This window comes from Pseudoalteromonas sp. L21 (assembly GCF_021728035.1).
Classification (GTDB): domain Bacteria; phylum Pseudomonadota; class Gammaproteobacteria; order Enterobacterales; family Alteromonadaceae; genus Pseudoalteromonas; species Pseudoalteromonas arabiensis.
The window spans coordinates 115343-173013 of sequence record NZ_JAKKCV010000007.1 but is presented as its reverse complement, the minus strand read 5'-3'; the positions used below and the strand labels follow the sequence as shown (position 1 = coordinate 173013).

Sequence of the window (57671 nt, the reverse complement as noted above, 5' to 3'; positions counted from 1 at the left end):
ATAGATTCAATCGCATCGAGTCTAATAGCATAAGAGCGGTGAATACGACAAAAACCTTTTGGTTCTAACCGAGATATAAGATGGGTCATGGTTGTACGTAGCGGATAAATACGTGTGCCAATATGTAGGTTTACGTAATTGCCGCTAGATTCAAGCCAGTCAATTTGCTCTGTACAGATGATGAATTCTTTACCCAGTTTTTTAACCAGTAATCGGTCGAAATTTAAATCCTGTTGGGCGTTTTCTTCATGATTGATTGGCGTGGCTTCGCCGGTTAATTGGCTAATAATGTATTGATACGTTTTGATAATGACAATTAAAGATAAAAACCCCCATAAGTCTTTACGGTATTCATAAAGTAACTCAAACCACAGCAACCCGAAGTCATACTGCATGTCTTGAATTGTGTAAATGAACTCACGGATAGCGACCATGATCCCGATATGTAATAAGGAAAAAATAATGCTTGCGAATAAATAAGTGAGCAATGAGCGAGCGATCTTTTGCCAATTAAAGGGGTGGGCTTGCAATAACCAAACTAAAGCAGGAAATAATAGTAAGGTGCCGATAGCGCTTGAATATTCCCAGACAAAGGGCTCCCAAAGCAAAAAGGACAGTTCACCATCGCGTTGGGCTTCCATGATATCTGAGCTGGCATTAATAGTGTTATTTATAAAAATATAACTAAATAAAAATAATGTCGCATACCAAGTTCGATTACGTTGAAAATGCATTAAGGTGATCATTATTATTGTTACTCTTTGAAGACCGTAATTAGATTAACAAGATAGTGATAAATCACCAAACATACCATCCCTGATATCCACCGTTTATCCCTACTGATTGTTTTATCGACCTTTTTTGATAGCTTAACGCTGCATGTTGTTCATAGTTGTTATTAATTTGTCGTAACCATAATAAATTATGAAACTTAAAATAATAATTAAAAACACAGCGCGCACGTTATTACAGCCATGGCAAAATGCGTTCAATCAAGCCGTTGAGTTACCACCGCGTCGTTATGATTTAGATTGGCTAAGAGTACTTGCCTTTGGCTTATTAATTTTTTACCACACTGGTATGTTATACACTCAAAATTGGGGCTTTCACTTTAAAAGTCAGTATTTATCCAGCAATATAGAAAACATCATGCTCTTATTGTCGCCTTGGCGGATGGGGTTAATCTGGTTTATCTCAGGTACTGCACTGAGGTTCATAATTGCGCGCGCTAGCTTAGGTGGTTTTTTAATATCACGCAGTGTCAGAATATTACTGCCATTATTAATTGGAGTTTGGTTTATTGTGCCAGTTCAGCTATATGCGCAAATGAGCCAAGAGACCGGTTTAGCGATAAGTTACTGGCAGTTTTACTTGCAGTTTTTTGATTTAACAAGCCCTTTATTTGAACATTATCAAGCAGGTATTTGGCCTCATGTTGATGTAAACCATCTTTGGTACTTACGCTCGTTATGGCAATTTACCTTATTGCTCGTGTTTGCTCTGCCACTGCTTCATCACCATTATGTTCAAACAGTGATTACACGTCTATGTGAACAGTCGTTATTAATTATTTTTATCGTATTGCTATTGCCGCTTTGTATTTTAAAGTTGAGCTGGCCGAGCGATACATTTCGATACCCCATGGGTGTTTTATTTTTACTTTATGGTTACTTACTTGCGTGGCACTCAGTATTTTATAGTCGGCTACTTCTTCATTGGAGGGCATTATGCGTGGTATTTATTGTAGGTTACCTGATTGTAGTGGCGGGCTATAACATGATTTGGCAAAACTCAGCTGCCAGTCAGTGGCAAATTACGGGCATGGATATGTTGTATACCGCGCAACGATTAGTTGGTGTGTTAATGATGCTGGCACTAGCACAACGTTTTTTAAATCACGATCACCCTAAATTGGCTTTATTGAACTCAGCGGTATTTCCTTTTTATCTCTTACATCAAAGTGTGATTATTGGCCTTGCCTTTTATTTATCGAAGCTGCAATTAGGTGGTTTCATGGAGTCACTACTTATACTAAGTCTCACTTTTATTCTTTGTTGGCTAGTGTTTATAGGTGCGCGTCGCGTCGATTTATTAAGTCCATTTTTAGGGATTAAAGTCACAGGTAAATATAAAGCATGGCAAGTAAAAGTAGGTTTTGGTTGTGGACTAATCCTAGTAAGCCCATTGATTATCAGGTTAATCTAAACAACTATACCATTGGTATAAAATATACGTAGCGGGCTCGTGTAGTATGTGCTTTAGCGCTCGATATGCTTTGAGTGTGTACTTAAATATCTTTAATCTTCACCGCGGGGTTACCTGCTATTAGGGTGTTTGCCGCGACATCTTTGGTAACTATTGCCCCTGCGCCAATCACGGCATTATCGGCTACTTTAATGCCTGCAAGTATAATAGCGCCAGCACCAATCCATACGTTGTTACCAATGCTAATCGGCGCTGCAAAATTAGCTTTTGCTAAACGCTCGGTTGGATTTACTGCATGCGATACCGCGAGTAATTGCACATTAGGGCCTATTAAGCAGTCATCGCCTATAGTAATTTGCGCATCAGATAGCGGTGCATCGAGCACCGTACAGTTAATATTTATGAAGGTTCGATCACCTATTTTAATACCACTGCCATAATCACAGTGAAAACCTGCTTCGATGACAACCTGTTCACCACACTGAGCAAACGTACCTTTTAATCGCTTTAAATTGCCTCTACTTGGGCTTTTGGCAAATAAACGGCAAATTTCATGGGTGTTTTTTCGTTGTTCTATAAGTGACTTTTCTAGGCTGTTAAATGAAATGCTCATCGTTTATTCAGGTAATCCAATATGTGCATGACCACTTTTATAGTCAATAGTGATTAAAAAATGTTTGAGAACATCGTAGCCTATTAAGCCTTGTACTTTTTTTCCTCTAATATGTGTACCCGTTGTTTTGTATTGAGATTCAAGATTCGCAGATTCTCCTTTAGCAGGGATACTCACCAGAACATTTTCCATTTCAAAAGGGCCAAATTTTAGCCAAGGGATACGAAAGCTTTCAGTCATACCACTTGTATTCACACCTGTGCTTATTCCCGATTCGCGCTCTATCTCATCAAGCCACCCCATGCTTTGAGCGACACTTCGTTTAACAACCATACCGCCATTGTTACCTGTGTCGAGCACCAACCATATTGATTTTTCATTACTTAACATCACTTCTACAATAGGCATACCTGAGCCTTTTTGTTTTAGCATTTTAATATTTTCAGTGTCATTTAAATTGACTGAGTCGTGGGTAATAAGACGCATTTTTTGATTTGGGTAATCCAGTTGTATAACAAACTGGCGAAAGAAGCCGGCACCAAATAGGAGTGCGTTATCATGAAGGCCAAGGTTGATTTCTACCGCATCATCAACTTCAGTGTCCATACCAAAAAAATTAATGGGCACATTGTGGTAAGTTGTTTTATTTTCAATGCCATATACGCCTTTAATTCGCGTTTTGCCTCCTTTATCTAGCTTAAGCTTATTTTTGTTAATAAAGTGAGGATTAATGCCATTCACTTGTGCGCCCGTATCCAATAAAATTTTACTCGGTATACCAGATACCGTTGCTGGCACTTTGATGTGACCATTTTCTAAGTGAAAATCCAGCCAAGGCGTGACCGCCGCGTGGCTATAAAAACTTAAAACAGTTAAGCATAGTGCAATAAGTAACTTCATTATTAATCCTTTAATTTATTGTTTTTTATAGCTTAAGCTATTTATAGTGAAGTAATTCAGATACTCATGCAAGCCCAAAGTTGGCTCAGTTACAGCTAGCCTTATGTAGCAATGATGACAAGTGAAATGATATAGAGCCTTTGAGTGTAAATAATTTAGGAGATTATATAAGAATAATGCTTTTTATGCTCAATAGCGGTTACTAAAGAGCATATGGTATTACTTCATAATTGTGCTCGGGATGATTTTAACCACTTATTAAGCCAAGCTGATTGCTCTTTAAGTAAATATGTTAAGTTTTCTTTCGCTCTATAAGAGTGGCCTTCATAGGGGAGCATAATGAGCTGAGTTGTTTTTTTATTCGCAATTAGCGCTTGATACATTCTTGTTGATTGTAGGGGGTAAGTCCCCGAATTTTGGTCATTTTCACCATGAATAAGCAGCAATGGCGCATTAATTTTATCTGCGAACATGATTGGTGATAAGTCAATATAGGTCTTTTTTGCTTGCCATAGAGTACGCTTTTCACCTTGAAAGCCAAAAGGCGTTAATGTTCTGTTATAAGCACCGCTTCGAGCAATACCAGCTTTAAAAAAGTCAGTATGTGCGAGCAAGTTTGCTACGGTAAATGCGCCATATGAATGACCCATGACAGCTAAAGAGTCGATATCAATCAACCCAGTACCTTCGAGTGCATTGATAGCTGCTTGTGCATTAAGGTTTATTTGATTGATAAAATCATCATTGGGTTCTTGACCGTCAAATGCAGTGATTGGCATCGATGGTGACTCAAAAACTGCGATGCCGTCATGAAGAAAAACCAAAGGGCTTAATGGATCAAATTGCCTAAATATATTGGTTTTTACAGTATTTTGTTGGCTTAGTTTTTTATTATTAAATTCATCCGGATAGATCCATAGGACTGCAGGTATTTTGCCTTGTGCTTTATCGTAGTTACTCGGTAAATGTAGCGTACCACTTAAATTTAACCCATCGCTTCTTTTATAATTTATAAATGTAGGAGGCTTGTCAAAATATTGCTTATTTTTGTTCGTTAATAAGGGGATTCGCTCATTCATATCAGTGCTCAAAATTGCAAAATATTGAGGAGCAGTTTGTACATTTTGTGTTTGTATAATAAGCGTATTATTTGCCACTCTTAAAGGGAGTTCAATGCTTTCTTTACTGCTGATAAAGTACTCTTTTCGTGTGTTATTGGTCTTGTTTAGTGTCTTTATAGTGGGCCTGATGCCCTCTTTGCTAAGGCCGTTCGATAAAAATAAAAGGTTTGAATCATCTTCAACAAGCACTTCATACCCTTCAGGTAGTCTCAGGGTTTGCGGATCGCCAAAGTCATTAAATTTATCTCTATAGTCTCGTTGCTCAATTAAGACATTTGCTGAGGTACTTGCACTGATTAAAGAAGCTTTTGCTTGTTTACTAGCATAAAGCCATTCTTGAGCGACTCCGGCACCTGACTTCCCCCATATAATATTATGTACTCTCCACTTTGCCTGATGGATGAGTTGTTTGTTTTGATTGAACGGGCTGGGAAGTTTATATGTATTGTCATGATATTTTTTATCTACTGACATATCACCATTATCAATTGCTTCGGTCCAAGTGAGAGTTGAGCCTTCAGAGGGAAGCCATTTTACTAATCTTGCACCATTAGGGACGCTATCTTTGGCTTTCTTTAAGTTAACCTTGTTATTTAAAGAGGGTAAAACATTTAGCTGGTGGTGGGTTTTTAAGTTAGTAACTTGATAGTCTCTGCCCCACTTTTTGTATGGTAAATAGGAAGAGAGCTCTTTGGGTAGAGTTGACGACAACACATACTCTCCGTCAGGAGACACAGAGAAATCATCAAATAGCATATTATCAGTTAGAGAGGTCACATTACCTTTTAAATCGATTTTAACTAAGCTTGAAAGCGCAAGAGTTTTAAATTGCTCTTTAAGTTTGTTATTTTTTAGAAGGCTTTGATATGTTCGTCCTTGCTCTACTTGTCGCTCAGATGAGAGAGAGTTCGGCTGTTTTAATTCGTTAATGGGTGAGTGTACTTTAGTATTTCTTTTTTTAACGATTAGTGCTGTGCTGTCAGGTAGCCACCTGAGGTGTCTGCCACCTAATGAGGCAGATAAATTGACCTGAGAAAGGCGTTTGAAAACCTGAGTTTCAACATCATATACCCATAAATTAATTGTGTTGTCATTTTGAATTAAATAAGCAATTTTTTTAACGTCAGGAGACCAGTTATAGTCAATAATGACGCCGCTATCAGGGGTTAGATCTATGCTCGTTCTATTGCTGATATCAAAAAGTGTTGTATGGCTATATAAAGGTGTGTCAAATCGGCTATATAGATTGCTATAAAAATCCAAGCCCGCTAACTGTACGCGTGCTTGTGATACATAGTGAATCGATGGATAGCGTATCTGATGTAAAAATAGAGCCTGTTCCCCATTAGGTGATAGTGATACATTCTCTTGTGTTGTGGAATCTATATAGCTTTCCCATTGGGGCCTATTCTCATCTGTGTTTGCGTGTATCGCGAAAGATAAGAGCAATACTATAAATATAAGAAATCTATTCATTGCGTAATGCCTTTATTGGATCTTGTCTTAGTGTTTTATTGATCGGAAAAAAGCTCGTGATAAGCGCCATAACTAACAGCCCAAGCCAGATAGATAATGTTAACCACCAGTTTATAGTTAAGGTGACGTTGGGTAGTGAAAAGCAATAACCAATAATTAAAAATGCTAATGAAAAAGCGAGCACCAAGCTCATCGTTATGGGTTGCATAAGCTCAAGTAAACTTTCTTTTAATAATCTTAGGTTATCTGCGCCCATTGAGAGCTTAACGCCCAAGCTATATCTGCGTACTTTAATTAAGTAGTTAACAATGCCATTGATGCCTATACAGACCATGAGTAATGATGTTGATGCAAGTACAATAGCGAGCCAAGCTGCGTTTAAATGACGCTGTCGTTGGTCATCAAATTGAGTTGTTAATGACGCTAATGAATGTATATCTAAGCGTTTATCAATCCCGTAGATCAGTTGCTGAATTTGCGATATTGATGCGGAATCTTTCATTGTTAGAAGGTAGGTATATTGACTCCAGCCGGGGTAATCTTTGGGTGTGAACACTTCAAAGTTTTCACTTTCAGGCCTTCCTGGTACGTAGGTATTACTGACTACACCTACGATAGAATAAAACGTTTTGCTGTCAAAGCTGACTTTACTATTTAGTACGTTCTGTGTGTTTTTATCCAACATATCCGCAAGGCGTTGGTTAACAATAATGGGCGGGTTTTTAAGTTTTTCATCACCTTTGCTAAAGCCCTTGCCAGTTACTTTAAGATCTAATTCTGCAAAATAATTGTTGGAAACTAAGCTATTACGCGCTTGGGCAATATACTGGCCAGCTTCATCATATATTTGGTTAACGTTAACCGTATCGGGTAAGCGCTGTTCTGATGATAGTGCTAAACTGCTCACATTATCGAGGTTTAATAGCTGTTGGGTAATGGCTTTATGAAGGTTAATTCGTTCACTCGGCTTATCGATATTACTGTAATTTATTGTAAGTGAGTATTTACCTTGAGTGTTTATACCATTATCTCTGAGTGCTTCAGAGAGTGTCACTAACACGACGTGACTTGCTGCGGTTAATACTAAAAATGAGAACAAAATCTGTAAGCCAACTAACAAGTGGCTGGTCGCTGCGCTCATTTGTTTTCCAGTACCTTTACCGCTACTTTGTAAGCTACTCATTAAGTTTTTCTCTTTTACGACACTTAATTCTATAAATGAATAGAGTGCAGCAATAGTAACAATCAAAAATACTGAAAAGAGGAGCGTATTTATACTTAACGAAAGAGTATCTAGCCGTTGTATAGAATTTTCGGCTAAGTTTTGAATAACGATAAACCCTATTTGGGTAAGTGTTAATGCCAGTATGACTGCAATGCTAATCAGTAGTAAGTTGTGTTTTAGTGTTTCAACAATGAGCTGTTTTGTACTTGCTCCAAATGCAAAGCTTATAGCAATCGGTTTTATACGAGTAATTGCTTTTGCAAGTTGCATACTAGAGAGGTTGATAAGTGCAATGATCAATAACAAACAAACACCTAAAAGCAGCATGAGTACTATTTTTCCGCTATCACCTTTTAATGCTTCACTAAATGTCGTGATACGTGCGTTAACAGTAAAATCTTTCAGAATATTAGGAGCATGGAGCTGAGCGCCTTTCAATGATAGGTCTGATAACTGTTGTGTGATTGCAGATTCTGATGCTGTATCTTTTAATCTAACAACACTTTTGTATGCACCCATAAACCCATTTGCTGTTTTGGGATCAAATACCTCATCGACATCAATAGGTAACCATATCGCATCGTTTATATTTTTGTAGTGGGGCAGAACAAGATCATCTGGAGCTACACCAACAATAGTGAATCGACGTTGATTTAACTGTATTTTTTGACCAATGATATCATCTTGACCTTGGAAAAGTTTTTGCCATGCCCTATAGCCTAAAACGACAGACATGTGCTTACTGCCAAGCGCCTCGGTCTCATTGAATAATCTTCCAAGTTCAGGTTTGACACCAAGCAGGTCAAACAAGTTATTAGATGCGAGAATAACGTCTACAGCGGGTCTAGTTGGCCTGTCTAATAATTTATAGCTGGTCCACTTATGGTAGGTAGCCATATCAGTAAAGAGCGTATTTTCATTCTCTATATAACTCATTACTTTTGAGTTACTAGCAGGGCCTGAGTAACTTTTTGAATTTACGGTGCCTTCTAATAAATATAAATTATCACTTTGTTGATAAGGCAAGGGGGAAAAAAAGACTAAATCCACTAAGCTAAAGGCGCTAAGTACCATGCAAAGAGTGAGCGCTAATGTAAATACGGTTGTTAAATAGTACTGCTTAGCACGTTTGAAGGTATTGTAGGCTACTTTTAACATGGCTGAGCAACTCGATTTGCATCTGTTGGCGTACTGACATCATCATTTTCAGCTATTACAGAGCCATCTTTTAATTGAATATTACGAGATGCCATGTTGGCATAACGCGGGTCATGGGTGACTAAAACGATAGTTGTGCCTTGCTGATTAAGGTCTTTGATCAATGCCATGATGGCATCACCGTTTTTAGAATCTAAGTTACCTGTCGGCTCATCGACAAGCATAATACCTGAATCACCAGCTAAAGCGCGAGCAATGGAAACGCGTTGCTGTTGACCCCCTGATATTTGGTTAGGGTATAAATCAGCTTTATCTGCAAGGCCTACTTTTTCTAAGCAATCTAGGGCACGTGCATGGCGTGTTGAAAGCGAATCCCCTCTGTATTTTAAAGGCAGTGCTACATTTTCTAAGACGGTCATTTCATCTATTAGATTAAAAGATTGAAATACAAAGCCGATTCTATTTCCACGAACTTTAGAGCGTTGCGTTGAATCCATATCAGAAACAAGTAAGCCGTCGATGTAATATTCACCGCTTTGTGGGGTGTCGAGTAATCCCATAATATTCAGTAGTGTTGATTTTCCGCACCCTGATGGGCCTGAAATAGAAATAAATTCGCCATCATAAACAGTGAAGCTAATTCCTTTTAAAATTTGACTGACCTGATCGCCATTGGTAAAGGACTTAGTTAAGTTATTAACCCTTAAAATTTCAGTGTTCATACTTCTAGCTCTCTATTTTTATCATTTTTGTTTCAGCAGGAATATCTAAGGTGGAAATAATAACTTGCTCGCCAGGCTCTAAGCCTGATAGCACTTGAATTAGCTGTCCTGATGTTTTGCCATATTGCACATCAACTCTAACAGCCTTGTTATCACTCGTTAGCTTGAATAGTGAACCATAGGCTCCCTCTTTAGCATCACTGGGCTGCTTTATGTAGTTCATATCTTTTTGTACGTCGGCGTAGATGGTTGCATCAACCTGTTGCATTGGTTTCATGCTGCCATGCTCAATTGCTTCAAGTTCAATATCAACCTGTACAGCACCATCATTGATAACAGGGTCAACACGAACGACTCGTCCATGCACTTGCTCATTGAGTGTTGTAATCTCGGCTTTCATGCCCATTTGAATTAAATGCGCTTGAATTTGCGGAACTTTTATTTCCCCAACTAATGGCGATAGGCTGCCAATAAGCGCAAGCTCAGAGCCTGCTGTTACACTTTGCCCTAAACTGAGAGGAAGGCGCTGGATGACCCCTTTCATTCCTGCTTTTACAGATAATTGCTCGACCATCAGTTTTGCAACGTTGAACTCATCTTCTGCTTGAGAAATAAGATCATCTTGAATTGAAAGTGCTTCTTTTTGCATTTCAGTGAGCTTGTCTAATTTTGATTCTTCGAGGCTGATGCGTTTAAGTAACTGCTTCGCTTCCAATTCATTTTTTTTAGCACTAATCCCAGAGACAATTCCCGACTTAGCTAAAGAGCGTTCGGCTTCTACTTGGAGCATGGCAATTTCTGCTTGTGCTTTTAACTCAGAGATACTTGATTCATTGTTTAACAGCTCCCGTTGTTGCACTAACAAAGTTTGACGTTTCTGTGTCTTTGCATTTTTGAGCTTTGCTAAAGCTAGACGCAGCTTACTCTCAAGCTCAGGGTTGTTTAATGTCAGAATCACTGTATCAGGCTCTACAACGGCCCCTGCTTTTAGCTTTATTTCGTCGACAACCGCATTGCTGGTGGCTGTAAGTAGTCTTTTATTAATAGATTGTAGCGAGCCATAACCTTCAACCTTAATAGAAAAGTCACCTCGCTCTACTTTTGCCATTGTTACAGACTCAAGAGAGATTACTTCTGCATTATCTGCAAACCCTAACCGCCAACCAGATAAAAGCATAATGGCTGACAAACCAATTAACCCCTGATAAACAAGTTTAGATGTGAGTTTCATTATTTTTTCCTTTGCTTTATGAGCAATCTTTAGTTAGATCACCTCTGACAGTGTTTGACCATTAATTAACTTTTCTAAGTCTATTACTCTGTCTGCTGCTTTTATCGTTTCTTGCCTGTGGGCGACGCTAATTCTGGTTATTCTTTTTGATTTTAAATGCTGATTCACTTGTAATTCAGTAGCAGCATCTAAGTGACTCGTTGCTTCATCTAAAAATAAAACAATAGGTTGGCTGTAAAGCGCTCTGGCTAACAGTAAGCGTTGTTTTTGACCACCAGACAAAGAACTGCCTAAGTCGCCCACCTGTGTGTGCAGTCCCATAGGCATGGCTTGAATCTCTTGCCAAATTGCTGCACCTTTTGCAGCCTCAATCACTTGATTGATATCTGGTTTGGGTTCAAAAAAGGAGATATTTTCAATTAAAGAGCCATTCAGTAATTGATCATTTTGCATAACCGTGGCGCACATAGATCGAAAGTTTCGCATCCCTAGCATATTGATTGAGTGTCCATCTAATAGGTAATCACCTTGCTCGGCTTTAATTAGGCCCGTCATTAGCTTAAGTAAGGTTGATTTGCCTAATCCCGAGCGGCCAATAATAGCGACAGATTCTCCAGCATTTATTTCAAAGTTGATACCTCTAAATAACCAAGGAGATGATGGAGAATATCTAAAATGTAAATCACGTACTTCGATATGTCCTTTAGTTTGCTCCTTTGCAACGACCAATGAATTACTCTCTTGTTCTTGGCTTTGCATGACGATATCTGACATTCTTCGAAGATAAGTGGATGCCAACTTAAATCGAAATATATGGTCAACTAAGGTTTGAGTGCTGCTTGAAAATTGTTGACGATAGGCTAAGAAGGCAATGAACATACCAATCGTAAACGCATTGTTTATAATTAATGTCGCACCAAAAAATATAACGGTTAAATACTCTACTTTACTTATTAATTCTTGGCTTATTTCAGCCGAAATAGATATTTTCTCTCGCTTAATATTTTCATTGGTTGTATCGGCAAATAAGTTAAGCCATGATGATAATCGTGTACTTTCTTTGACGTAGCACTTTATGGGCATTATTGCTCGAATTGTTTCGAGGAAGTGGCTATTTTCTTTTGCTTGTTTCGCTAAAACCTGTTCTAAGTGTTTATTTTCTTTTTTTGTTAAGTAAAGCCTTACCATTAACGTGATAGATAAAAATATAAGTGATATCAAGGCAAGGGTAGGTGAATAGGTATACATTATGATTAAAGTCGTAATACCAAGAAGGCCTTCGACAATCGCGGCAATAAAGCCTCGGCTAATCATACGCTGAACTTCATTAAAGGCCTCGAATCTTGATTTGATATCTCCGACATGGCGAGACTCAAAGAATGATAGAGGTAAATGTAGTAAGTGGCGTTGTATATTAGCCTTTACCTGAAAACCTAAGTTCTTATCTAGGTATAATATTGCCGCTGAGCGAATAATATTACTAAACGTAGTTAATAGTGTGATTGCTAGAAATGCAGCCAGTAGCCAGACCAACACACCGCTATCTGAAAGTGGAATACCATGGTCAATGACGATTCTTATATAGTATGGGGATATGAGTAAAAAGCATTGCAATATCAATGCAATAACGAATATTTTGAATAGCGATGAGCCTAACCCATCAATATTACCTATAAACGTTCTAAGTGGCATTTTTACTCTTTCATCTGCAACCGTAAATGTCGATGAAGGAGTTAACTCTATTGCAATACCAGTGAAAGCTTCAGAAACTTGTTTCCAATCAAGTTTAACTTTCCCTTTGGCAGGATCATGAATAACGATCCCTGTTCTACTGACCGACGCTAAGGTTACAAAATGATTAAAGTTCCAATGAAGGATTGCTGGCCCTTTTAGCTTTGATAGCTGTCCAAGCTCTAGTTTTAGTACACGCCCAGACAAGCCAATATCATCAGCTATTTTTAAAATATGTTTAACGGTAATGCCTTGTGTTCCTACCGGATAGCGCTGTCGCATGGCAAGCATATTAACTTTGTAGCCATGATAAAATGCGATCATTGCAAGGCAAGTAATCCCACATTCAGCTACTTCACTTTGTAAAAAAGTAGGCAATTTAGATGATTTAAAGTCAATATAATCGGTTAGTCGCATTTAATTTTCACTATTTAATTAAATTTATAATCTTTTCATCTTGCTTGTTAAGTACTATTTTTATTTCAGCGTTAGGTGATAATTTTTGTATCTCATTTTCTTTTATTCTTAAGTGAATTTTTTGTTCTTTTTCACTTGATATTCCATTAATAACCATAGTGACTGTTGCAGTTATTTTTTCATCGTTAATATGTAGAGTCGCTTTGTCATTTACATTTAAATTGATTTTATTGGTGTTTGATATCCAAAAAGATAATTCACCATCGGCTGGTGGAGTCAAAAGATAACCAAGAGGCTTGTATGGTTGAGTTATATTTTTATCAATTTTAGAGTGAAAGAAAAAACCGTCACTGGGAGAGCGGATAACATCACTTTCTAAACTACTTTTATTGTTTAGTTTAGAGATGGAGATCAAAGGCTGATCTTTTCTTACATGCCCACCATTTTTAGATAGGTAACTTTTTATAATGGCAACTTCACTATAAATTAGTGGTGTATAATTTTCAGCAGATATCTTAACCGCAAGACTCTTACTTGATGGGATCGAGATTATTTTTATTAAAAGGAAGAAAGCGATAAATATGAAGATAAGAAATAATATAGAGTTATTTATCACTTTAGGTTGCTTTATAAGCGACTTGCCAATATCACTTGATTTATATTGGTTCCTAAGAGCTTCCTTTCTAAACATATTAACAATAGACATGAGCTAGCTAACTTTCTTTATCGGAATGTCACCAACAACAGTGTTGCTGTTCATATAACTAAGCGGGCATCCCATTTGCCAGCTATCAAGAGTCGTAAAGCCTTTTATCCAGGTGCTAAATTTTTCATTATTTAAAGTGAGAGTGCCGTCAGGGTTAATCTTGCCAATATTGTTTCTGTCATCATCTAAAGCAACGGTACACTTATTGATATTACCATTTGCTCTAATTCCTAAAGAATTTGGCTTTCCGGCATAACAGATGTAATGGCCCCGATCATTAGTTTCCTTACTATTATCTAAATAACGTTCTGTTAGTTCTCGAGCTAACTGTTTGGCTGATTTTTTTGATATTAGGCGGTTTATTTTTTCTTGATTATCACCCCCTAAGTTAGATATTTCTTTAAAAAGCAACTGAAACCTACTGTCTTCTTTTAGCTCTTCATCATAGCGTTCACAAAAGGCTAAAACACTTTCATGGTTTAAGTCTGTAACATGTATTCTGAGAGTTATATGAAAATCAAGATCTGTTGCAGATGCTGCTAATAAGCGACCCCATATTTTATCAAAACTGCCTCTTCCGTTACGTGTTAATCGAGTTGTGTCGTGTGACTCTTTGTCACCGTCAATAGAGATTTGAAAGCTATTTTGTTTTAGCTCCACAAGTTTTGTAAGTGTTTTTATATCGAGAAGAGAACCATTTGTAGTCAGATTTCCCGACACTTTACAGCCATTTTCTTTTGCTAATGATTGGGCGTATTCAGCAATTTCAAATAGAATATCTTTTGCTAATAAAGGTTCTCCACCAAACCAACTAAATGATAGGCTCTTTAACTTAGGTATTTTATTTTTGATAAGAATTTTAGTAGCATCGACTAACCAACGAGGCATTTTCCCAATTTCAAAATCTTCATAGCAATACACGCATCGAAAATTGCACTGCTCTGTTGGAAAGATTATTAGCTGGAATTTTTCATTGCTGAGGCTATTTACTAATTGTTGTTTAGAAAAGCCTTTAATTTTTCCTGTTGAAGAGATCATTTTTTCTCCTTTAGTTGTAAATTAACCCAGATCACTTTAAAGAGGGTGATCTGGGTTAGTGTGTTAGTTATAGTTCTTTAAATTCAGAGCCACAGCTAATGTTTGCACAACCGACATTAGTCTCTTCATCCTCTTCTTCTGGAGAGAAACCACCAGCTACAACGCCAGCTAACTCTTCACTTAGCTCAACTTCACCTAGCTCATTAAGTTTGATTTCTTCGTTTTTGATATTTTCAAATTTCTTGCTCATTTTATTTCCTTAAATTTATTTTATTAGCCCTTAATGGGTTTTATAATTATGGATGTTGTTTTTTATTTTTTTAACTGTTAAATCTACTAGGGTTAATTATTTTATTAATCCTTTTTGTTATTTCTTTTAAGTTTTTCTTGTTTTCTCTTTCCTCAATGAAGGGTAAGTTTAATTCATGTGAAATGTATTTTTTCAGTATGAAATATTCTGTTTTTTCATTTATTTCTAAAAGTTCTTTCTTTATATCTTTGGATGGGTGGTTTTTATATATGTCTAGAACTGTCATGCCATAATTGAATTCATCATTTATTTGTTTATAACTTTTCAAAGTGTTTTTTACGAGTGATGAACTCTGTGACTCTTTACTTTCTGCGATAACATATGAGGAAAAGTTCAGGTCTGATAGTGAATCTAGCTTTGTTTTCTTTAAGCAAGCTATCAGGTGATTTAACACAGTTTTAGATTTGCTTTCATTTCCTGATTTTTTAAATAATTCGTAAAGCCGGTAGCTGTATATCCCATTTTTTATACATTTGTATTTTCTTATTTGCTTAAAGCAAATATCCAAAGCTTCATCAAATTCATTTAAGTAAATTAGTGATATTATTTTTGATTCAATATATATGTCATTATTACTATATTTTTCAGGTATTAAGTCTTGGAGTGAGAACACCGCATTGAAATTAGAATCTGCAGTATAGCTTTTTAAGCATTCATCTAACGTAGCAAGGTAGAGTGCCTCCCAATGCTCGCCAATATCCGACTTTGAAACTTTTATTCCACCTAAATGAACTTTGTCACTGTTATAAATTGGAGATATGTTGTTTAACAGGGAATCGAACTCTGATTTTCTTTTCGTCAATTTATAGAGCCTGAGTAAGTTGATTGTAGGGTCTATAAGGTTTATGAGATTTTGGTTATCTCTGTCATTGCTATATGACTCACTCCACAGGTCGATCGCTTTCTTTAAAAACAGCTCACTTTCATTAGTTTTTCCTTGGTAAGCTAACACTAATGGGTATGCATTGATTAGTCTTCGCAGTGTTCTATTAAACTTTATCTCTTGACCTGCTACATCCCTATCAAAAGCAATGCACATGTTTTCACACCATTGCTCAATATTATATAAAGCTGCCAAATCCCGTTTTTCGGTTAAACGCTTTAAGTGAGGTTTGTAGCTTGTCGAAAAATTTTCTGGCATTAGCTAATGCCCTCGGAATCTGAGAAGGAGGTGCGTTGTTCCTGATTATCACTTACATGACAATAGACCTCTTCAGGATCGATATAACCACCGACGAGTGCATCAAGTAATTCGAGGTTGGTAATTTCAATAAAACCATCATTTGTTCTTCGAGCTGCTACCGAGTGTTTTTCTGATTTCATATTGTTTCTCATTTAACTTGCCTTATTAGTTTTTCGGACTTGAAGATAAACCTAAAATAAGCCAGCTGATTTGCAATGATTTAACGCTGATATATCTGTAACCAAGTTGTGACTTTCTTATAAATCAGTTGGTTATGATTGTGTGGTAATTCTAATTACAGTGCGGTACTATAGTTGTTGTTAAGGAAGTGTTAAGTTTGTGAGTGACTAAACAGTATGTTTTTTAAGATTGGTGAGTATTATTTAGATACGCAAGAGATGTCTCTTCACATAAATGAGCAATCAATTTTATTAGAACCAAAAGTCTTTGCTGTCTTAATGTATTTTATTGAGCATAATGATCGTTATATTTCGATGGAAGAGCTCCATGAAAACTTATGGCAAGGTCGATGTGTCTCTGATGCAGCTGTTAGGCGAATTATAAGTAAAATACGTATTGTTTTGAACGATGACCACAAAGAACCTACTTACCTTCAATCTCTTCCAAAGCGTGGCTATAAATTAATTTGCCCAGTATCTCAAATTGCAGAAACATCTACGTCTGAGGACACCGAAAAACCAATAAATGTTAAGAATAACGACGCAAAAAAAAATAGGCGTTTTTTATTCATTGTAATTGCCACCCTCTTTTTGTTTTCATTGACCTACTTCATCTATAAAAATACTGATAAAGAAGTACATGTCGTTACAAAAGTGATTGATTCTGTTATTTCGGACAAAAGGGCGTTAGCTGTTTCAAATGATGGCAAATATATAGCATTTACAAGTAAAGTAAGTCATGAGGAAAATGACCACATCTATTTAAAAGATAGAGAAAGCCAAACTGTCAAAATGCTAATTGATGATACGACCCTACCCAGGGGGTTAACTTTTTCCAATGATGCAAAACACTTGTATTTTTCTGATAATTTAGATGGTACTGCTTTATTAAAACAGGTTGCCTTAGAAAGTGAAGCACATAAACCAGAGATATTAGTATCCGACTTTTACTTTATCGCCGATGTTTTTGTGGATAAAAATGAAGATGGCCTAATTTACTTTTCTGGGCAAAAAAGCCAACAAAGTGCAATGCTTATCTATAAGTATAACTCTAACAATAACTTGCTAGAGGAAGTTACATCCGTTGCTCAAAAAGGTGCACATGACAGCCAAGCCGATATTTCTCCAGATTCTAGCAAAGTTGTTGTGCTTCGAGTTTTTTTAGATAGTAAACGTAACTCTATTCGAGTACTCGATTTAAAAATTGGTAGCACACTTTTCCAGCATGACCAAAATGTTGTCATTTATGATGTTCAATGGCTAGATAATGAGCACATCATTTTAGTCGATGATAAAAAATTAACTAAATTGAACATTAAAACAGGTGATTTAGAGATCATAACTAATTCAGAAACAGGCTTGATTGCTGCCAAAGTTTTAAGTTCTAGTTCTCTATTGGCGATTAGAGATAATGTGTTAACCAATACGCTGATAGAGAAGAAACTACCATTAAGTGATTTTAAAAATGTTGAGTTAATCCAAGAGAAACAACCAAAGCAAGGTTACATTAAAGCTTACCAGCCCGTTAATAATAAAATCTGGATGGTTATAAAAGAGAGCGGAGTAAACTCTTTGATTTTTTATGAAAAAACAAAGGCTGATAAAAAAGTGACTTTAATGAGTACTGAAAAGCCACTTAAGTTAATAAGCTCCTCGACATCTGGGCAATATGTATTACTGAAACTTCAAGAGCGCATAACGATTCTTAATACACTTGATAATAGCCTTACCTACCTCTCTAAAGCTGATGAGTTGATTGGCGATATTACTTTTTCACTAGACGAAAAGTCTATTTTATATACGCGTAAGAGTAATGGTGAATGGCAAGCTTTTAAGCATACGATTGAAGAGAAAACAAAGGAAAAAATCTTTAAAGGTTACCGCTTTATTCGTCCATTCAATGAAGGGTATGTTCTAGGTGATGACAACGGCAGGTTATCACGCTTTGAAACGTTAAAAGAATCGATGATCCCAATGCCGATAAGTGTGTCTACTGAGCATAATACAAACTGGACGATTATAGATAGCACATTACTATGGAGTGATCATAACTTGATAAACACCACCTTCTATGAAATGGACTTATACGATGTTGATGCCTCTAGCTTAAAGTCAAAAACGTTTGACTTTAACGTGATTAGGCCTAGTTTTTATGTAGATAAAATGAATAACTTGATTGTAGTTGAAAGCTTAGGTAATAAATACAGTGATATAATTTTATTTGAAATTCAATGAGTTAAATGCTTTTCTTTAAAGTTATAAAAAAGTCACCACATAATTATTGATAAAATTGCCCTCTTAGCCCAAATTTAATGTGAACAAAATAACTACAACATAAGTTAGGGGCTATACCACTATGAAAGACACTTTTAAAAAAACATTCATCTATGTGACTACCTTTATATTATTAACAGTAGCTAATACCGGTGGACTGTATATAAATGATACTATTAAAATTAATACTGACGAGTCATCAGTGAAAAGCATTTGTATTCTCGCTCCAGATCTATGTAAAAAATAATCTTATAAGAGAGCGTTTTTTATGGTAAATATAAATGAACTTCATTCTAGGATTGAGAGTATAAACTCAGTAGATAGCTTTAATAATTTTTTTACAGATATAAAAAATACTTATAGTTATACGCAGGTAGGGTTTATTACTTTTGATTTCTCTGACTTATTTAGATTTGATACTAATTACTTTGGAGAATTTGAGCGCCCTTTTTTAGATGAGGTTCATTCCTGTAAAAAATTAATTCATTATTGTCTTAATGAAACAAAAGCGCTGATGCTTAGTGAAATAAATGGCAATTATGATTCAGTATTAATTGTTCCTACAGGTTTACATAAGAATAAATTTGCTTGTTTGGTACTTGAGTTGCCCAATTTAAGTACTGAACCGCACAAAGCAAAAATGCTAGGAGACTATTGGCGAATCTTTTTAATCGAAATGTTTGAAGCCTACCGACGTTCAACGCGTACAGAAGCAGTAAAAATTACACGGCGAGAAAAAGAGTGTATTAAATGGGCATCAATAGGCAAAACATCCTGGGAAATTAGTCAAATACTTAATATCAGTCAAAGAACGGTTGATTTTCATTTGTCTAACTGCATAAAAAAAACGAGTAGTACTAATCGACAGCAAGCTATCGTGAAGTGTATCTTAAACGGAGAATTGCTTGCCTAACACCAGCAAGAGCCACCTTTTATGGTGGTTTATTTGTACCTAGTGTGAACTTAATTGAATTATAAGTTTCCCCTTCATTTTATTTAAAGCATTCACTTGCCATTTATATTGTTTCGTTTAAAATCTAAAAACTTTCGAAACGAAACTTATGTGATCATATAAATGACAAAACGAAACACTCAACAACGTCGCCATACAATCTTAAGTCAAGTTAATGAGTACGGTGAGGTCGCTGTAGAGGCGCTGGCTGAGCAGTTTCAAACTTCAGAAGTAACGATTCGTAAAGATCTCACGGCACTTGAGAAAAGTGGCTTATTACTGCGCCGTTACGGTGGTGCCATTGCATTGCCGCAAGAAATCGTTGCAAATAGCAATGAGAAAAGCGACTCGCTTCGCAAAATGGCAATCGCGCAGGCGGCTGCAAAGCTTATTAAAGACCATAACCGCATCATAATTGATAGCGGCCGCACTACAGCAGCGATGATCCCTGAACTTGCCAATAAGCATGGCTTAGTAGTGATGACCAATGCTATTAATGTCGCTAACCGACTGCTTTCATTAGAAAATGAGCCAACACTTTTGATGACCGGTGGGACTTGGGATCCGCATTCAGAATCGTTTCAGGGCCAAGTTGCAGAGAATGTTCTACGCTCTTACGACTTTGACCAACTCTTTATTGGTGCCGATGGCATTGATATTGATAGAGGTACTACAACCTTCAATGAATTAGTAGGGCTTAGCCAAGTGATGGCTGAAGCTGCCCGTGAAGTGGTAGTGCTGGTTGAGTCAGAAAAAATTGGCCGAAAAATACCGAATTTAGAACTGCCTTGGCAGCGTGTTACCACTGTTATTACAGACAACCACCTAAGCGTAGATAAGCGTGAGGCGATAACAGCATGTGGTGTACAGCTGATCTGTGCAGAAATTGAATAACCGTAATAAGACCGACAACACCTTATTACGCATCATTTATGACAACACATACCGCCCAAAGTAAAACACTTTGGCATGTGCAAAAGGAGAGATTATGTGTGGAATCGTAGGGGCTGTTGCAGAACGCCCAGTAAATAAAATTCTTGTAGAAGGCTTAAAGCGTCTTGAATACCGTGGCTATGACTCAGCAGGTGTAGCCCTCGTTGAAGGAAATGTATTAAATACAGTAAAAGCAGTGGGTAAAGTTGCTAATTTAGAATCAGCCCTTAATGCGGCAAATGTAAAAGGCACGACAGGTATCGCACATACGCGCTGGGCAACACATGGCGGTGTAACTGAAGCGAATGCACATCCGCATATTTCGAATAGCGAAATTGCACTCGTTCATAACGGTATTATCGAAAACCATGCCAGCCTGCGTGATGCGTTAAAAGGTGATGGTTATGAGTTTTTATCAGAAACTGATACTGAAGTAATGGTGCACCTTATCCACCAACTTCGTCAGCAACACACTTCTTTATTGGCAGCAGTGCAAGCGGCTGTTAAGCAGTTTGAAGGCGCATTTGGTACCGTTGTTTTTGATAAAGCGAACGATAACGAAATCATTGTAGCGCGCTCAGGTAGCCCTCTAGTTATTGGTTTAGGCCTTGGTGAAAACTTTATTGCATCTGACCAACTTGCTCTATTACCTGTTACTCGTAGCTTTATTTACCTTGAAGAAGGTGATGTTGCTCGTATTACCCGTGATAGTGTGGAAATATTTGATGCAAACGGCGAGGCAGTCGAGCGCGAAGTGATTGAATCAAACATCACGCAAGATGCATCAGGTAAAGGCGAATATCGTCACTACATGCTGAAAGAAATTTACGAACAGCCCCTTGCTGTACGTAACACACTTGATGGCCGCCTTCACAATGACACTGTAGCGATTGATGCCTTTGGTGACAGTGCTCAGCAAATCTTTAAAGACGTAAAGCACGTACAAATTATTGCCTGTGGTACTTCATATCACTCGGGTATGGTTGCGCGTTACTGGCTTGAACAGTTTGCAGGCGTGAGCTGTAACGTAGAGATAGCCTCTGAATTTCGTTACCGTGAATCATTTGTACATGAAAACAGCTTACTTGTGACCATTTCACAGTCTGGTGAAACAGCCGATACACTTGCTGCACTTCGTCTTGCAAAGCAGCAAGGTTATATGGCGTCAATGACCATTTGTAACGTACCTGGTTCATCACTGGTGCGTGAATCTGACTTAGCCTTTATGACTAAAGCGGGTGCTGAAATTGGTGTTGCATCAACTAAAGCCTTCACCACACAGCTTGTTGGCTTATTAATGCTAACAGCATCGATTGCTCAAGAAAAAGGTTTAGATCAAAGTGCGATTGTCAATGCAATCAAAACACTGCCTAACAAGTTAGAAGAAGCATTACAGCTTGCAGAAGGAATTGAAGATTTAGCTGAAGAGTTCGCTGACAAGCATCACTCATTATTCTTAGGTCGTGGTTCACAATATCCAATCGCGATGGAAGGTGCCCTTAAGCTGAAAGAAATTTCATACATTCACGCCGAAGCATACGCAGCGGGTGAGCTTAAGCATGGTCCTTTAGCGTTGATTGATGCTGACATGCCAATCATTGTTGTAGCGCCAAACAACGAACTACTTGAAAAGCTTAAATCAAACGTAGAAGAAGTACGTGCCCGCGGCGGTATTATTTATGTATTCGCAGATAAAGACTCACACTTTGAATCTGATGAAACAATGCGTGTAATTAACGTAAACCATGTGGATGACGTGATTGCCCCAGTTGTATATACAATTCCATTGCAGCTACTTTCATACTATGTTGCGGTTATAAAAGGTACCGACGTTGATCAGCCTCGAAACCTAGCAAAATCGGTGACGGTTGAATAAGTTTAGAGTTTTATATTTATTAAGGCGCAATATGCGCCTTTTTTTGTACTTGTAATTCTGTTAGCTTAAAAAATTACCAACATCTCTTAAGGATAAGTCGTGCGACTATTTAAGTTACTCTGCATTAGTGGTTTTTTACTTTGTACTAGTTATGTAATGGCTCAACCAGCCGCAGATGAGGCGGTTACAAATTACAGCCACCATACGCATACAATCGAATCAAGTAATCTTAATGAGCAACGCACTGTCGTTGTGCAATTACCAAAAAGCTATCAAACACATCCAAACAAAAGATATCCCGTTATTTACCGTTTAGATGGGGCAGGTAATTTACCCTTAATTAATGCTGTGCTTGAGCGCTTACAACAAAATGATCAGGCGCCAGAGGTGATTGTAGTTGCAATTGAAAGCACTAATCGACTTAGAGATTTTTATCCTACAGTGAACAAAGAACCACAAGGGCCGGTTGGTGAAGGCGGTGGTGCAGCAAAGTTTCTAGCTTTCGTAGAGCAAGAACTGATGCCTTTGGTTAATAAGCAGTATCGCACTCATGATTATAGAGTTATCGCAGGAGCTTCCGCGGCTGGTGTATTTGCTCTTTACGCAATGCAGGCTAAACCCGAGCTATTTCAAGCACATATTGCTTATAGTCCTGCGGTATGGTGGAACTATGGCGCTCCGGCTAAGAGCTTAAAAGCCTTTGTCACTAAAGCCAACAGTATCAAAAGCTATGTATATATGAATATCGGCGAAGAAGCTGGCATTATGCGCGAAAGATACGATGATATGCAGCAAACGATGCAAAATAGTAAGGTGCAAAATCTGCGCTTTAAGAGCGATGCCTTTGCAGGCGTTTCGCATAACCTAACCTCAGCTGCTGGGGCATTTAATGCGTACCATGGCTTATTTTTATCTAAACATATGCCTTTGAGTGCATTGGGCGATGATGTTTCATCAATTGATGCCTATTATCAACGTTTATCTCAGCAATGGGGCGAGCAAATAGCGCCACCAGACCGCGCTGTTAGGTTACTTGGTTACAGCTTAACGGATAACCAGCAATTTGAGCGGGCGATTGAGGTGTTTAAGTACAATATCAAAAACTACCCTAAATCAGCGTATGCCCTGTCAGCTTTGTCTTATGGCTATGAAATGCAAGGTAATACACGCCAAGCATTAGTCCAAATTGAGGCTGCAATAGCCGTTGCCGATGACGCTTACCCTTACCTTAATTACTTAAAAGAGACAAAAACGAGGTTGCAAGGGTTGTTATGATCAATAGGCTCGCTCCCCTAAGTCATAAGCAAAATAACCATAGGTCGCAAAGATCATCATAGCAACTAATGAGTAATGCATCGCTCGAGCGAGTACAAGATCAATTGGGCGTGCGTGGCGAAGTATTGCTTCATCGTTAACGATAGTTGCTTTGGCAGGCTTTTGACGACGAATTACTATCGCGTACATATTAATCCTGATACCTAGTCCTTTGTCCCAAAGAGGCTCGTATATTCCTTCTTCGCGCATTTTTCTCTCAATATGCTTCATCGAAATGCGAGTGAAACACAAGGCTGAAATGAGAAAAGAGATAAATATAGGAAATGATATTATAAAAAAATGAACTCGGGGATAATTAACATCGTTTTAATTCAATTTATTTAAGAGTTGTAGGCATATTAAAGTGCATGATGATTCATCAATGTTACGCCTATTCTTTATAATTCAACACAAATTTAATAAGCACGTTCTCCAAAGTCATATGCAAAATAACCATATACAGATAAGATCATGGCTATAGTGAAGGAGTAATGCATCACTCGAGCGAGTACAAGGTCAATAGGGCGTGCATGACGAAGTATTGCTTCGTCGTTAACGATAGTTGCTTTGGCAGGCTTTTGACGACGAATTACTATCGCGTACATATTAATCCTGATACCTAGTCCTTTGTCCCATAGAGGCTCATGTATTCCTTCTTCGCGCATTTTCTTCTCAATGTGTTTCATTGAAATGCGAGTGAAACACAAGGCTGAAATGAGAAATGTAATTATTGAAGGACCAGCTAGTAGCCAGTAAAAATTTTCAGGTATAATGAACATTAAAACCAACTTATGCTAGAGCTTGTATCATATAACATCCCCGCAAGCGCCTGCCCAGCAGAGTCACCTGCTTTTCCTGCAGCATAACCTGCTGTCAAACCTACTCCAATTAAAATGACCCAGCCAACGGGTCCCATGGCAATAGCAATGCCGACACCTGCGGTCACTGTGGCACCACCAACGAAGGCCCCTGCGGCAGTTCCAAAGCCAAACCCTGTTGTTTCTACAACTGCACGGCGTTGCCAATCTCTGCCTGCTTTATAGTCACTATAAACGCTGTCAATTCGTAGCCCTGCGTCTAAAGCTATAATGGCTTTTCCGGCGATATTCGCTCCTTGCTCTAACTTACGTAAATGTCGAATATTTGCTAACGAAGATAATTGCAAGGGAGCTGAGCTTCTTGCGCTTTTGGCGATATTAATTCCCCGTTGTGGGTTTGACCAAATATTACCTCGCGCTGAGGCTTTTATTTTTCCTTTAAATTTAACCATTTCAGATTGAAATTTTGTATTTAATTCTAAATGAGCTTGTTTTGCTGCATTTCCAAGCTTTATTAATTCAAGTTTAGGAGCTTTGTTTTGAGCGGCTTCGCGAACTTTTAATAAGCTTACTTGGTACTTTAAAATAGATTTTCCAAAATCACTTAGCCTAACCTGACTAGACTCTAGGGAAGTGGCAGCTGCGCCAAGCGCAGTCAGGGAGTCAAACTTTTTACCTGCAACTGGAAGCTCTGTAATTTTTCTAACTTTATCGATGTAAGGGGAGATTTCAGCTTCATATAACTCTGCAATTGCTAGAGCATCTTCATCACCAAATTGATTGACCATAGTACTAACATTTCTTTTAGTATGTTCAGGCCATGACATTGTGCTATCGAGCGCACAAGCAATATCAGGACGTGCACGTCTAAAGTCACTCATATTACCTTGTTCAGGGCTTCTTAATATAAAGGGAGTGCCTTGAGGGATGAAATTCCCGATAATATGGGGGTTATCTTTTCTGAACTGCTTTAAAAGTGTGAGGTCATTTTCGTTAATTGGTAAGTTTGTTCTGCTTTTGGTGTTAAAGCACAAGTCAAAATTAGACATTATATTCCTATATTAAGATCAATCCATTGAGCGGATAAAATAGCAGAAGTGTTATTTTTATCAAGTGGCTAAAGTGGGAACTTTGCACGGAGTTAATAATATTTTAGTTGCTTTCACTTTTTAAGGTGTTTACAATCGCCGCGATTTTAACCATTCACACACTGTAGAGGAGTAAACAATATGACTTATACAACTTGTTCCTTTGCAGGTCGTTTTCTTGCCTAGCTCGAAGCTATTTCCTTATTAGCTTTTCAAAGCTAAGCCTGATCAATTAATCAAAGACCTGCCAAATCATTTTTCGTTAGCATTTTTCTATTGCAGAGAAAGGAATTGGTATTATGGGCAAGTCCGTCCAAAAACTTACTGATAACGTTAGCCTTATTGCGTCTAAAGAGTCGTGGATTGAAGGGCTAGCAATACAACAATTAATTAAAACTTCTGAATTACCTAGTATGCACGCTGTAGCGGGTATGCCCGATTTACACCCAGGTCGAGGTTACCCCATTGGGGCTGCTTTTTTTACAGAAGGTAGAATTTACCCCGCTTTAGTGGGGAATGATATTGGCTGCGGTATGTCGCTTTGGCAAACCAATACTAAGTTAGCCAAGTTAAATATAGATAAGCTCGCAAAACGCTTAAGCGATGTTGAACAGCCGCTAGATGAAAGTTGGCACACATTGATTAGCGAGCGAAAACATGAACTAGCTATCACACAAACAGGTTTTGATAGCGCCCTTGGCACCATAGGTGGCGGCAATCATTTCGCTGAATTTCAGGCGATTGAAGAGGTGTTTGATCAACAAGCATTGCTTGCTTTAGGTCTACAACCTAAACAATTGCAGCTATTGGTACATTCTGGCTCTAGAGGCTTAGGGCAAGCTATTTTAGTTAAGCATATTGCGGAGCATAACCATGATGGCCTTGAGGTAGTAAGTGATGCCTTTACAGATTATATGGCCAAACATGACGAAGCACTGCGTTGGGCACAGTTAAACCGAGAACTGATCGCACGGCGCTTTTTACAAGCTATCCGTGGTGGTGGCGAGGAGGTTTTAGATGTGAATCATAACCTTGTAAGTCAATCACAGATTGCAGGACAAGCTGGCTGGTTACATCGAAAAGGTGCTACACCCAGCGATCAAGGGGCTGTGATGATCCCAGGCTCTCGCGGTGATTACAGTTACTTAGTTAAGCCAACGGCTGAGCAAAACGTAAACTTACGCTCCCTTGCACATGGCGCTGGTCGCAAATGGAAGCGTGGAGAATGCCAAGGCCGTTTGAGTCACAAGTTTAAAAAGGAAGATCTATATCGCACTGCGTTTGGTAGCAGGGTGATCTGTAATGATAAAACGCTGCTTTATGATGAAGCACCACAAGCTTACAAAGATTGCCAAACTGTTATTGATGACCTTGTTGATGCGGGGTTGGTTACTGTAATTGCCAAATTAAAGCCTGTGCTTACCTTTAAAACACAAGGAGCGTGCGGATGATCTTAGTGCAATTATCGTCAGGTGCGGGTCCTTTAGAGTGCTGCAAAGCGGTGACTATGGCTGTTAAGCGCCTTGAGTGTGATGCTAAAGCATTAGCTATTAAGGTGAATACTCTTGCTGTAGAGCAAGCTGAACTTTCAGGCTGCTACAAATCGGTATTGCTTGAATTAACCGGTGCTGAGCCGCGAATTTTAAAACAGTTTGGTCAGCAATGGCATGGCTCGATGTTGTGGGTTTGTCAAAGCCCATTCAGAGCAAGGCATAAGCGTAAAAACTGGTACTTTGGCGGTCAACTATTTGAAATAGCAGAGCAAACTTTTGATAGCGAGATCCACTTTCAGCAATGCCGCGCGAGTGGTGCGGGAGGCCAACATGTAAACACCACTGATTCGGCTGTTCGTGCTACCCATGTTGCGACAGGAATGACTGTTCGCGTAGAGAGTGAACGAAGTCAGCATGCGAATAAGCGCTTAGCCCGAGTTTTGCTAATGCAAAAACTGGCAGAACAAGCTCAGCAGGCTGCTAGCCAGCAGCAAAAGTCGCGGTGGCAACAACACAATGAGCTGCAACGGGGTAGTCCTATTCGTACGTTTAAGGGCCCTGAATTTAGCCAGACTCACAAAGGAAAAGGTTAGCAAATAACATGGAAAACTGTTGATACCCAAACCACCTCAAGGTGCGAGTTTCAGTTGGAATTAAAAGCGATTTAGGCAAGGCATTGATTGCAAGTAATAGAGGTTCTATTGTTAAGATCAATAACGCAGTATAAATCGCTTTTAAACCAACCCTTTGGGCGCTTCACAGGCACCTACTCTCATCGTTGTTACTTCTTAAAAGGGACTGCCATTCTTGCAAAGTAACGCCTTGATATTAAGCACCTGTGAAACGCTGAATTCTGCATCTTGAGGAGGCTTGGGTATCTATGTAGCCGTAACCAGTGGCGTAGCCCAACGGCAGAAAAGGTATTCAACCAATACAATGGCATTAAAGCCCGCTCTGCAGGCACAAGCCCACGAGCGAGGCACACGGTAACAACTGCTGATATTAATTGGGCAGATATAATTTTTGTGATGGAACATAAGCATAAACAACGCCTTAAAGCGCAGTTTAGCCGTTTATTACAATACAAGCCGATTCAGGTACTCGATATACCCGATGAGTACCAATATATGGATGAGGCACTCATTGAAACTTTAAAGCAGTCAGTTGACGGCTATTTAGCTAATTAATTTGTGTATGCAAGTTAATCAAGGTAGTAAGAGTAAGGTTTCAGCCATAACTCATATAGCTTAGCCTTTATTTCCAACGCATTCAGCCACCACTGTATAACCGTATTAAGTTACATGACTTCTTTGGTGGCTTATTGCATACATTAAGCGATTTGCTGTTTTCTCATTGCTTCGAGTTTGGCGTACATATGTTCTGTAAAAAAGCCGTGCATTAAAAATCGTTGACCTAAATTCCACGGGCCTACGAGGTAATGCGGGTATTTATTGTATGCGTACTCGGTTAGTGAGCTATCGTTGATTATTTTTCCTATTCTAATTGCAATGCTGTGATCTAGGTTGAATCCATTAATAGCGTCGCGATATTCATCACGTTTTAATAATAAGCAAAATAAGCACATAAATAAGGCATGTGCGGTTTCAAAATCAATGACTTGCGTGGCTTTTTTTTCGATGAAAAAATCGTTCATATTAATTGGTTGCCAACTTTTCCAATTATATCGATTGGATTTATTAATGTGTGTTTGTGCATTGCCGAGTTGTGCGAAGGACTCAAACAATTCTTGGTCGTGATCAACAAAGCTATTGTGTAGCATGTCGTCTATCGTTTTAGGGTATAGATTCACTCTATAACTGTGATCTGTGTTTTCTGAAAGGAAATTTAAAATATTTGATTCTGTGGCAAAGTGCCTAAGAATAAGCATATTCGCCTCTGGCGAAACAAAGTATTTACAAAACCAGCAAATGGTTTTTTGTAAAAATGTATGCGCACTAAATTGTGGTAATGGTAACCTTTTTAAAAACCAAATCAGATGCAATAAAATAGCAAATACAAACTGCAAAATGGGCCTTAGTGTCCAGCGAAAGCGATTTTCTAAATCTTTGTGCCAAAGTGTTAATGCTTGTTGCTCAATAGGCAGAGAGTCATCATTTTTTAGTGCTCTTAGGTAGGCGCTTTGGTTATTGCTCATTATCAATCTCCTCTAGTTGCAAGCAATACAAACGCCCTACAACCTTAGCTGTTTTAACGATGGTGGCCACTTTTTCGTTTGAGGATGCGACGCGATCAATCAGTTGATAAAGTTCTTTTAGGTGCTCAACATCATTTTTACCATGATATTCTAAAAAACGAGTGATGTTTGCTGTGGGTTGTAAGTGCTCTTTAATCAGCTTGGCCCACTTGAGTGACATTTTGTTTCCCAGCCCTTCAATGATCCACATCGCACCAATGAGTGCAACAGGGTTGGGTTTACTGGCGCTGTACATTAGGTAACCATGCAGCGCTTCTGAGCCTAAGTTTCTGTCGGCTGTTTGTATATCATTAAGGTTGCCACCGGCTGCTAGGTAGTCTTTCTCGATCATCAAATAGTCGCGGTGTTCTTCGTGGGCATGATGGATAACGCTAGAGCGAACATCACTGTAATCACGGTCAAAACTGGATGCGCTGCGGCTTATCCACCTTGAACCTTCAATCACTTGTTGACGCATATTGAGCAGTAAATGACGGTAATCTTGTTGGCTTAATTTACCCGTTTCTAATCGTTTTACTATTGGCACTTTTGATAAATTGCGATCAAAATCAAGCCATACTTGTAGTAACTGTTGTAGGCATTTCTTACCAAGCTCGGTTTGAATGTAATGTTCCATTTTATTTCTCTATAGTTAGCAGCATATATGCGCAATTAAATCGGCCTGACTCAGGAACCATACACAAAATCGTGTCGCCTGAGTTTAAAGTATGCGTTTTTATAAACTCATCCAGCATAATAAATAATGAAGCGCAGCCGGTATTTCCTCTGTCATAGAGATTTGTGTACCATTTTTCTTCAGGAATAAAAGTGCCAGCTTGTGCTAGCATTTCAAAAATTTTGCCTTTGAAATAGTGTGATGAAAAATGGCAAAGTACATGATCGATTTTATCAACGTCGACATCACCTGCACTTATGAGTTTTAAAAATCCATTAACACCAACGGTAACGATATTATCTAATAACCTAACATCTTGCCTGAGCAGTAATGAGCCAGCTTTTTCTGCTGCAGCGTAGGTTGGGTAGTCTTGCCAGGTTTTTATATCCTCGTTTTTACTTTTGCCTAATGACATGCAGGTATCGTATACGTCAGCGTGAGAAAAGCTTTTTATCCATTCGATTTTTAAACTTGTGGTGTTAGGTCTAGGGATATTTTCGAGCAGTAGGGCGCCGGCCCCGTCTGAGAGCATCCAGCGCAAAAACTCGGCATTAAAATCTACGGCATTATCTGTAATTACTTCATAGCGTGAGTGTTTGAATAGTCGAGAGGCAAGCTCGCTTGCTACCACTAATGCGTTATCGCTTAATTCTGCTTTGATATTAGCGAATGCGTATTTGAGCGCCATCATACTACTTGAGCAAATACCATGGCTGGTGTTTATTTCTACTTCAGGAATATTAAGCTCGGCTTGTAACATGCTACTAAACCCAGGTAAAACCATATCACCTTGACTGGTTGCAGTACTTAACAGTTTGATTTTATTGCGCGGTAGAAAGCTGTTTTCAATGCAGCTTATGGCTGCCTTTTTAGCTAGGTCACAGTTGCTTTCAACTGTTTGCTGCTGTGTGTTTATGGCGTAGTGGCGTGTTTTTATACCATTCGACTTTAAAATTTTATTTTTTAAGCGGCTGGGTTTGTTATTTATTAAGCCCAGTACAGCTTCGATTTCGTCATTATCGATTGGGTTTCCTGGCAAGTAGCGACCAGTACTATTTATATATACGTTCACGCTTTTCTTCCTTTAAAGTAAGCATAAATACAGCGAAGGTTTTCTTCCATGTAGGGAAAAACACACACAATAGCCATAAATGTTAAGTAAGCAGGTAAGTAGCTAGATGTGCCATATGGGTTTTCAAGTAATGTAAATGTCATTTCTCCATTGAGATCTAAGGTAATTAATTTTAAAAAATGATCCCAATTGATGACAATAATGCTGGTTAGCATATACAGGGGCAAGGATCCTAAATAGGTGTGGGCGTGCATTTCCCAAATAGAGATTTCTCTTATGGGGGATGCATAGGCAACATCCAGATGGGCAACGAGCTCGTGCAAAACCCAAGTTATGATACAAATAAGTAAAATGAGTGCATTGACGTCAAATATAAGACAGAGCACAATGGGGAGTCCCATCTGAATTCCCATAACGGAATGCATTAATGTTTCTCTAATGCCTGTAGTGTGTTCTATCTTAGTTGCACGGTGACAGCACCAATCAACAAATCCAGCTATTCCCCACAGCGGTAAGAAAAAGTACAGCAATGCGTTTATTAGTAGTAAAGACGTATCCATTCTCGTTTGTTCCTTTTTTACCATGCATAGTAGGGGGTTATGATTTTTTAGTCAAAGCGTACTTTTCATAATACAGCTCATGGCAAATTATAATTTGTATTAATAAAGGGCTAGAGGCTGAGGGATAGATTGAGTCGTTGCGCAGTGTTTAATACCCCGCATTGCTGCGGGGCTTTTTGCTTTTATACAAAGAGTTAAAAATTAAAAGTCAGTCGGTGCGGGTGGCACGGTGAGTGGCTTTTTCGGGTTGTCTTTTAGCTCTTTTAACAGCTCTTCTACGGCACGTTCAATCGACGGATCTTTACCTTGGTAGATTAGCTCAGGGCGGTCAACAACTTTGATATCAGGGGTGACACCTTCGTTTTCGATGATCCAGTTGCCATCGTTATCTAAAATGCGGAATGTTGCCGCGATAACTTGGCCGCCATCTACAAGGCTTGGGTTACCCGAAATACCAATTAAACCACCCCAGGTGCGGGTACCAATGAGCTTACCTAACCCTGCTTGGCGGAAGTAGTAAGGAATAGCGTCACCGCCTGAACTTGAGTAACCATTGATCAGCATGGCTTTTGGACCATCATGAGCAAATTGTGGTGTTTTCGTTGGCTCAACACCGCGACGCTTCCAATAGTTAAGCGGCTTACGGGCAAGCCAGGTGATCATGTGCTCAGGAATAAAGCCGCCGCCATTGTATCGGTCATCAATAATCATGGCGTCTTTGGTGGTTTGCGGCATGTAGTTTTTGAACATGGCGCGGTTACCCTCAAACGCTGTATTGGGTAAGTGAACATAACCAATACGACCATTTGAAAGCTTATCAACGTAGGCTGCACGAGAGTTAACCCAGTCTAAATAACGCAAACCTTGCTCGCTGGCTACAGGCTTAACAGTAACTTGCCATGCACCTTTGCTGCGCGGTTTACTGTTAAGTATAAGCTCAACTTGCTCGCCTTGCGTGTTCTCTAGTAATTCGTAGAAGTTAGCTACGTCTTTTACTGAGCGGCCATTTACGGCAATGATGAAGTCGCCGTTATGCGCTTTTACACCTGTTGTGCCAAGTGGTGAGCGGAAGTCTTCGTGCCAGTTTTCACCTTGGAAGATTTGCTCAATTTTTACGTATCCTGATGGATCGCTGGCAAGTTTTGCTCCCAGTAAGCCGTGCTTTTTGCGCTCTGCTTTAGGCATATCACCCGACTGCACATAAATGTGGCCTGAGTTTATTTCACCTGCGATTTCACTGAGAATGTAATCTAGGTCACTACGGTGTGAGATAGCATCAGCCATAGGTTGATACTTAGCTAAAATTGCGTCCCAATCTTGGCCGTGATGGTTTTCATCGTAGAACCAATCACGTAATGTACGCCAGCCTTCAACATACATTTGCTGCCATTCAGTTTGTGGCTCAATTTTTAAGGTCATTTTACTGAGATCGAGTTTGTTCGCTGCTAGGTCTTGTTTTGCTTTTGGCTCAATTAAGCTGTAATCCTTGCCTGCATGAACAAGTAGGTGTTCACCGTTACTCGAAATTGTGTAATTACTGACTCCTTCAGCCACGGTTTCAAGCTCACTATCGTGAGCTGTGCCAATCAGTTGCAAACCGCCATTAGCCAGTGTTAGCACGCCATCTTTGACTGCGGTTAGGCCACGATAATCCCCAGCTGGTGCATTAAGAGCGGTAACACGTTGCATAAAGTCGCTACTTTGCAGGGTATTTTTCGCTTTCTTGTTTTCATCTTTTTGTTCATCGCTGACGATTGCTGTTTCATCACTTTGTAGTGCGATAAGCGGTTTGATAGTGTCATTTACGGCAGCGGCATAAATACGCGTCGCACGATTAAACATGTAGTCAAACTCGTAGCTGCTGAAGGCTAAGTTAAAGTCGCGCTCAGAGCTAAAATACAAATATTGACCATCAGGAGAAAACGTTGGGTTTTGCTCATTGGTCATTTCATCCGTTAAGCGAGTCACTTTCTTTTTATCAATATTGTAGTGCCACAGTGAGGCATAGCGGTTTTCATTGTTTTTCACATAAACAATGTCTTCGCTATTTGGCGACCAAGTATATTGGCGAATGCCTTCTTCATCGTAGATGCTGGTATCAATTTTGTGTTGTTTACCCGATTTTGCATCTATCCACCAGAGTGTGTGGTTCTTATCTGCAAATAATAGTTTTGAGCTATCTGGTGACCAAATCGGCGTAAAACGCCAAATAGTGCCATTGTTGGTTAGCTGTTTAGTGGCATTGTTGTCGCTGCGATCTTTTAAGTAAATTTCATATTCGCCACTTTCATCGCTCATGTAAGCAATGTAACGGCCATTTGGCGACCAACTTGCATCAATTTCGCGGCCTTTTGCTGTGTAAGATAAGTTACGTGTTGGGCCTTGTTTAACTGGTACGCTAAATAGCTCACCGCGGGCAGTAAAGAGTGCACGCTTACCATCATGAGAAATCGACATTGAGTCGATAAAGTCACTCACATTTTTTGTGTACGGCATGGCGTATTGACGCACACCGGCAATGTTAATGCTCAGCTTAGTGCTTTTTTGAGTTTTTGGATCAAAGCGATAAAGGTAACCACCATTTTCATAAACAACAGCATTTGGGCCAGCTGATGGCCACAGTACGTCAAAGTCTTGATGGTTGGTTAGCTTTTTCGGCTCAGCACCTTTTTGGTATTTATACAGATTAAGGGTGTAATCACGGTCAGATACAAAGTAAATGTTGTCGCCAACCCAGGTTGGTTGCTGATCGGTAGCACGGTTACTGGTTAGTTGTTCTGAGGTATTGTTTTTTAGATCGTAAACCCAAACATCTTGTGCGCGACCGCCACGGGTGCGTTTCCAAGTACGAAATTCACGGTCAATCGGCGTGTAAACATATTTGCTACCATCTGGCGAAAGCATACCACCGCCGGTTTCAGGAATAGCAAGAGGCTGCTCAAGGCCACCATCAGCAGGCACCATGTATGGACGACCCATACGTTTACCCCACGGTGTGCGGTTAGCACGAAATACCACATTTTTGCCATCAGGTGTCCAATCGAGAACACGATAATCAAAACCGCCGCGTGGTGGCATTGGGCCAACATCGTTGTAGTAAGTGAGTTGTTTTAAGCCAGAACCATCGCTGTTAATGACATAAATTTGGCGGCTGCCATTGTACTCGGCTGCAAACGCAATGCGTTTACCGTCAGGTGAAAACTTAGGGAAGGTTTCAAAGCCAATATGGTCGGTTAAGCGTTTGCTCTCGCCTGTTTGTGTATTAGCAATGTAAATATCGCCACCGTACACAAAGGTAACATGTTGATTATGAATATCAGGAAAACGCAGTAAACGCGTGTCTTTAGTTTCGTAAGCTGATGCCCAAGGTGCCAGTGTCGCAGCCATGGCCAGTGCCAACGTTGTTAGTTTTTTCATGGGATTACATCCTATTATGGGAACTGTAACAGCATAACAATTCGCTTAAAAATAGCGATGCAGATGCGATGAAAGCACTGTTACAAAATATGAATAAAAAAGGTTGGCAATAAATGCCAACCTTTAACCACTATGCGTTGAACGTTAAAACTTAATGTTCATGATTATGCTCGTCACTTTGCTCTGCAATACCTAGCCACGTAATTGCGCTTGGTGCGAAGGTTAATTCTAAATCACCTTCAATTTCGAGATCTTCAATATGCACTTTTAGTACGTGCTGGGCGATAGGGTCAGCAACGTAAGCAAATTCACTATTTTGTGACACAGTCATGCTGAAGCTCATGCCTTCTGGCATAGTTGTTACATCTTCTTCAGTAATATCTACTTTACCTGCAAGCTCCCAATGCATGTGGCCGTCGTGCTCATGGGCTTCAAGCACGTTTAAAAAGCCTAAGTTATCAAGTACTAAAAAGTGCTCTCCGCTTGCAGAGAATGAGTAAGATACAGCACTTGCGCCTTCATCAAGTTGCCACTCAAGCACTTCCATTTCAGCTTCGCTTGGATTGATACTAACAAGCACACCAGAAGCAATTGCAATAAAGCTTTCGTTGCCTTCATGGCCGTATAGTGTACCAATGCGTGTATCACCTAAAGCATCAATATTGACGATTTTTTCTGCATGATATTCATCGTCATGCTGGTGGGCAATTAACACACCGTCGCCACAACCAAATGCTACATAATCATGGTTTTGTGCTGCACCGTGTAAATCGGGGCAGGTTAGTTCAAATGTTTGCTCAAGCTCATATTCACCATCATGAAGATGGTAAACGCCAACTTGATCAGGCAAAACTTTAGCATTTGAAGTGCTCTCGCTATCATCGCGACGCAAGGTTGCAATTAGGTGCTCGCCACGTGGTTCTGCAACACCATGCATATTAATGTCGTACTGAATGCCAGCAAGTGTGGCGGTTTTGTTTGCAATGTCGTTATCGGTTAACACTTCAACAGAAGCAGCCGTACCTGCATCGGCATTGCCATCATAAAATACAGCCATTTGGCCGTCGTGCTTAACGATGTGAGTTGGGCGGCTACCGGTTGTTAATTCGTAGTCACTAAAAGCTGGGCTTTGTTTATAGTCGTGTAGGTGATCGCCATGATCTTCACGCCATAAGCCACTATCAATAAAGCCCAAGTAGTCTTGATTGCGATTTGCAATTACCGCATAGCGATAGCTAGGTGATACATTTAATGAACTTGAATCATGAGTCAGTGTAAACGACTCGAGTAGCGAGTTATCATCTAAGTCGAAAATATTTGCTTCGTTACTGTTGGCAGCTAACACCGCCAAGCGACCCATAGAATCAATAGCATGGTCATCACCGTGATCGTGATCATCGCCATGATCATGACCGTCGTCAGGTGTTTCAATTGGATCTTTTTCAACAATGTTTGTTTCTGCATCACCACACGCGGTGATCAAGGTGCTACTAATTGCAAGAGCGAGTAGTTTTAGTCTAAATAAGTGTGTCATATTGATTTTCCTTAATTGTAATTTTGTTTAGAAATAGCCGCGAATACCCACTGCAAAACTGCGCCCCGGACGTGGCGCGATATTCTTTAAGAACGAGCTGTGTACGCGTGCTTCTGTGTCCGTTAAATTTGTGCCTTTTAAATAAAGCGATAGGTCTTGGTTCAGTACCGATAAGTCATAAGAAATGCTGGCATCAACGAGGGTGTAGCCATCGGTTGTGGTTTCTTGTTGCGCTATGCGGTCTTGTTCTTGGTAGCGAGTTACGTGAATATTTGCTGTTAGGTTTTCGGTTTGATAGCTAAACTCAGTACCAAGACGCAGTGGAGGAGTGCGCGGTAAATCTCCGCCGTCTTTTAGACGCGCGCGTACATAATCTGAGAATAAATCGACTTTAAATTCGTCGGTTAGCTGCCAAGCAACTTGCGCTTCAAAACCATGTAAAACCACGTCGTCTGTTTTAAATAAATAAACAGGTAGTTCAGATGAATGATCGTGCTCATCTTCGTGGTTGTGTTCGTCACCATGGTCGTGATCATGACCGCTTTCAGCGTATAGGCCTGTGTTGATCTGGTAATAATAGTTATCTACTTGGTTATAGAAAGCATTGAAGATAAAGCCAATATCGCCCTCGGTTTTACGAAATGTAAGGTCGATATTATTTGCAGTTTCTAAATCGATAGCTTTGTTTGAAAGTTCAAAATGACCATCATGAGTATCGAATAGTGCGCCAACTTCATAGGTTCCTGTACCTATGTGTGGACCGAAAGATAAAAGCTCAGAAGCAGAGGGAGCACGCTCAGAACGCGATACCGATAAACCAAGGTTATAACCCGGGGTAAAATCCCATACCACACCTGTTGATAAGCTGACCGGTGTAAACTCTTGGGCTACATCAAATACACGTGTGTAGTTTGATTCTTCGTGGTCATGGCCGTGGTCGTGCTCATCGCCGTCTTCATCATGAGCATGGGCGTCGATTTCTGGTAAAAGCACATTGTTAGCATCAATAGTGACTCGCTCAGCACGGACACCTAATTGCACTAAAAAATCACCAAAGTGCTTTTCTTCCATCATTGCAAAAGCAATACTTTCAGTAACAGAAGGAGGGGTGAAGGCTTCAGAGCCCTGTGCTTCTACATCACTTTTTTTATAATGAAAGCTGATGCCACCATTCCACTCATCAAATTGACTATGCAGAATGTCAACGCGCAGCTCATTGGTTTCGTTTTTGAAGGTTGTACCGACTGCACCGTGTTCGATTTCAGCATGTTCGTAGTCTGTGTGGCCTGCACGTAAGTTAATTTTGCTTAGCCATTCACTGTCGATATTGTACTCACCAAGTAATTGCACTTTGGTTTGGTCAAGATCAGCAAATACGGCTTCTTCTTCGCTGTGTTCTTTTTCGTGGTCATGCTCTTCTTCACCATGAGTATGGCCTGGAATACCGTATTGGCGGTTAAATTGCTCAACCGCAACGCCAATGTAGCCTTGTTCGAATAAGTAGCTGGTACCAAGCGTGAAGCCGTCAGAGTCTTCGTTACTGTTTGCTACGATATCATCATCATTGTGCTCAATATCTTCAATATTTGCAGCGACAGGTACACGGTAGTCATCAGACTCTCGCCAAAAAGCATCAGCATAAAAGGCAAAGGAGTCAGTACCAGTAGTGGCATTAAATGAAGCTGTTTTTTGTTCATCAATTGAGTTGTGTTCTAAATTCCATTCACCACGTGTTGTGCTGTCAGTTGGCACTCTGCTATCAACCACGTTGACCACACCACCAATTGCGCCGCTGCCATAAAAAAGAGTTGCTGGGCCACGTAAAACTTCAATTTGCTGCGCCGTTGATGCTTCAGAGGCCACAGAGTGATCAGGACCGACGCGTGATACATCACTTACATCTAAGCCATTTTGTGTGATCAATACACGTGGGCCGCTTAAACCACGGATCACAGGGGTACTGGCAACTTTGGCATGAAAGTTTGTGTTAACGCCGGGTAGTTTTTCAAGGCTATCACCAAGCGTTGATGCTTGTTGGCGTCTTAATTGCTCGCCAGATAACACACTAACTGGTGAAGCAGATTCCATTGCCGACATATGAATCGGTGTTGCTTCAATATCAATAACTTCAATAGGTGAACGTTTTAAATTAAACGTTGCGCTGTGGTCTTGGTCATTGGCAAGTGTGATATCTCGGTGTAAGTGAGCATAACCTGGGGCTGAAATATGTAGCTCTTTTAAGCCGTTATTTAACCCGCTGATTTCAAACTCGCCTTTGTCGTTAGTTGTTACTTTTTGATCTGAGCCTTCAAGGTCAACAGTGGCATTAGCAACTGCTTTACCTTGGTTATTTAACACAACGCCTTTGATTGATTGCGCCAAGACACTGGCTGGTAATAACGCTGCTATGACGACAGCGACTCTTGAGATGTTATTCATTATGCATCACTCTTTGGTATGTTATAATGTATCAATTGTGCTTTAATTGTTATAATGTATCAAGTATGAATCGACGAATGAGTTTTATTCTTTTTTGTAACAGTATGTTGATAGCGAGGTAATGAAGTGGTTGGGGTGATCAAAGCAGCAAAATTAGCAGTGATATGCTTGATGGTTGGATGTATTTTTTCAGCTCAAGGGCATCAACACCATCATCATTCACATGGTGAGGGAGTGCTTTTTGTGGTTCATGAGCAAGGTAAGTGGCAAGTTAAGTTCATTTTGCCGGCTGGAGATATTTTTGGCTTTGAGCATCAGCCAGAAACAGCCGAGCAAAAGCAAATTATCAAACAAACATTAGCCCAGTTAGCAAATTCAGAGCAGTTAGTGACATTTAACGGCGAATGTAAGCTTATTCATGCAAATTTTGAAAACCCATTTGCACAACGCACACATCATTCACATAACGATCTTGAAGTTGAGTACTCGTTTAGCTGTGATAAACCGGTCTCTAAAGTCACAGTCACTTTATTTGGCTGGGCTAAAACGATATCTGTTATTGAAGCGCAGTGGATCACAAAACAAGCACAAGGAATCGAAGAGCTGACGGCAACTAAACCTTATATTGAGTGGCCGCTATGAATAAGCAGCGATTAACCAGCACACTTAATAAAGCAAAGCAGGTTTGCCTTGAACATGGCAGAAAATTCACTATTCAACGCAAACAGATACTGCAAATATTGCTAACCACTGACGTGCCGCTATCAGCCTATGAACTGGTCAGTTGCTACAAGCTGCGCACAAGCTCGAGTGTCTCTGTTATGTCTGTTTATCGCATCTTGCGCTTTTTAGAGTCGGTAAACCTTGTTCGCAGGCTTAATAGTGCTAACAAATACATCGCTTACGATACTGGCAGAGAGCGTTGCAAAGATGATCTTTCTTTGTTTTTAATTTGTCGCCATTGCCAAAAGGTTGAAACACTTGCTGTTTCACAGAGCGATGTTGCAACGCTATTCCCTCATTTTGCTGAGGTGGGTTTTACCTCACAAACAACGCAATTTGAAATGCTGGGAGTATGCAATGAGTGCCAAGCAAAAATTGCTTGATACGTTTTTATTATTCATGTGTTCTATTTTGTAGGAATTATTCAGTGAAATTACAATTAATGATGGATAAGTTTGCTATCGGGTTATCAGCTATGTGTGCTATTCACTGCTTAGCTGTGCCTGTGTTACTCGTGTTATTACCGAGCACTGCTGTGCTTGGTTTAGGTAACGAACAGTTTCATTTTTGGATGCTTGTCGCGGTACTTCCTAGTAGCTTACTTGCATTAGTTCTGGGTTGCAAAAAACATAAAAAGTATCGGTTTTTTATGTTTGGTGTGATTGGTCTCTTACTGCTCGTGATAGCCGTTTATTTTGGTGCAGGAAGACTAGGAGAAGTTGGTGAAACGGCTTTAACAATATTAGGATCAAGTTTTATTATTTTAGGTCACTGGCTTAACTTTCGCTCATGCAAAACAATAGACGGTAAACATCAATCATGCCAGCAGACTGTTTGAGTAAGAGATGATACCGGCCATATATCTTTTGACCGGTATTGGTTTCACTTATTTGTAGAAAACTTCTACAGTCCCTTTTACTTTTAATAGTAAAGGTTGGCCACGGCGATCAAGCGCTTTTGGAGAAGCAATTTTGATCCAGCCTTCGCTGATATTATATTCTTCAACGTCAAAACGCTCTTTGCCATTTAAGGTAACACCAATTTCATGCTCGAATACTTCTTCTACGTAGAACTTGCTACGAGGGTTAATCGATAATTGATTTGGTAATTCAGGTTTATTTGTATCTGTCATGATTGCAATACTGTATTGAATAAATTGTGCGCCATTGTAGGCAATACCAAGCATGGGCTCAAGTAAGAACAGTGCAAATTTGTTTTGTGCTGAGGTTTGAACCTACGATAGTGTTGTTATTGAGTGTATTTTAATTCGCAACATTCTTTCAAAACTCAATACTTTTGCGGTAGCTACACTAAAATAAGTAGCCATAAAATAGAAATTTAATGATTTGTTATACTATATCAAACATGCATATTGTGTTATTTTATAACAAATCATTTTAATCAATATTTTTAGCCAATTAATTTATGAAGTACTCAACTCTTTTTCTTGCCTTAACAGCGGCGTTTGCTGCGAATACACACGCTACTAATAGCGATATCGAAACAATCACGATTGAGCACAAGCAAGCTTTTCGTGGCGACATTCCAACGAAAGATTTACCACAGTCAATCACTACTTTAAGCAAAGATATGATGATTGATAACGGCATCACTAAGTTTCGTGATGCACTGGATTTTTCTGCCAGTATTAGCCGTAAAAATAATGGTGGGGCGCTGTGGGATAGCTATTCAATCCGTGGTTTGTCGGGTAATGAGAATATGCCATCAGGCTACTTAATCAATGGCTTTAGTGGTGGTAAAGGATTTGCTGGCCCTCGTGATGTATCAAACATTGAATATATTGAAGTATTAAAAGGGCCTGGCTCTGCGTTGTATGGTCGCTCAGAGCCCGGTGGTACAGTAAACATTATTACTAAGAAGCCACAGTTTTATCAACAAGGTCAAATTCAAGCAGAGTTGGGTAGTGATGACCACAAACGTATTCAAGGTGATTACACCAATGGCCTGACTGATGATTTAGCGTTTCGCATCAATGGTGCTTGGCAAGACAGCGATAGCTTTAGAGATCATGTGCATCACGACAAACTCGTGATTACACCTTCGCTTTATTATCAAATTAATGACAAGTCATCGCTGACGTATGAATTTGAATATGTTGATCAGCAGCAAATGTATGACCGTGGTATTGTGGTGTTAAATGATGACTTTGATACCGTGCCAGAGTCGCGATTCTTAGGAAATCCTAATGATGCACCTACAAAGGTACACTCTCGAGGTCATCAAATTAACTATAACTACGATTTTAATCGTCAGTGGTCATTGCTGGCAGGGGCTAACTATCGTGCTGCAACGCTAACAGGGCAGTCTTCAGATGCGGAACTATCACCATCTCGTCAGTCATTGTTTGATGATGGCAGAACCTTAACTCGTCAACATCGTTACCGTGATTATGAGTCTGAAGATATCTCTGTACGTTTTGAATTAAGCGGTCACTTTGATATTGCAGGTATTACTAATCACGTACTCATAGGTGCTGATGCGTATGATTATGAGCTACGTACGGGGTTATACCGTTATCGTGGTGGCTATGGCACTTACACGATTGATATTCATGAACCTGATTACAGCACAGGTGAAGGTCCTGAAATGAGTATGCAATACGAGAATAACGAAAAGCAAAATGCGTATGGTATCTATGTGCAAGATCAACTTGATCTAACCGATAACTTGAAAGTGATGTTAGGCCTGCGTTTTGATGAAATTGAGCAAGATATTTTTGAAACTAAGTCAGGTGTTGCATCAAACAGTAAAGAGAACCGCATTAGTCCTCGCTTTGGGGTTGTATATACAATTAATGACGATATTAATGTTTACTCAAGCTACTCCGAAGGGTTCTTACCTCTAAGCGGTACTGACGCCGAAGGTAAGCCATTTGGTTTTGAAGAAAGTGACTCGTTTGAAGTAGGTGTTAAGTTTAGTTATGCCAATATCAGCGGTACCCTTGCTTACTTTGATGCGAGTAAGAGCAACATGCTGGTGGCGGACCCTGTCAATGTAGGTTATTCAACGCCTGTTGGTAAAGCAAATAGCACAGGTTTTGAGTTAGACCTAACAGGCTCACTGGGCGATAACACTGAGTACAACCTATCTTATGCGTATGTTGATGCCGAGACTGCAACAGACAGCCTAAATGTTGATTGGCTCGTGCCAATTCCTAAAGGCAGCCCACTTGTGAACGTACCAAAGAATAATCTTTCGATTGGTTTAAATCATGACTTAAGCGTATTTGCACAAGCAATAAAGATTGGTGGTCATTATCAATATGTGTCTGACCGTTTAGGCGACCCTGCTGATTTAACCTTCCGTTTGCCGAGTTATCAAACTGTTGGGTTATTCGCTAAATGGCGAGCGACTGAACGTACTACGGTATCACTGAATGTTGATAACGTGTTTGATGAAGAATATATTGCAAGCTCATACAATGCATTGTGGGCATATCCTGGTGCACCGACGCAATTTAAATTGGCTGTGAGCTATGACTTCTGAGCAAATTAAAAGCCGTATTCATAGTATCGATATCATGCGTGGCGTCGTTATTCTGCTGATGTTACTTGATCATGTGCGAGAGCGGTTTTTCTTGCATATGCAGGTGACCGATCCTATGGTGGTTGATACCACTTCGCCTGGGCTCTTTTGGAGCCGCTTTGCCGCACATTTTTGTGCGCCAACCTTTATCTTTTTAACCGGTTTGTCGGCGTGGCTTTACAGTCACCCTGCAAGTGGTGTAGCCCGCTCAGCACAAAGCTTTTTGGTTAAGCGAGGGTTGTTTTTAATCGCCCTAGAAGTGACCCTCATTTGTTTTTCGTGGATAGGTTACTACCACACTATTTGGTTGCAAGTGATGTGGGCCATTGGTTTATGCATGTTGGTTTTAGCGTTATTGATAAAACTGCCGCGCAATGTATTGTTAGTACTTGGTTTGGCTATTGTGTTTGGTCATAACTTACTCACCCCAATCAGTTTTACACCTGATGAGTTTGGCTACTCGCTGTGGACGATTTTGCATGACCGGGGCTATCTATCACAAGGTGGTTTAATCGACGTAAAAATTAGCTACCCTGTATTGCCGTGGATTGGTGTGATTTTACTGGGTTATTGCGCAGGGCCACTATATGCACATACGCAAACAGCGCAGTCGCGTAAACGAGCACTGCTGCTGTTAGCACTATTATGTGTAGGCTTATTTGCTGTGCTGCGTGGTTTGAATATTTATGGTGAAACCTTACCTTGGCAAGCCTTTAGCACCACAACAGAAACTATGATGTCGGTATTTAATGTCACTAAATACCCTCCATCACTGAGCTTTTTGCTTATCACTTTAGCTGGCATGTTTGTTGGTTTATGGTTATTTGAAAGACCGCTTAATCGCTTTACTAATGCGCTACGTGTGTATGGTTCTGTACCCATGTTCTTTTATATTTTACACCTCTATGTATTACTAGTGATGTACCAATTAGGCATGCAGGTGTGGGGGGCAAACCAAGGGCAGTATTTAGGTGTCAGTGATATTTCAGGTATTTGGTTGATCACTATCGTATTAGCCGTTGGGCTTTATTGGCCAACTAAGAAGTTTAGTGAATATAAGCGTAAGGCTAACAAACCTTGGCTTAAGTATTTATAAGCTTTAGAAATGCCGACTGCCTATGCGTGTCGGCATTTTTTAGGAACCGCCGATTAAAACTGTTCAAGGTAAAGGTTGCCAAAAGGTTGCTGCAAGGTAAAATTATAGTTAAATTAATATTAAATTCGTATTTTTAATACTTCTTCACTACTGTATGTTATTTGTACCACTTTTGGTAGAAAAATAAGGATAGTAAAATGAAAAAAGTATTAACATCAATAGGATTACTCGCCGCTAGTGTTTTTTCAGTTCATGCAAGCGCAGATACAATGGAATGTTATGTCGATACGCAAGCATATGATCAATACACACCAAATCGTTGTTTTGCACTCGTGTATGGTCAAACATATGCAACAGCAGTGTTTCGTGTAGTAGGAGATGGTTCAGCGATTGATAGTGTAATTTGGTCTAATGGTGCATCATCGTGTGGAACATCAGGTACGTCTTGTTCATACCAAATCCGAGCGTTTCGACCAAGCAAAGCGGAAGCGACAATTCTGTATGCAGATGGCCGTTGGAGCAAAGTGTCAGCGACAGCTTCTTTTGAAGATGGTCGTTAAAACTTAAAGCTTACGGATCGATTCAATAGGCTGGTTTGTACCAGCCTATTTAGTATTCACTTATACAATAAAGCGTTTATTAAGTTGCCTTATCAGTCACTTTTTGCGATATTATTTATAATATAATATTAACAGGAAGCTAAAAGATGACTCTGCCTAGTTCTCAATCTGCAAATGCTATTCGCATACTTGCTGTCGATGCCGTTCAACAAGCCAACTCTGGCCATCCAGGTGCGCCTATGGGTATGGCTGATATTGCAGCGGTATTGTGGCAAAACTTTCACCGCCATAACCCATTAAACCCAGACTGGTCTAACCGTGATCGCTTTGTGTTATCAAATGGCCATGGTTCAATGCTTCAATATGCATTGTTACACCTAAGTGGTTACGACGTAAGCATCGAAGATATTAAGCAATTCCGTCAGCTTCACTCTAAAACACCAGGTCACCCAGAATATGGTTACACACCGGGTGTTGAAACAACGACAGGCCCACTAGGTTCGGGGATTGCTAACGCAGTGGGTATGGCCATCGCTGAAAAAACTTTAGCAGCGCAATTCAATAAGCCAAAGTTTGATATTGTTGATCACTTCACTTACTGCTTTATGGGTGACGGCTGTTTAATGGAAGGTATCTCGCACGAAGCATGTTCGCTGGCAGGTACGTTAGGCCTAGGCAAGCTAATCGCATTTTGGGATGACAATGGCATCTCGATCGATGGTGAAGTAGAAGGTTGGTTCACCGACGATACACCTGCACGTTTTGAATCTTACGGTTGGCAAGTTATCCGTGATGTTGATGGTCACGATATGAATGCAATTGCCGGTGCAATCGAAGCAGCGCAAAGCAACACCACGCAACCAACACTCATCTGCTGTAAAACAGTGATTGGTTTTGGTTCGCCAAATAAATCAGGTAGCCACGACTGTCACGGCGCACCACTGGGTCACGACGAAATTGCCGCAGTACGTGAGCAGCTAAACTGGCCACACCCAGCATTTGAAGTTCCACAAGAGGTTTATAATGAGTGGAATACCCAAGCGAAAGGGCAAGAGCTTGAAGGTGCATGGCAGCAAACGTTTGCCGCTTATAGCAAAGCACACCCTGAACTTGCAAAAGAATATACACGCCGTGTTCTTGAAAAAGCATTACCAGCTAACTTCGCAGAATTAGCTGATGAGTACATTGCTAAATGCCAAGCTGACATGCAGAACATTGCGACACGTAAAGCATCTCAAAATGCGATCACTTTCTTTGCAAACCAACTTCCAGAATTAATGGGTGGCTCTGCCGACCTTGCCGGTTCTAACTTAACCTTATGGCCAGAAGCAAAAGGTTTACAAGATGCTGCTGATGGTAACTACGTATTTTATGGCGTACGTGAGTTTGGTATGAGCGCAATCATGAATGGTATTGCATTACATGGTGGCTTTATTCCATTTGGCGCAACCTTCTTGATGTTTATGGAATACGCACGTAATGCAGTACGTATGGCCGCATTAATGAAAGCGCAAAGCATCTTTGTGTATACCCATGACTCAATCGGTCAAGGTGAAGATGGTCCAACTCACCAACCAATCGAGCAAATTGCTAATCTTCGCATGACACCGAATATGACTGCATGGCGTCCGTGTGATGAAACCGAGACAGCGGTAGCTTGGCGCCAAGCGTTATTAAAAGAAACAGGTCCAAGCTCACTCATTTTCAGCCGCCAAGGCACGAAAGCGATGGCGCGCGATGCACAGCAAGTTGCTGACATTGCAAAAGGGGGTTATGTACTTGTTGATAGCGAACAAGCTGCAGAGCTTATTCTAATTGCAACGGGTTCTGAGGTTGAGCTCGCTGTGAATGCTGCTGCTGAATTAACAGCACAAGGCAAGCAAGTTCGCGTGGTATCTATGCCATCAACGAATCAGTTTGACAGCCAAGACAAAGCATACCGCCAAAGCGTGCTACCAACGGGTACACCAAAGATTGCTGTTGAAGCTGCACACCGTGACTTCTGGTTCAAGTATGTTGGCCAAGATGGTGATGTACTCGGTATGGAGACATTCGGTGAGTCAGCGCCAGGCGCAGTATTGCTTGAGCACTTTGGTTTCACAGTGGCAAGCCTAGTTGCAAAAGCAAACGCATTACTTGCTGAATAATGTAAGGTGCAAAAAATTATCGTAATCGCAACACGATAAGCCTGCTTTTACTAAAAGGTAGGCAATAAAAAAGCCCGCAAACCAAAGTTTGCGGGCTTTTTGCTGCTTAAACAATTGGTTTAAACTAATTCGCTTAAGATTGATTCTAGTTTCTCTTGGTCAATGGCGAACTGACGAATACCTTGGCTTAGTTTTTCAGTTGCCATGGCATCTTCATTCATTTCCCAGCGGAAAGCCTGCTCAGTCATTGCTGCTGGCGCTTCTGCTTTTTCTGTTGCTGGTAATAGTTTTTGAGTTAATGGTGCGTCAGTTGCAGCGAGTTCAGCAAGTAGCTTCGGGCTGATAGTTAAGCGGTCACACCCTGCTAATTCTTGGATTTCACCGATGTTACGGAAGCTCGCGCCCATTACAATCGTGTCGTAGCCGTGCTTTTTGAAGTAGTTGTAGATATGCGTGACTGACTTAACGCCCGGATCGTTAGCACCGTCGAAATCAGCGCTTGTATCTTGTGCTTTGTACCAATCAAGAATACGGCCAACGAATGGTGAGATAAGGTAGGCACCCACTTCGGCACAAGCACGTGCTTGAGCAAATGCAAATACCAGTGTTAGGTTACAACGAATACCTTGTGCTTCAAGTACTTTAGCCGCTTGAATACCTTCCCATGTTGAAGCAATTTTAATTAATACGCGCGATGTGTCGATGCCTTGCTCTTTATATAAAGCAACAAGATCAAGTGCTTTATCAATGGTTGCTTGGGTATCAAATGATAAACGCGCATCAACTTCAGTAGACACTAAACCCGGTACTTGCTCCATTAATTTAGAGCCAATTAATACCGCTAGCTTATCAGCTGCTTTTGTTACAACTTCAGCTGCGTCACTGCTTTGGGCTTTTGCCCATGATACGGCTTCTACAGCAAGTGGGCGATATTTCTCAATTTGAATCGCGTTTAAGATGAGTGATGGGTTTGTTGTTGCATCTTGCGGTTTATATTCGTTGATGGCTTCAAAATCACCCGTGTCAGCAACAACGGTTGTTACTGCTTTAAGTTGTTCTAATTGACTAGACATAGTTATCCCATTCTTATCATACAAAAGTTAATGTTATAGCTTTAACCTATTATTTGTGCTGAAAAAACAATCTAATCTTCCAGTAGAGCTGCGCAATAAATCGCCCGTCAGCAGCAAATAATCCTGTTAATAATATTTTTATAATACCTTTACAATCCAGTATTGTTGATATTATCATACAAATAAAGATAATGACTAACAATGTTAGTAAGCAATTAGTGAAAGGTAATTATGTCTCGTTATACGTTGGGATTAGACTACGGGTCAGACTCGGTAAGAGCATTACTCGTTGATGTTGCGACTGGTGAAGAACTTGCCAGCCATTTAGTAAACTACCCGCGCTGGGCACAAGGTTTATATTGTGACCCAAGTAAGGATCAGTTTCGTCAGCATCCACAAGACTATATTGATAGCCTTATAGAAGTAGTGAATGGTCTTTGGTCACAAGTTCCAGCAGGTACCGCAGACAACGTAGTGGGTATGAGCTTTGATACGACAGGCTCAACGCCTGTGGCGATTAATAGTCAAGGTACACCACTGGCATTAACTGAAGAATTTGCAGAAAACCCAAATGCAATGTTCATTCTGTGGAAAGACCACACGTCTATTAAAGAAGCAAATGAAATCACGTGCGCTGCAACTAACAACGATGTGAACTACCTTTCACACATGGGCGGTATCTACTCTTCTGAGTGGTACTGGGCCAAAGCATTACATATTTTCCGCGTTGATAGCAGTGTTAAAGCAGCCACTTATTCATGGGTTGAGCATTGCGATTGGATGACCGCGCTCATGTGCGGCACAACACACCCTGAAGCATTAAAGCTAGGGCGTTGTGCAACGGGCCACAAACAAATGTGGAACGAGCAGTGGGGCGGTTTCCCACCAAACAGCTTCTTCAGCAATATCGATCCACTATTAGATGGTGTTGTTGATACGTTAAATGCAACTACAGAGCCAAGCGACCAAGTTGCTGGCAACTTAACTGCTGAGTGGGCCGAGAAGCTTGGTTTACCACAAGGTATTGTTGTTGGTTACGGTGCATTTGATTGTCACATGGGGGCAGTAGCAGCCAATGTTCGCCCTGGTGTGCTAACCAAAGTAATGGGTACCTCAACGTGTGACATCACAGTAACGTCTCAAGAGCAGCTAGGTGATACTTGCGTTAAGGGTATTTGTGGTCAAGTTGATGGCTCAGTGATCCCTGGGTTAATTGGCTTAGAAGCGGGTCAATCTGCATTTGGTGATTTATACGCATGGTTCAAGAACTTAGTACTTTGGCCAACTCGCCAACTTACAAATCTATCTGACGCTGAGCAAGCGTTCGTTAACAAGCTAGAAGACTCAATCTTAGTTGATTTATCAAAAGCTGCGGCAGCACTGCCTGTATCAAGCAGCGACGTAACTGCGCTTGATTGGGTAAATGGTCGTCGTACGCCAGATGCTGACCAAAGCGTTGCCATGGCATTAACAGGCTTAAAGATGGGCACTGATGCACCTAAGTTCTTCAAAGCGCTTGTTGAAGCAACTGCCTTTGGCGCACGTGCTATCACTGAGCGCTTTCGTAGCGAAGGTGTGCCAATCGAGTCAGTGGTTGTTATCGGCGGTATTTCTAAAAAATCAGACTACGTAATGCAAACCTGTGCTGATGTTTGGAACTGTCCAATCGACGTTTTAGAAAGTGAGCAAAGCTGTGCATTGGGTGCGGCAATTATGGCTGCGGTTGCTGCGGGTGAGCACGCAACAGTGGCAGATGCTCAAAAAGTGATGGCGTCGTCTGTATGTCATCAGTACTTACCAAACCCTGAGCGCGTTGCTGTGTATGACGAGCTTTATGCAAACTACCAAGCACTTGCAAGCTATGTAAACGGAGACAAAGCATGAGTTTTACAGAACTAAAACGTGAAGTTTATGAAGCGAACATGGAGCTTCAGCGTCGTGGCTTAGTGATTTATACCTTTGGTAACGTATCGCAAATCGACCGCGACAAAGGCGTGATTGCGATTAAACCAAGTGGTGTATCGTACGACCAAATGAAAGCCGATGACATGGTGATCGTCGACCTTGAAAACAACATTGTTGAAGGGTCTATGCGTCCGTCTTCTGACACTAAAACGCATGTTCATTTATATCGCCACTTCGATGCGATTGGTGGTGTAACACACACGCATTCGACCTATGCAACTGCATGGGCGCAAGCAAAACAAAGCATTCCTTGCCTTGGCACAACTCACGCTGACTATGTACACGGTGACATCACCTGTACGCGTGAGCTAACAGATGAGCAAGTGAATGGCGATTATGAATTAGAAACCGGTATTCAAATTACTGATGCGTATCAAGACCGCGATCCGAAAGCTGCACCTATGGTGATTGTTGCGGGTCATGCGCCTTTCACGTGGGGTAAAGATGCCGCTCAGTCTGTATACCATGCCGCGCTACTCGAAGAGATTGCACGCATGGCGTATTTAACACGCACTTTAGATCCACACGCAGCTGAACTTAAAAAAGCAGTGATGGATAAACATTATCTACGTAAGCACGGTAAAAACGCGTATTACGGTCAGAGCAAATAGCAAGAATTTAGAGGATTATTAACATGACGACGATGACGAAAGAAGTCTGGTTTGTTACCGGCTCACAACATCTTTATGGTCCTAAGGTGTTAGAAACGGTTGCCAAAGACAGCGAAGCAATTGTAGCGGGCTTAAACAGCGAAGCGAACCTACCAGTAAACTTGGTATGTAAGCCTACCGTTAAGTCACCTGAAGAAATTCACGCTGTTTGCCAAGCGGCAAATACGGATCCTAACTGTGTTGGTTTAGTATTATGGATGCACACTTTCTCACCTGCGAAAATGTGGATTGCTGGCCTAAGCGAATTACGTAAGCCTTGGTTACACCTTCATACTCAGTTCAATGCAGCCCTTCCTTGGTCTGACATCAACATGAATTACATGAATACGCACCAAAGTGCACACGGTGACCGTGAGTTCGGTTTCATCGGTACTGTCATGCGTAAAGAGCGTAAAGTTGTTGCGGGTCACTGGCAACGTGCTGATGTACAACAGCAGTTAGATGACTGGTGTCGTGCGGCGAAAGGTTGGGCAGAAAGCCAAACACTTAAAGTTGCGCGTTTTGGCGACAACATGCGTCAAGTTGCGGTGACTGAAGGTAACAAAGTTTCAGCACAAATTACATTTGGTTATGAAGTACACGCGTTTGGTGTCGCTGAGCTTGTGAAAGTGGTTGATACCATCACTGAAGAAGAAGTTGATGCGCAATTAGCGCTTTATAAGCAAGACTACGTAATTGCTGACGAAACGCTACAAGACGATTACGCAGTGAAAATGCTACGCAACGAAGCACGCTTAGAGCTTGGTATGGAGCGCTTCTTAGAGAAAGGCGGCTTTAAAGCATTCACAAACTGTTTTGAAGACTTATCAGGTCTTTCTGGTCTTCCGGGTCTTGCTACACAGCGCCTAATGTCGAAAGGCTATGGTTACGGTGGTGAGGGTGACTGGAAAACAGCTGCTATGGTTCGCATCATGAAAGTAATGGGTGAAGGCCGTGACGGCGGTTGTTCATTCATGGAAGATTACACTTACAACATGGGGGAGACTGACCAAGTACTTGGCGCGCACATGTTAGAAGTGTGTCCTTCAATTGCAGCGCAAAAACCACGTCTTGAAGTTCACCAACACACGATCGGTGTGAAATGTGATGTAGGTCGTTTATTGTTTACTGCAAAACCGGGTGCTGCAATCAACGTATCACCAATTGATATGGGTAACCGTTTCCGTATCTTAATCAACGAAGTAGACACAGTGGCTCCGCCAGCTGATTTACCTCACTTACCTGTTGCTTCAGCGCTTTGGGAACCAAAACCAAATCTATCTGTAGCATCAGCTGCATGGATCCACGCCGGTGGTGCACACCACACTGCATACAGCCAAGCAGTAACAACCGATATGATTATCGATTTTGCTGAAATGGCTGGCGTTGAAACGATGATCATCGATAACGATACGACGATCCGTGGTTTCAAAACAGAGCTTCGTCATAACGCAGCTTACTACATGCTTAAACGTGGCCTGTAAGAATTAGTACTTTATGTACTAGAACGTGCTGTGTGTGAGCACGTTCCCCCCAAATTTTGTTGTCGATTAAGCCAGTGATGAGCCACGCTCTTCGCTGGCTTATGCTATTGTGAAGCGAAACTTTTTAGGAGTAGATATGATCGATTTAAGCGCCTACCAAGGCATTATTTTTGATATGGATGGCACCTTAATTGACTCAATGGGCAGTCACTTACAGGCATGGCAGAAAGCTTGCGAAGCCTATGGGTATCCATTCGATTACGACTACATGTACAGCTTGGGCGGCATTCCGACCGTTAAAACAATTGAAATGCTTAATGAAAAATTTGGCTTAGATCATGACCCTCTAGTTGTGGCAAAAGATAAACATCAGTTTTGGGTCGATTTACAGCACCAACCGCTAGTGATTGACGAAACCGTCGCAGTACTTGAAAAGTACCATGGTGTATTACCGATTGGGGTTGGTACAGGTGCTGATCGCGAACATGCAATTGAGCATCTAACAGATACTAATTTAATTAATAAAATTGGTGCCTTAGTGACTGCCAGTGATGTAAGTAAAGGCAAGCCAAACCCAGAAACATTCTTAAAAGTGGCAGAGCAATTAGGTGTTAAGCCAAGCCTGTGTGTGGTCTTTGAAGACACGCAAATTGGCTATCAAGCCGCGAAAAGTGCGGGAATGGATTGCATCATGGTGAAAGACGGAAAAATCCAACTTTAGCGATTAAAGTTGCAATGACACCCTTATTTGTATTATAAAACTATAAATACAATTACAAAAAGGTTATTCATATGTCATTGCAATGTGTTTTCCAAGGTTTAAAAACAACTCATCAAACAGCCAGTTCGAACACGAAAAAGTCGCGCGGGCTTTATGCATTGTTGGTGACATGCGGGATTGCCCTTACACCAGCGTGTGCTCATCAAGGAGATAACATGACGACTTCCCCTTCAGCATCAATGACGGCTTATGGCGTACTTGCTGATCAAACGCCAGTTAATCAAGTAACGCTGACTAACAGCAATGGTATTAGCGTTGATGTGATCAACTACGGCGGTATTATCACGCGTATTGAAACACCTGATGCAAAAGGCGAAATGGGTAATATTGTACTGGGTTTAGATAACCTAGAAGCGTACACAAAAGCAACGACTTACTACGGTGCCATCATCGGTCGCTTTGGTAACCGTATCGCAAACGGTAAATTCACGTTAAATGGCACTGAATACCAATTAGCAACCAACGATGGTGACAACCATTTACATGGTGGTGTGCAAGGTTTCGATAAAAAAGTGTGGAACATGACACCGTTCACGACACAAAATAGCGCAGGTGTTACCTTAAGCTTAGTGAGCCCAGATGGTGACCAAGGTTACCCAGGTGAAGTAACCACTGAAGTGACTTACACGCTAACGAACAACAACACGCTAGATATGCAGTTTATTGCCACAACAAGCAAGCCTACCATTATCAATATGACGCAACACAGCTACTTTAACCTAGCGGGTAAAGGCGACATTCTTGATCACCAAATGCAAATTAACGCAAAAGCAATTACCCCTGTCGATGGCGGCTTGATCCCAACGGGTGAGTTGATGGATGTGGCAGGCACACCGTTTGACTTCCGTACAGCTAAAGCAATTGGTCAAGATATCAAAGCAAGCAACGAACAGCTCAAACTTGGCAAAGGGTATGACCATAACTTTGTGCTTAAAGACACGCCAAGCAATGAGCTTATTGAAGCAGCGACGGTTTACGAAGCAAACTCTGGCCGTACGTTAACAGTTTACACAGAAGAGCCTGCGGTACAGTTTTATTCAGGTAACTTCTTAGACGGTAGTACCAAGCAAGCGTCTGGCTTAGTGCATAATTTTAGAAGTGGTTTTTGTTTAGAGCCACAGCATTTCCCTGATGCACCCAACCAGCCAACGTTCCCAAGCACAACTTTACTGCCGGGTGACGTGTATTCAACACGCATTGTGTACGAATTTGGTACAAAATAAAGGAACACAAACGTGAAAACAACAAAGCTTAAAAACGCAATGCAAAAGGCTGGTTTAGCTAGCCTATTTGCCTTGTCGTTTAGCGCTCTGACGGGCTGTCAGACTACGGCTGAAGACAACACAGCCAAAGCAGATGTCGCAGCCACAGCAAAAGCGCCAATTCAAGATGATGGTATTTTTACCAACCCACTTTTTCCTAATGGTGCCGATCCATGGCTTGAGTATTGGGATGGTAACTATTACCTAACCACAACAACATGGACATCTGAGTTAGTGATGCGTAAATCACCAACATTAGCGGGCCTTGCTGATGCAACACCTATCAATGTTTGGTCTGATTCAAACCCTGAACGTTGTTGTAACTTCTGGGCGTTTGAATTCCATCGTCTAAAAGGGCCAAACGGCTACCGTTGGTACATGATGTACACAGCTGGTACTGATGGCACTTTAGATAACCAACACTTAAATGTATTAGAAAGTGCCGGTGATGATCCTATGGGTCCATACGAATATAAGGGCGCATTAATGCCTAACGTATGGAACATCGACGGTAACTACCTAACATACAAAGACAAGCTGTATGTGATTTACTCTCAATGGCAGGGCGATCAGCAATTAAATATTATTGCTGAAATGGAAAACCCGTGGACACTGAAAGAGAACTCACCGCATACGGTGATCACGCGCCCTGAGCTAGATTGGGAAATCAGTGGCCGTAAAGTCACTGAAGGTGCTGAAATATTACAGCACAATGGCCGTACGTTTATGACGTACTCAGCGAGCTTCTGTAATACTCCTGATTACAAACTAGGTATGCTTGAGCTTGTTGGTGACGATCCGCTTAAAGCGAGCAGCTGGAAAAAATACGACAAGCCAGTATTTGAGCGTACAGAAGAAGTGTTTGGCCCTGGTCATAACGGCTTTTTCACGTCGCCAGACGGCACAGAAGACTGGTTAGTTTATCACGGTAATGATTCGGTAGAGCACGGTTGTAGTGCGACGCGTTCATTACGTGCGCAAAAGTTTACTTGGAACGACGATGGTACACCAAGCTTTGGTAAACCATTAACACCAGGCGTTGAAGTAGCTCCGCCATCAGGTGAATACGGCCCACTGGTAACGCGAGTGCAAGGTCAGCGTTACCAATTAGTGAATGCAACAAGCGGCTTATGTTTAGATATTGCAGCTGATCCACAAGATGCACGTGCTGTACAACGTCAGTGTGCAAGCACCAATGGTCAATGGGTTATTGATGCGACAACAGATGGTTTTGTTCGTTTAGCTAACCGTGAAGACAGTAAGTTCTTAGAGCTTGAAAACTGTAATGATGCCGATAACGCTAAAGTACAATCTGCAGCATGGCGCAATAACTTCTGCCAGCAATGGAAAGTAGCACCAAGTACAGATGGTAATGTCTCTATTACTAACCGTTACACAGGCAAGCCATTAGCGGTTGCTGGTTGTTCTGCTGCACAAAACCAAGCGGTTTTACAGCAAAGTGACGCAACAGCGTGTGGCGACTGGCAATTGCGCCCTATGGGTAGTGTTGTCGTATTAAGCCAACAAAGTGGTAAGGCACTTAGTGTGGCACAAACAGTTAAAGCGGGTACAAATGTTGAGCAACAGGCTTACACGCATAAAGATGCACAGCAATGGTTTTTCACACCAACAGATACAGGCTATGTAAGCCTTAAACAAAGTGCTGACAGCGAGTTCTGTGCTGCGGTAGCTGATAATGCCTTAGTACCAGGTGCCAACGTAGAAATGGCTTCCTGTGCAGCGAAAACAGCACAGTGGCGCATTGCTCCAGTAGAAGGTGGTGGCGTTATGCTTATCAACCGCTACACAAAACAAGCACTTGGTTTAAGTAACTGTGGTTTAGCGGAAAACACTAACTTTGCACAACAGCCTGATTTAGGTAACAAGTGCCAAGTGTTCCATCTGCGTGAACCAAATTAAGTTATAAGTAATAAATCGACTCAACCAAAGCCACTTCATTTATGAGTGGCTTTTTTGCGCTCATTTTCACACCAGCGCACTAATTAATACACCTGGATCGCTGATACCGGCCTCTTTCATTGCATCTGCGATAGCTTGGCTTAGTGACATAACTTGGTTTTGTAACCCCATGACTATTTCAAGTTGTATTTCGATTTGTGTTTTAACTGCATCATCTTGTTGGTTTTCTGAGGCTTGTAGTTTTGCAAGTTGCTCTTTTGCTTGCTCAAGTTGTTCTTTTAAAAGTTCTAACTGGGCGAGCATTTTTTGAATTGCAGCTGGCAGTTCACTCTTTTTTTCTTGCGCTTTTGTTTCTGCTGTTTGTTGTCCAGAAAGTGTTGCTCTCTCAGCAATAGAGAAACGATAGTCGGATGTAGTATCGTCTTTTGCCGTCGATTTTTGGTTATCTATGTTCAGGGCATGCGCTAACGAGTTAATATTCATCGCGGTTAAGTATAAGTGAAGAATAAGTTAGTATCGGCAATGGGGACTATTTCTTTAGCTTTTATTTAATGTGGCACTGGAGCTGTTACCTCGATACCGGCAAATTGGTATCGAGGTTTTGATTAATCTGCTTTAAAGAAACTAATTTGTCGTTTGAGCCCTTCGGCAAGGGTTTTTAAGTCGTCAGCAGAGCTTATTGTGCCTTGGGTGCGCGCTTCACTGTCTTTTGCAAGTTGACTTATTTGATGAAGGTTTTGTGTTATTTCTTGTGCGACTGTGCTCTGCTGATCGGTCGCTTCAGCAATGTTACTTGAGGAGCGGGTTAATTCCCCAATACTGATGGTAATAGACTCTAATTGCTCTCCTGTTTTTTTGCCTTCTTCTGAAGACTTAAGCCCTAGCTGCTGGCTTTGTTTCATCTTTTCTGCCGCCATGGTAACTTGGCTTTGTAGTTGCTCGATAGTTTGGCTTATTTCGACAATCGATTTTTGTGTGCGCTGAGCTAAAGTTCTGACCTCATCGGCAACAACTGCGAAGCCTCGTCCTTGTTCACCTGCTCTGGCCGCTTCAATTGCTGCATTTAGGGCTAATAAATTGGTTTGCTCAGCAATGGCATTAATAACCTCAGTCACTTTACTTATTTCATTGCTAGCATCATTCACCTTTTCTACCGCATCATGGCTATTATTAAGTTGCTGACTAAGCAGCATTAAATCATTGATGACTTGCGTTAATTGGCTTTGTCCTGATTGGGCATCTTTATCAACTTGAAGTGTCTGGTTCGCGCCTTCAGTGGCATTATGTGCAACATCTTTTATCGAGCACGACATTTGCTCTATTGCCGTTGCAATTTGCGCGGTTTGTGCCATCATTTCATGGGCTTCTTGGCCATTTTGTTGTGCTAAGTGGTGAGCCGCTGATGCTTGTGTTTCAAGTTGTACTATTGATGTTTGTAAAGCCAGTATTAGCTTTTTAAGCTCCACAGACATTTTACTTACACTTGCTGTAATCGTTATTACTTCGTTGTCACTGGGCTGGTTAGTGGCTTCGATGTGCTGCAATAAGTCACCTTTACCTAGAGCATCAACTGTTTTGGTCAGTCTTTTAAGTGGTGCGAGTGTCCTTA

49 protein-coding genes (2 of these 49 running past the window's edge) are annotated in these 57671 nt (G+C 40.6%); 22 read left to right on the top strand and 27 right to left on the bottom strand.

Going from position 1 to position 57671, the window contains the following annotated elements; all coding sequences use genetic code 11:
- On the bottom strand, positions 1–743 hold the 5' portion of the coding sequence (locus L3V41_RS18170; RefSeq protein WP_062567088.1) for a LytTR family DNA-binding domain-containing protein. 121 nt of this gene lie to the left of the window's left edge; 743 of the gene's 864 nt are visible here — the first part of the coding sequence; its start codon is at positions 741–743; its stop codon lies beyond the left edge, outside the window.
- Positions 744–924: 181 nt separating this feature from the next.
- On the opposite strand from L3V41_RS18170, the gene L3V41_RS18165 reads away from it, so the two are divergent.
- The gene (locus L3V41_RS18165; protein WP_237128247.1) at positions 925–2205 is read left to right on the top strand and encodes an acyltransferase; all 1281 of its coding nucleotides are present in this window, start codon (positions 925–927) and stop codon (positions 2203–2205) included.
- 82 nt (positions 2206–2287) lie between these two features.
- Here the strand turns inward: L3V41_RS18165 and L3V41_RS18160 are convergent, their stop codons facing one another.
- From L3V41_RS18160 to L3V41_RS18105, 12 genes are all read right to left on the bottom strand, one after another.
- Complete coding sequence (locus tag L3V41_RS18160; protein ID WP_237128246.1) at positions 2288–2818, bottom strand: sugar O-acetyltransferase; 531 nt, start codon at positions 2816–2818, stop codon at positions 2288–2290.
- 3 nt (positions 2819–2821) lie between these two features.
- Entirely contained in the window at positions 2822–3718 is an 897-nt protein-coding gene (locus L3V41_RS18155) for a pepsin/retropepsin-like aspartic protease family protein (RefSeq protein WP_062567069.1), read from the bottom strand.
- A 224-nt stretch (positions 3719–3942) separates the two neighbouring features.
- Positions 3943–6315: a prolyl oligopeptidase family serine peptidase gene (locus tag L3V41_RS18150; protein ID WP_237128245.1), complete on the bottom strand. Its 2373-nt coding sequence runs from the start codon at positions 6313–6315 to the stop codon at positions 3943–3945.
- A complete protein-coding gene (locus L3V41_RS18145; protein WP_237128244.1) occupies positions 6308–8698 on the bottom strand; it encodes an ABC transporter permease in 2391 nt (796 codons plus the stop codon). Before L3V41_RS18145 ends, L3V41_RS18150 begins: the two co-directional genes overlap by 8 nt.
- Entirely contained in the window at positions 8692–9420 is a 729-nt protein-coding gene (locus L3V41_RS18140) for an ABC transporter ATP-binding protein (protein WP_062567072.1), read from the bottom strand. The genes L3V41_RS18145 and L3V41_RS18140 overlap by 7 nt, the downstream gene beginning before the upstream one ends.
- A gap of 4 nt (positions 9421–9424) precedes the next feature.
- Positions 9425–10651, bottom strand: coding sequence for an HlyD family efflux transporter periplasmic adaptor subunit (locus L3V41_RS18135; RefSeq protein WP_228074365.1), 1227 nt, complete (start codon positions 10649–10651; stop codon positions 9425–9427).
- Between the two features lie 33 nt (positions 10652–10684).
- Positions 10685–12799, bottom strand: coding sequence for a peptidase domain-containing ABC transporter (locus L3V41_RS18130; RefSeq protein WP_062567074.1), 2115 nt, complete (start codon positions 12797–12799; stop codon positions 10685–10687).
- 10 nt (positions 12800–12809) lie between these two features.
- On the bottom strand, positions 12810–13505 hold the full coding sequence (locus L3V41_RS18125) for a hypothetical protein (RefSeq protein WP_062567075.1): 696 nt from the start codon (positions 13503–13505) through the stop codon (positions 12810–12812).
- A 3-nt stretch (positions 13506–13508) separates the two neighbouring features.
- The gene (locus L3V41_RS18120; protein ID WP_062567076.1) at positions 13509–14543 is read right to left on the bottom strand and encodes a radical SAM protein; all 1035 of its coding nucleotides are present in this window, start codon (positions 14541–14543) and stop codon (positions 13509–13511) included.
- A 67-nt stretch (positions 14544–14610) separates the two neighbouring features.
- Positions 14611–14793, bottom strand: coding sequence for a hypothetical protein (locus tag L3V41_RS18115; protein ID WP_062567077.1), 183 nt, complete (start codon positions 14791–14793; stop codon positions 14611–14613).
- Positions 14794–14863: 70 nt separating this feature from the next.
- Positions 14864–15994, bottom strand: coding sequence for a hypothetical protein (locus L3V41_RS18110; protein WP_237128243.1), 1131 nt, complete (start codon positions 15992–15994; stop codon positions 14864–14866).
- Positions 15994–16176: a hypothetical protein gene (locus L3V41_RS18105; RefSeq protein ID WP_237128242.1), complete on the bottom strand. Its 183-nt coding sequence runs from the start codon at positions 16174–16176 to the stop codon at positions 15994–15996. Before L3V41_RS18105 ends, L3V41_RS18110 begins: the two co-directional genes overlap by 1 nt.
- Before the next feature lie 216 nt (positions 16177–16392).
- Here L3V41_RS18105 and L3V41_RS18100 point away from each other — a divergent pair, with 216 nt between their 5' ends.
- The 5 genes from L3V41_RS18100 (at position 16393) to L3V41_RS18080 (ending at position 23525) form a co-directional block, all read left to right on the top strand.
- Positions 16393–18450 carry a winged helix-turn-helix domain-containing protein gene (locus tag L3V41_RS18100; protein WP_237128241.1) on the top strand — a complete coding sequence of 686 codons (2058 nt, stop codon included), beginning with the start codon at positions 16393–16395 and terminating at the stop codon, positions 18448–18450.
- A 307-nt stretch (positions 18451–18757) separates the two neighbouring features.
- The gene (locus L3V41_RS18095) at positions 18758–19402 is read left to right on the top strand and encodes a helix-turn-helix transcriptional regulator (RefSeq protein WP_193988046.1); all 645 of its coding nucleotides are present in this window, start codon (positions 18758–18760) and stop codon (positions 19400–19402) included.
- 162 nt (positions 19403–19564) lie between these two features.
- On the top strand, positions 19565–20335 hold the full coding sequence (locus L3V41_RS18090) for a DeoR family transcriptional regulator (RefSeq protein ID WP_193988045.1): 771 nt from the start codon (positions 19565–19567) through the stop codon (positions 20333–20335).
- A gap of 94 nt (positions 20336–20429) precedes the next feature.
- The gene (gene glmS, locus L3V41_RS18085) at positions 20430–22250 is read left to right on the top strand and encodes a glutamine--fructose-6-phosphate transaminase (isomerizing) (protein ID WP_237128240.1); all 1821 of its coding nucleotides are present in this window, start codon (positions 20430–20432) and stop codon (positions 22248–22250) included.
- A gap of 156 nt (positions 22251–22406) precedes the next feature.
- Positions 22407–23525, top strand: coding sequence for an alpha/beta hydrolase-fold protein (locus tag L3V41_RS18080; RefSeq protein WP_237128255.1), 1119 nt, complete (start codon positions 22407–22409; stop codon positions 23523–23525).
- Here L3V41_RS18080 and L3V41_RS18075 read toward each other — a convergent pair whose 3' ends face one another.
- From L3V41_RS18075 to L3V41_RS18065, 3 genes are all read right to left on the bottom strand, one after another.
- On the bottom strand, positions 23526–23714 hold the full coding sequence (locus L3V41_RS18075; RefSeq protein WP_237128239.1) for a hypothetical protein: 189 nt from the start codon (positions 23712–23714) through the stop codon (positions 23526–23528).
- A gap of 266 nt (positions 23715–23980) precedes the next feature.
- A complete protein-coding gene (locus L3V41_RS18070) occupies positions 23981–24169 on the bottom strand; it encodes a hypothetical protein (protein WP_237128238.1) in 189 nt (62 codons plus the stop codon).
- A 173-nt stretch (positions 24170–24342) separates the two neighbouring features.
- Complete coding sequence (locus tag L3V41_RS18065) at positions 24343–25431, bottom strand: hypothetical protein (protein ID WP_237128237.1); 1089 nt, start codon at positions 25429–25431, stop codon at positions 24343–24345.
- A gap of 338 nt (positions 25432–25769) precedes the next feature.
- Here L3V41_RS18065 and L3V41_RS18060 point away from each other — a divergent pair, with 338 nt between their 5' ends.
- The 3 genes from L3V41_RS18060 (at position 25770) to L3V41_RS18050 (ending at position 28150) form a co-directional block, all read left to right on the top strand.
- Positions 25770–26921 carry an RNA ligase RtcB family protein gene (locus L3V41_RS18060; protein WP_237128236.1) on the top strand — a complete coding sequence of 384 codons (1152 nt, stop codon included), beginning with the start codon at positions 25770–25772 and terminating at the stop codon, positions 26919–26921.
- Complete coding sequence (gene prfH / locus L3V41_RS18055) at positions 26918–27556, top strand: peptide chain release factor H (RefSeq protein ID WP_237128235.1); 639 nt, start codon at positions 26918–26920, stop codon at positions 27554–27556. The genes L3V41_RS18060 and prfH overlap by 4 nt, the downstream gene beginning before the upstream one ends.
- A gap of 267 nt (positions 27557–27823) precedes the next feature.
- Entirely contained in the window at positions 27824–28150 is a 327-nt protein-coding gene (locus L3V41_RS18050; RefSeq protein ID WP_237128234.1) for a phosphotyrosine protein phosphatase, read from the top strand.
- A gap of 143 nt (positions 28151–28293) precedes the next feature.
- On the opposite strand, the gene L3V41_RS18045 is transcribed toward L3V41_RS18050, so the two are convergent.
- The 7 genes from L3V41_RS18045 to L3V41_RS18015 all read right to left on the bottom strand — a co-directional run bounded on the left by L3V41_RS18045 (position 28294) and on the right by L3V41_RS18015 (position 38855).
- Positions 28294–29118: a hypothetical protein gene (locus L3V41_RS18045; protein WP_237128233.1), complete on the bottom strand. Its 825-nt coding sequence runs from the start codon at positions 29116–29118 to the stop codon at positions 28294–28296.
- Positions 29108–29794 carry an iron-containing redox enzyme family protein gene (locus L3V41_RS18040; protein ID WP_237128232.1) on the bottom strand — a complete coding sequence of 229 codons (687 nt, stop codon included), beginning with the start codon at positions 29792–29794 and terminating at the stop codon, positions 29108–29110. The genes L3V41_RS18045 and L3V41_RS18040 overlap by 11 nt, the downstream gene beginning before the upstream one ends.
- 1 nt (position 29795) lies before the next feature.
- On the bottom strand, positions 29796–30905 hold the full coding sequence (locus L3V41_RS18035) for a beta-ketoacyl-ACP synthase III (RefSeq protein WP_237128231.1): 1110 nt from the start codon (positions 30903–30905) through the stop codon (positions 29796–29798).
- Complete coding sequence (locus L3V41_RS18030; protein WP_237128230.1) at positions 30902–31465, bottom strand: diguanylate cyclase; 564 nt, start codon at positions 31463–31465, stop codon at positions 30902–30904. Before L3V41_RS18030 ends, L3V41_RS18035 begins: the two co-directional genes overlap by 4 nt.
- A 201-nt stretch (positions 31466–31666) precedes the next feature.
- On the bottom strand, positions 31667–34882 hold the full coding sequence (locus tag L3V41_RS18025; protein WP_237128229.1) for a S41 family peptidase: 3216 nt from the start codon (positions 34880–34882) through the stop codon (positions 31667–31669).
- A 151-nt stretch (positions 34883–35033) separates the two neighbouring features.
- Entirely contained in the window at positions 35034–36416 is a 1383-nt protein-coding gene (locus L3V41_RS18020) for a 5-methyltetrahydrofolate--homocysteine methyltransferase (RefSeq protein WP_237114623.1), read from the bottom strand.
- A 27-nt stretch (positions 36417–36443) separates the two neighbouring features.
- Positions 36444–38855, bottom strand: a complete 2412-nt coding sequence (locus L3V41_RS18015; protein WP_062567449.1) for a TonB-dependent receptor — start codon at positions 38853–38855, stop codon at positions 36444–36446.
- Between the two features lie 135 nt (positions 38856–38990).
- Between L3V41_RS18015 and L3V41_RS18010 the strand changes: the two genes are divergently transcribed.
- Genes L3V41_RS18010 through L3V41_RS18000 form a run of 3 tightly spaced genes read left to right on the top strand, consistent with a single transcriptional unit; the run spans position 38991 to position 40416 of the window.
- Positions 38991–39497, top strand: a complete 507-nt coding sequence (locus L3V41_RS18010; protein ID WP_157066156.1) for a DUF2796 domain-containing protein — start codon at positions 38991–38993, stop codon at positions 39495–39497.
- On the top strand, positions 39494–39961 hold the full coding sequence (locus L3V41_RS18005) for a transcriptional repressor (protein WP_237128228.1): 468 nt from the start codon (positions 39494–39496) through the stop codon (positions 39959–39961). The genes L3V41_RS18010 and L3V41_RS18005 overlap by 4 nt, the downstream gene beginning before the upstream one ends.
- A gap of 44 nt (positions 39962–40005) precedes the next feature.
- Complete coding sequence (locus L3V41_RS18000; RefSeq protein ID WP_237114621.1) at positions 40006–40416, top strand: MerC domain-containing protein; 411 nt, start codon at positions 40006–40008, stop codon at positions 40414–40416.
- Positions 40417–40464: 48 nt separating this feature from the next.
- On the opposite strand, the gene L3V41_RS17995 is transcribed toward L3V41_RS18000, so the two are convergent.
- Complete coding sequence (locus tag L3V41_RS17995) at positions 40465–40710, bottom strand: DUF3297 family protein (RefSeq protein ID WP_062567546.1); 246 nt, start codon at positions 40708–40710, stop codon at positions 40465–40467.
- Between the two features lie 293 nt (positions 40711–41003).
- On the opposite strand from L3V41_RS17995, the gene L3V41_RS17990 reads away from it, so the two are divergent.
- From L3V41_RS17990 to tkt, 4 genes are all read left to right on the top strand, one after another.
- The gene (locus L3V41_RS17990) at positions 41004–43085 is read left to right on the top strand and encodes a TonB-dependent siderophore receptor (RefSeq protein WP_237128227.1); all 2082 of its coding nucleotides are present in this window, start codon (positions 41004–41006) and stop codon (positions 43083–43085) included.
- Complete coding sequence (locus tag L3V41_RS17985; RefSeq protein WP_237128226.1) at positions 43075–44220, top strand: heparan-alpha-glucosaminide N-acetyltransferase domain-containing protein; 1146 nt, start codon at positions 43075–43077, stop codon at positions 44218–44220. Before L3V41_RS17990 ends, L3V41_RS17985 begins: the two co-directional genes overlap by 11 nt.
- A gap of 197 nt (positions 44221–44417) precedes the next feature.
- Entirely contained in the window at positions 44418–44780 is a 363-nt protein-coding gene (locus tag L3V41_RS17980; RefSeq protein WP_062567454.1) for a hypothetical protein, read from the top strand.
- A gap of 146 nt (positions 44781–44926) precedes the next feature.
- Complete coding sequence (gene tkt, locus L3V41_RS17975; protein ID WP_237128225.1) at positions 44927–46927, top strand: transketolase; 2001 nt, start codon at positions 44927–44929, stop codon at positions 46925–46927.
- Positions 46928–47046: 119 nt separating this feature from the next.
- Here the strand turns inward: tkt and tal are convergent, their stop codons facing one another.
- Positions 47047–48000 (bottom strand): transaldolase, encoded by a 954-nt coding sequence (gene tal / locus L3V41_RS17970; RefSeq protein WP_237128224.1) that lies wholly within the window; start codon positions 47998–48000, stop codon positions 47047–47049.
- A gap of 231 nt (positions 48001–48231) precedes the next feature.
- On the opposite strand from tal, the gene L3V41_RS17965 reads away from it, so the two are divergent.
- From L3V41_RS17965 to L3V41_RS17940, 6 genes are all read left to right on the top strand, one after another.
- Positions 48232–49884 carry a ribulokinase gene (locus tag L3V41_RS17965; protein WP_237114618.1) on the top strand — a complete coding sequence of 551 codons (1653 nt, stop codon included), beginning with the start codon at positions 48232–48234 and terminating at the stop codon, positions 49882–49884.
- On the top strand, positions 49881–50576 hold the full coding sequence (locus L3V41_RS17960) for an L-ribulose-5-phosphate 4-epimerase (RefSeq protein WP_054552270.1): 696 nt from the start codon (positions 49881–49883) through the stop codon (positions 50574–50576). Before L3V41_RS17965 ends, L3V41_RS17960 begins: the two co-directional genes overlap by 4 nt.
- Before the next feature lie 23 nt (positions 50577–50599).
- Positions 50600–52099 (top strand): L-arabinose isomerase, encoded by a 1500-nt coding sequence (gene araA / locus L3V41_RS17955; RefSeq protein WP_062567458.1) that lies wholly within the window; start codon positions 50600–50602, stop codon positions 52097–52099.
- Positions 52100–52235: 136 nt separating this feature from the next.
- Complete coding sequence (locus L3V41_RS17950; RefSeq protein ID WP_237128223.1) at positions 52236–52820, top strand: beta-phosphoglucomutase family hydrolase; 585 nt, start codon at positions 52236–52238, stop codon at positions 52818–52820.
- A gap of 71 nt (positions 52821–52891) precedes the next feature.
- On the top strand, positions 52892–54103 hold the full coding sequence (locus L3V41_RS17945) for an aldose epimerase family protein (protein WP_237128222.1): 1212 nt from the start codon (positions 52892–52894) through the stop codon (positions 54101–54103).
- Between the two features lie 12 nt (positions 54104–54115).
- Entirely contained in the window at positions 54116–56062 is a 1947-nt protein-coding gene (locus tag L3V41_RS17940) for a family 43 glycosylhydrolase (RefSeq protein ID WP_237128221.1), read from the top strand.
- Between the two features lie 66 nt (positions 56063–56128).
- Here the strand turns inward: L3V41_RS17940 and L3V41_RS17935 are convergent, their stop codons facing one another.
- Positions 56129–56545, bottom strand: coding sequence for a hypothetical protein (locus L3V41_RS17935; RefSeq protein ID WP_062567461.1), 417 nt, complete (start codon positions 56543–56545; stop codon positions 56129–56131).
- Positions 56546–56667: 122 nt separating this feature from the next.
- Positions 56668–57671, bottom strand: the 3' portion of a protein-coding gene (locus L3V41_RS17930; protein WP_237128220.1) for a methyl-accepting chemotaxis protein. Its footprint extends 1000 nt past the window's final position; only the last 1004 of its 2004 coding nucleotides appear in the window; its start codon lies beyond the right edge, outside the window — the gene reads right to left on this strand; it ends in the stop codon at positions 56668–56670.

Excerpts from the sequence above, each read along its gene's own strand:
- L3V41_RS18165 (WP_237128247.1), top strand. The coding sequence starts at position 925 with ATGAAACTTAAAATAATAATTAAAAACACAGCGCGCACGTTATTACAG.
- L3V41_RS18160 (WP_237128246.1), bottom strand. The coding sequence starts at position 2,818 with ATGAGCATTTCATTTAACAGCCTAGAAAAGTCACTTATAGAACAACGA.
- L3V41_RS18155 (WP_062567069.1), bottom strand. The coding sequence starts at position 3,718 with ATGAAGTTACTTATTGCACTATGCTTAACTGTTTTAAGTTTTTATAGC.
- L3V41_RS18150 (WP_237128245.1), bottom strand. The coding sequence starts at position 6,315 with ATGAATAGATTTCTTATATTTATAGTATTGCTCTTATCTTTCGCGATA.
- L3V41_RS18145 (WP_237128244.1), bottom strand. The coding sequence starts at position 8,698 with ATGTTAAAAGTAGCCTACAATACCTTCAAACGTGCTAAGCAGTACTAT.
- L3V41_RS18140 (WP_062567072.1), bottom strand. The coding sequence starts at position 9,420 with ATGAACACTGAAATTTTAAGGGTTAATAACTTAACTAAGTCCTTTACC.
- L3V41_RS18135 (WP_228074365.1), bottom strand. The coding sequence starts at position 10,651 with ATGAAACTCACATCTAAACTTGTTTATCAGGGGTTAATTGGTTTGTCA.
- L3V41_RS18130 (WP_062567074.1), bottom strand. The coding sequence starts at position 12,799 with ATGCGACTAACCGATTATATTGACTTTAAATCATCTAAATTGCCTACT.
- L3V41_RS18125 (WP_062567075.1), bottom strand. The coding sequence starts at position 13,505 with ATGTCTATTGTTAATATGTTTAGAAAGGAAGCTCTTAGGAACCAATAT.
- L3V41_RS18120 (WP_062567076.1), bottom strand. The coding sequence starts at position 14,543 with ATGATCTCTTCAACAGGAAAAATTAAAGGCTTTTCTAAACAACAATTA.
- L3V41_RS18115 (WP_062567077.1), bottom strand. The coding sequence starts at position 14,793 with ATGAGCAAGAAATTTGAAAATATCAAAAACGAAGAAATCAAACTTAAT.
- L3V41_RS18110 (WP_237128243.1), bottom strand. The coding sequence starts at position 15,994 with ATGCCAGAAAATTTTTCGACAAGCTACAAACCTCACTTAAAGCGTTTA.
- L3V41_RS18105 (WP_237128242.1), bottom strand. The coding sequence starts at position 16,176 with ATGAAATCAGAAAAACACTCGGTAGCAGCTCGAAGAACAAATGATGGT.
- L3V41_RS18100 (WP_237128241.1), top strand. The coding sequence starts at position 16,393 with ATGTTTTTTAAGATTGGTGAGTATTATTTAGATACGCAAGAGATGTCT.
- L3V41_RS18095 (WP_193988046.1), top strand. The coding sequence starts at position 18,758 with ATGGTAAATATAAATGAACTTCATTCTAGGATTGAGAGTATAAACTCA.
- L3V41_RS18090 (WP_193988045.1), top strand. The coding sequence starts at position 19,565 with ATGACAAAACGAAACACTCAACAACGTCGCCATACAATCTTAAGTCAA.
- glmS (WP_237128240.1), top strand. The coding sequence starts at position 20,430 with ATGTGTGGAATCGTAGGGGCTGTTGCAGAACGCCCAGTAAATAAAATT.
- L3V41_RS18080 (WP_237128255.1), top strand. The coding sequence starts at position 22,407 with ATGGCTCAACCAGCCGCAGATGAGGCGGTTACAAATTACAGCCACCAT.
- L3V41_RS18075 (WP_237128239.1), bottom strand. The coding sequence starts at position 23,714 with ATGTACGCGATAGTAATTCGTCGTCAAAAGCCTGCCAAAGCAACTATC.
- L3V41_RS18070 (WP_237128238.1), bottom strand. The coding sequence starts at position 24,169 with ATGTACGCGATAGTAATTCGTCGTCAAAAGCCTGCCAAAGCAACTATC.
- L3V41_RS18065 (WP_237128237.1), bottom strand. The coding sequence starts at position 25,431 with ATGTCTAATTTTGACTTGTGCTTTAACACCAAAAGCAGAACAAACTTA.
- L3V41_RS18060 (WP_237128236.1), top strand. The coding sequence starts at position 25,770 with ATGGGCAAGTCCGTCCAAAAACTTACTGATAACGTTAGCCTTATTGCG.
- prfH (WP_237128235.1), top strand. The coding sequence starts at position 26,918 with ATGATCTTAGTGCAATTATCGTCAGGTGCGGGTCCTTTAGAGTGCTGC.
- L3V41_RS18045 (WP_237128233.1), bottom strand. The coding sequence starts at position 29,118 with ATGAGCAATAACCAAAGCGCCTACCTAAGAGCACTAAAAAATGATGAC.
- L3V41_RS18040 (WP_237128232.1), bottom strand. The coding sequence starts at position 29,794 with ATGGAACATTACATTCAAACCGAGCTTGGTAAGAAATGCCTACAACAG.
- L3V41_RS18030 (WP_237128230.1), bottom strand. The coding sequence starts at position 31,465 with ATGGATACGTCTTTACTACTAATAAACGCATTGCTGTACTTTTTCTTA.
- L3V41_RS18025 (WP_237128229.1), bottom strand. The coding sequence starts at position 34,882 with ATGAAAAAACTAACAACGTTGGCACTGGCCATGGCTGCGACACTGGCA.
- L3V41_RS18020 (WP_237114623.1), bottom strand. The coding sequence starts at position 36,416 with ATGACACACTTATTTAGACTAAAACTACTCGCTCTTGCAATTAGTAGC.
- L3V41_RS18015 (WP_062567449.1), bottom strand. The coding sequence starts at position 38,855 with ATGAATAACATCTCAAGAGTCGCTGTCGTCATAGCAGCGTTATTACCA.
- L3V41_RS18005 (WP_237128228.1), top strand. The coding sequence starts at position 39,494 with ATGAATAAGCAGCGATTAACCAGCACACTTAATAAAGCAAAGCAGGTT.
- L3V41_RS17995 (WP_062567546.1), bottom strand. The coding sequence starts at position 40,710 with ATGACAGATACAAATAAACCTGAATTACCAAATCAATTATCGATTAAC.
- L3V41_RS17990 (WP_237128227.1), top strand. The coding sequence starts at position 41,004 with ATGAAGTACTCAACTCTTTTTCTTGCCTTAACAGCGGCGTTTGCTGCG.
- L3V41_RS17985 (WP_237128226.1), top strand. The coding sequence starts at position 43,075 with ATGACTTCTGAGCAAATTAAAAGCCGTATTCATAGTATCGATATCATG.
- L3V41_RS17980 (WP_062567454.1), top strand. The coding sequence starts at position 44,418 with ATGAAAAAAGTATTAACATCAATAGGATTACTCGCCGCTAGTGTTTTT.
- tkt (WP_237128225.1), top strand. The coding sequence starts at position 44,927 with ATGACTCTGCCTAGTTCTCAATCTGCAAATGCTATTCGCATACTTGCT.
- tal (WP_237128224.1), bottom strand. The coding sequence starts at position 48,000 with ATGTCTAGTCAATTAGAACAACTTAAAGCAGTAACAACCGTTGTTGCT.
- L3V41_RS17965 (WP_237114618.1), top strand. The coding sequence starts at position 48,232 with ATGTCTCGTTATACGTTGGGATTAGACTACGGGTCAGACTCGGTAAGA.
- L3V41_RS17960 (WP_054552270.1), top strand. The coding sequence starts at position 49,881 with ATGAGTTTTACAGAACTAAAACGTGAAGTTTATGAAGCGAACATGGAG.
- araA (WP_062567458.1), top strand. The coding sequence starts at position 50,600 with ATGACGACGATGACGAAAGAAGTCTGGTTTGTTACCGGCTCACAACAT.
- L3V41_RS17950 (WP_237128223.1), top strand. The coding sequence starts at position 52,236 with ATGATCGATTTAAGCGCCTACCAAGGCATTATTTTTGATATGGATGGC.
- L3V41_RS17945 (WP_237128222.1), top strand. The coding sequence starts at position 52,892 with ATGTCATTGCAATGTGTTTTCCAAGGTTTAAAAACAACTCATCAAACA.
- L3V41_RS17935 (WP_062567461.1), bottom strand. The coding sequence starts at position 56,545 with ATGAATATTAACTCGTTAGCGCATGCCCTGAACATAGATAACCAAAAA.